The following is a 46,849-nucleotide window of genomic DNA, read 5'->3' as shown; positions in this document are numbered from 1 at the left end:
CTGCCGTCATTCTGTGTGCAGCGAAGGGATGTCGCAGAATCCATATCCTGTTTTCTGCTGTACTGGAGTCAAATAGATAACCAGATTTTATTTGAGCGTTGGATAGTGCCTCGGCCGGGAGGTGAGATGGTGGAAAAAGGGATCAGTTATGCTGAGCTGCTGGCGGCGCTGGAGGAATTCAATCTGCCGCAGCGCGCCAGTCTGCGCCAGATTCGCGAGCGTCATCGTCAACTGGTGCGCCGCTATCATCCGGACTGCGGTCAGGGGGAAGACCCTGAGCGGATCATGCGGATCAACGCCGCCTACGGGATTCTCAATGACTACATCGGTCAGTATCAGTTCGATTTTTCGCGTCAGGCGTTTTACGACCGTTATCCGGAAGAGCGGCTGCGTGAACAGTTTTACGGCGAAAATTTATGGCACGGGAAATAAGCATCAGGGCGCAAAAAGTCTGTGGTAAAGAAGCTGTTGTGTGGTATTTTAATCAGCTTTGTCAGATGTTAATTTTTCTTTAGGTGGATGATGTGAAGAGTGATCAAACAGCGGCGTTAACCGAGGTCAGTCGACCCTCTCGCTACCTCGGCGGTGAGCTGGGGAGTCTGTGCAAGCCTGACGAGCAGGTCGATGTGCGCATGGCGTTGGCATTTCCCGATGTCTACGATGTCGGCATGAGCCATATCGGGTTTCCGATTCTCTACAGTATTCTCAATCAGCTTGAGGGGGTCGCTGCCGAGCGGGTGTTTTCCCCCTGGACGGATATGGAAGCCTGGTTGCGTGAACACAAGCAGCCCCTGTGCTCATTGGAATCGCAACGGCCTCTCGGGCAGTTTGACATCATCGGCTTTACCCTGCAGTACGAGCTCAGCTATACCAATCTGCTGACCATGCTTGATCTCGCCGGCGTGGCACGGCGCCGGCAACAGCGTAGCGAGGAGGCTCCCCTGGTAGTGGTTGGCGGCCCCTGTGCGTTTAATCCCGAACCGTTGGCTGATTTCTTTGATGTTGCCCTGATTGGTGACGGTGAGGAAGCAGTGGTGGAGCTGGTGGAGCTGGTGCGTCAACGCCGGCGCTTTGGCTGGACGAAAACACGCCTGCTCAGTGAATTGGCGCGCCACGAGGGCTTTTATGTGCCGGCCTTCTATCAGGTTGAATATCTTGACGATGGACGGGTCGCCACAATATCTCCGGTCACAGATGAGTTTCCGGCACAAGTGCGCCGGCGTTTTCTGGCTGACCTCGACCGTGCTCCGTTCCCGACCAATCCGATCGTCCCCTTTTTGCAGACCGTGCACAACCGCGTTGCGGTCGAGATTGCCCGTGGCTGTACCCGTGGTTGTCGTTTCTGTCAGGCCGGTTATATTTACCGGCCGGTGCGCGAACGCGAGCCGGAAACCATCCGCCGGCTGATTAATGAATCGCTGGAGCGTTCCGGTTTTGAGGAGATTTCCCTGCTGTCGCTGTCAACCGGCGATTACAGCTGTATCGAGCCGTTGCTGCAGGGTTTGATGCGCGAACATGCCGGTGACCAGGTGGCGGTATCCTTGCCCAGCTTGCGCGTCGGCACCCTGACGCCGGAGCTGATGGAGGAGATCAAGAGGGTACGCAAAACCGGCTTTACCCTGGCACCGGAAGCCGGCAGCGAACGTTTGCGCCGGTTGATCAATAAGGGCATTCGTGAAGAGGACCTGCTCACCGCGACAGGCCAGGCCTATCAGGCCGGCTGGCGGCTGATCAAGCTTTATTTTATGCAGGGGTTACCGACGGAAACCGATGCGGATCTCGAAGCGATCATCGCATTGGCTGCGGCGGTGAAACGCAGCGGCAAGGGCACCGGCGGCAATGATGTCAATGTGGCGGTGTCGACCTTTGTTCCCAAACCCCATACGCCGTTTCAGTGGGAGGCACAGATCGGTATCGATGAAATTCGTCGTCGGCAACGGTTACTGCGCGACGGGTTGCGGCAGAAAAAGCTGCGCCTGAAGTACCATGAAGCTGAGCTGTCTTTTCTTGAGGGGGTGTTTGCCCGTGGCGATCGTCGTTTGGGTCGGGTGATTGAGGCCGCGACGGATCTGGGCTGCCGTTTTGACGGTTGGCGTGAACATTTTGAATTTGGCCGCTGGCAGCAGGCCTTTGCCGCCTGCAAGCTGGAACCGGAGTGGTATCTGCGTCAGCGTGTTGAGGACGAAGTTCTGCCCTGGGAGCATATTGACTGCGGCCTGCCCAAGGAATTTTTTATTGCTGAGCGCCACAAAGCGCTGGAGTTGACGGCAACCAGCGATTGTCGCGAGGGGACCTGTCACAATTGTGGTGTCTGCGATTTTGAGCAACTGCGCATGCGTTTTGCGCAGGGATCTGTGGTTGAGCCGTCAGGTCGCAGCGCGGACGCTGCTGTTGCGGACGCTGCGCCGGAGCTTTTTACCCGGGTCCGTCTGACCTTGAGTAAGCTCGGGCGGGCGCGCATGGTCGGGCACCTGGAATACCTGAAAATGTTTCAGCGGGCGCTGCGCCGGGCACGCTTGCCTTTACGTTTTACGCAAGGATTTCACCCGACCCCGAAGGTCTCTTATCTGGAGGCGCTGCCCCTTGGCGTTGCCAGTCAAGCTGAACTGATTGATCTGGAATTGCTCTATCCTATCCCAATTGACCAGGTTATTAGCGATATCAATGTTCAGCTTCCTGAAGGGTTCAAAATAATTTCCGGTGAAATTATTCCCTGGAAATCGCCGTCTCCTTCGGCAGCGGTAGTTTCCAGCTGTTATCGGGTGCCGTTGCCGGAGCAGCCGCCGGAGGATCTTGAGCTGCGTATCAGGGCCCTGCTGGGAGCGTCACAACAACTGGTGACGCGCATCAAAAAAGGGGAGCCCTTGCAGGTGGATGTGCGGGATGCGCTGGTTGCCCTGTCCCTGACCCAAGAGGGGCTTGAGCTTGAGCTGACCAAGGGCGGGCCTTTATTGGTAGCGGCCTGGTTGCTCGATCTGGAAGTGGAACAGGTACGCCGCCTGGGAGTGGTGAAGACGGGGAATAAGTTGAGAGATTAAAAATCAGCATACAGAATATGGAATTCGGAATATAGAATACTGACAAGTCAGGAGAGAAAATGACCAAGGAGCTGGTAATCAATACCACCTCCCACGAAACCCGTGTCGCCTTGCTGGAGGGGGGGCATATCGCCGAACTCTACATTGAGCGCGAGCGCGAACGGGGGATTGTGGGAAATATCTACAAGGGGCGGGTGGTCCGGGTGCTGCCGGGAATGCAGGCGGCCTTTGTCGATATCGGGCTGGAGAAGGCGGCGTTTTTGTATGTAGCCGACGTGTTTGAAGAAATTGAGCAGGTTGAACGCCACATCGATGGGGATGAGGTGCTGACCGGACAGAATGACGGCGAGATATCGTCGCCGCTCCCTCCTATTGAGGACCTGCTGAAAGAGGGGCAGGAGCTGCTGGTGCAGGTGTCTAAAGAGCCGATCGGTACCAAGGGGGCACGGATCACCTCCCATGTTTCCCTGCCGGGGCGACATCTGGTGTATATGCCGACGGTGGATCATATCGGTATTTCGCGGCGCATCGAATGTGAAACGGAACGGGAACGCCTGCGCAAGATTGTCGAAGAGATGCGCGAACCGGGAACCGGCTTTATTGTGCGGACGGTGTCGGAAGGAAAAAGTAGTGATGACCTGCGTCAGGATATGGAGTTTCTCGTCGGCCTGTGGAAAAACATCAGTCGCGGTGTCGACGCTGTCAGCGCGCCGGAGCTGATTCACTCAGATCTGGATGTCACCAGCAAGGTGCTGCGCGATATTCTTACCGAAGAGGTGCAGCGCATTGTCGTTGACAACCTTGATGAATACAACAAGATCAACCGCTTTCTTCGCACCTTTATGCCGCGCATCAACTATCGCGTCGACTATTACGAAGCGGAGGAGCCGATTTTTGATGCCTATGGGCTTGAGGTTGAAATTTCCCGCGCCCTCGGGCGTAAGGTCTGGCTGAAAAGTGGTGGCTCCATTATCATTGAGCAGACCGAGGCGTTAACCGCCATCGACGTCAATACCGGGCGTTATGTCGGCAAGCACAATCTTGAAGACACGATCCTTAAAACCAATCTTGAGGCCCTCAAGGAGATCGCTTTTCAGCTGCGCCTGCGCAATATTGGTGGCCTGATCATTATCGATTTTATCGATATGGAAAAAGAGGCGCACCGTGAAAAGGTCCATGCGGCGCTGGAAGAGGCGCTCAAAGGGGATAAAAACAAAACCAACATCCTTAAGATTTCAGAACTGGGGCTGGTCGAGATGACCCGCAAGCGGGTGCGTGAAAGTATCGGCCGCACCCTCTGTGAGCCCTGTCCCTACTGCGAAGGCAAAGGCTATGTCAGGGGGAAGCTGACCATCATTTACGAGATTCTGCGTGAACTGCATCGTGAACTGGCCGATCTGCCCGCCGGATCGGTGACCCTGCTCGCTCATCCGCGTATTGCCGGCCTGCTGGTGGATGAGGAACGTAGCGGCCTTGATGCGCTGGAGAAACGCTTCAATCGTTCAGTACGGATCAATCCCCATCCGGAGTTTCACATTGAACAGTACGAAATTCAGCTGGCATGATGCCTGGATTGCCGCTTTACTAAAAAGAACCTGATGAGCGCCGCAAGCCCCTGTGGTAGCCAACGCCGGTGTGAATGAAGGGCTGATCGACTCAGCTTTCTTCCTCTTCAATTGTCTTTTCACCTGCGTTTCTGAAGTCGAGCAGGATCATGCCACTGAACATGTCGTCACGATAAATTTCAAGCCGCAACAATCTACCACTGCGATCAACTGCTACCCGGTCCCCCTCGATGCGGGTCGCCTGATCAGGCCACTTGCCGTTGTGCCCGGCGAGGGTGAACTGGTAATCGGGGAGGGGCTCGATCTGGACGTGGGAATCAACCGCCAGGATAGCACCCGGGGTCACCTGCTGACGGATGCCGTCGATGATCATCGGAATGGCTTTTAGGTCAGCGGCAATTTCTACCTGGCGGGGGTGGAGCAGGGCCAGGCGGTTGTTGCCGTAGTGGATGCGGTAGCCGTTTTCTTCCGGCTGCAGCGAGATCAGTGGATTGGTGACGCTGGTGCTGAATTGCGGCTCAGCGGGGAGGGGAAAGTTGTAGAGGTTGCGCTGCATGCGGTTCAAATCAAGGTGGATGCGCCCCTGCGCCAGGGTCATTTGTGCATCTTCACGGATAACCCGGGCAACGCCCTGTGGGGTGAGCTCAAAATCACGGGTGAAGCTGATGCTAACCTCGTTGAGCAGAGCTTCAAGGGCCAGCAGGTGATAATAAACGCGGATATGGACCGGATGAGTTTTGCTTGCTTCGATCGTCAGGGCCGGCTTGCCGTGGCGCAGGGCAAACCAGCTTAACGACTTGTGGGTCGGGGCCTGCGGATCGAGGCTGGCGGTGCGCATGTTTTTGATCTGAAAATGTTCATTGGGGCGCAGCAGGTGAGGTGTTATTCCGCTAACGATGGCGGTGGCAAGGTCCTGCAGGTTGCCGAAGCGGTTGCCGGGCAGAGTCTGCTGATCGATGACTACAGATTGCCCCCAGCTGCCGGGGTTGCGTTGCCGACTGATCCGTTCGGGGGAGTAAAAACCACTGCCGTCGTGCAGGTTGACCAGCAGATCGACCTGCTGGTCGAGGACCAGCTGTTTGATTCTGGCAACGCTGCTATAGAGGGGATCGCTGTCCTCAATCAGCGCAAACTTCAGATTCATTTCCCCCCGTTTACGCTGCAGGATGGCCTGGGGATGGAGATCCGGTGCGATCCATAGTTGTCCCGATCTGATCTGGTAGCGGGTGATCAAGGTGGCGGCGGCATGGATGCCGCCAGGCTCATCGCCATCGATGCCGGCGGTGATGAGCAGGGTCGGGCCGGGAGCGACCCCCGTGTTGCGGACAAAGGAAAAGTCTGCCGCTGCCGTTGTCGTGCAGCCCAAAAAGAGCATGATGGCGAACAGCAGGTGACGTATATTGACGGCTACTATCGAGATTGGTTGGTGCATGGACGATTCCTTCGCCAGCAATCGGGCAACGAAGGCCTATCCTAGAGAAGGGGTGAGGCATCTGTAAAGACTAATTTACTCACCCGGAGAGGCCGACCAGCCTGGCGACCTCTCCGGGTTGTTTATCGCACTGCTACGTCAAGGAGTTACCGGCATTGCCCAGGCCGGAAGGGTGTCGACGGCAATATCGAAAATCGGCATGCCGAGCAGATAGGTGATGCCTACCGCCAGAACAATACTGATGATGTTCAGTCCGATGCCGCTCTTGACCATCTGCGGGATGGTGACATAGCCGGTACCAAAAACAATGGCATTAGGCGGTGTTGCTACCGGCAGCATGAAGGCGCAGCTGGCAGCGATGGCCGCCGGAATCAGCAGCAGCATGGGGTTTTGCCCCAGGCCGATGGCGATGGCGGAAAGGATCGGCATGACCATGGCGGCAGTGGCAGTGTTGGAGGTAAGTTCTGTAAGAAAGATGATCAGGGCTGCTACAGCGATGACCAGCACCAGCACCGGGGCATTTTCCAGCAGGCCGACCTGCTGACCGATCCAGTGGGCCAGTTTGGTGTCGCTGAATCCCTGAGCCAGGGCGAGGCCACCACCAAACAGCAACAGCACGCCCCAGGGCATTTTACTCGCCCAGTGCCAATCCATGACAAAGATATTTTTTTTCAGACTGATGGGGATCAGAAACAGCAGCAGGGCACCGGCCATGGCGATGGTCGCATCAGTGATCAGCGATGGATCGGGAAACAGAAAGCTGAGCTGCTTGCGGAAAATCCACGCCATGGCGGTGAGAAAGAAGACCTGTCCGGTCCAGCGTTCACCAGCGCTCATGCGTCCCATCTTGCGCAATTCCTCATTGATCATGTCGCGCCCGCCGGGCACTTTTTTCAGTTTCATCGGGTTGGCCACCTTGATCAGCCACAGCCAGCACAAGGGGAGCAGAACCAGGACCAGCGGTACTCCGAACATCATCCATTTGGCGAAGGTGATTTCATAACCGTAGGTTTTGTTCAGGTAGCCGGCCAGAACCGTATTGGGCGGGGTACCGATCAGGGTGGCGACACCGCCGATGGAAGCGGCATAGGCGATACCGAGCATCAGGTTAAGGCCAAAGTTGAAATTGCCTTGAGAAAAGTCGATGATTTTATCCAGCCCTTCCTTTTTGCCTTCTTCAATGATGTGGGCGATGATCGCCAGGCCGATAGGCATCATCATGACCGTGGTGGCGGTGTTGGAAACAAAGGCTGAAAGGGCGGCGGTGGCGACCATGAAACCGAAGATCAGGCGCGCCGGCGAAAAGCCGACGACCTTGACGATGTTCATGGCAATACGACGATGCAGATTCCAACGTTGCATCGCCAGGGCAATGATAAAGCCGCCCATAAACAGGAAGATCAGATGGTTGGCGTATGGGGCTGCTGCTTTGCCGGTGGACATGAGTCCAAGCCAGGGAAACAGAACAATCGGCAGCAGGCTGGTGGCCGGAATCGGGATCGATTCGCACATCCACCAGGTCGCCATGAGCAGAGCGATTGCCGCCATTTTCTGGGCTGCCGGCTCCATCCCGGCGGGTGTCGGGACGAGCAGCATGAGGATGAAAAGAGCTGGACCAAGCCACAAGCCGATGAGTTGGCGGCGACTGTAGCCACGGGGTTCGTCTTCGTTACAGCCCTCCGGGGTACACTTGATATTGTGTTCGGATGGGGCATCTTCCATTTCATCGGCAAGATCAACTTCCTTTTCCTTTTTCCCCTTGCTGAACAGGAGGTGTTCTTTCGTCAGTCGTGCGACCATGGCTTTGGGGCGAAAAACAAACAGGGATTTGGTTTCATCATGCATTCGCCAGAGGCGATCCCAGACAGCAGCAATCATTGTTTCAACTCCTTGTGGCAGGTGAAGGGCGCGGTATCGGCGCACAGAAGGTTTTTTACGGCCAACCAGCCTCAGCAAAAGCAGCGCCAAAGCTGCTGATAGAACAGCAGGTTGGTTAATAATGAGACCTAACCTGCTGTTTCTCAAACAGTAAAATAATTCTTCAGGGATTGTCTGGCGTACCCTGATAACGCTGTTAGCCTGGTGCGGAAAGAAGGCAAGAGCGGCTCTTTAATGCTATATGTGGCTAATTTTGGCCATTGTCGGTTGTGTCGGGCGCGCAGACGGAGATTCAGAACGACAGTTGATAAAGGGTTTGGACAGGGTTTGTTTGGGTTGGTTGGAAACAGGAACAAACGGTCAGCCGCTCATGTCGAGGGCAGACCGTCTGCCCGCTATTTTTTGGCCGCAAATTCCTTGACACTGTTCGGGGGTGCGGTTATAGTTTCGCGTTGCGGCGCAATCCCTGCGTCTGCAGTACGAAAGAACCTTCAAGAGGAGAATGTCAACAATGTATGCGGTGATCAAGACCGGAGGAAAACAGTACAAAGTTTCCGCAGGCGACCTGTTCAAGGTCGAAATGATCGATGGCGCGGTGGGTGATACCATCGAACTCGATCAAGTCCTCATGGTCGGTGGCGCAGAGGTTAAACTCGGAACACCTCTCGTACCAGGTGCCAAAGTTATGGCACGGATCGTTGCCCAGGAAAAAGACAAGAAGATTCTTGTTTTTAAATCCAAGCGACGTGGAGGTAATCGTAAGAAATACGGCCACCGTCAACCCATTACCCGGCTTAAAGTCGCGGCGATTGAAGCTTAAGGAGGCATTTACGTATGGCTCATAAGAAAGCTGCCGGTAGTTCCAGAAACGGTCGGGACAGTGCCGGTAAACGACTTGGTGTCAAACGCTTTGGTGGTCAGCAGGTAAGCGCCGGCTCGATCCTGGTGCGTCAGCGTGGCACCACATTCCATGCCGGCAACAATGTTGGTTGCGGCAAAGACTATACCCTGTTTGCGCTGGTTGACGGGGTAGTGACATTTGAAACAAAAGCCAAAGGACGGAAGCAGATCAGCGTCTACGCGGCCTGATCCTGTTTTTGTGATGTCTGGTTCTGAAGAGCCCGGTACTGCCAGCCAGTTACCGGGTTCTTCAGTTTGGGCGAAGTACTGAGCGGATAAATAAGGTATGAAGTTTGTTGATCAGGTAAAAATCGACGTCAAGGCCGGTGATGGCGGTCGCGGCTGTGTGTCGTTTCGGCGCGAGAAATTTATCCCCAGGGGGGGGCCTGATGGCGGTGATGGTGGCAAGGGCGGGGACGTGGTTTTTGTCGTTGATGGCAACCTGTCAACCCTGCTTGATTACCGCTATATGCGCCATTACCGGGCGCAAAACGGTGCGCCGGGAGCGGGCAAAAATATGCACGGCAAGAGTGGTGAGCGGCTGGAGTTGCGGGTGCCACCGGGAACCCTGATCTATGATGATCAGAGCGGTGAGGTGCTGGCCGATCTGACCAGCGAAAACACCGAACTGTTGCTGCTTAAGGGTGGGCAGGGAGGGCGTGGCAATGCCCGTTTTGCTACCAGTACCAATCGCGCCCCGCGGCATGCCCAGCCGGGGATTGCCGGGGAGGAAAAAACCCTGCGCCTGGAATTAAAGCTCCTGGCTGATGTCGGCCTGGTTGGTCTTCCCAATGCCGGCAAATCGACGCTGATCGCGGCCATTTCTGCCGCTCGTCCCAAGATTGCCGACTATCCATTCACCACCCTGATTCCCAATCTGGGGGTGGTGCGTTATGGCAACTATAAAACCCTGGTGGTTGCCGATATCCCCGGGTTGATCGCCGGTGCCAGCCAGGGGCAGGGACTGGGTACCCGTTTTTTGCGTCACGTTGAGCGTACCGACCTGTTCCTGCATCTGGTTGATCTGTCCTGTATGCAGAGTGGCGACGCTTTTGATAATTTTCAGATGATCAACAACGAACTGCGTCAGCATGATGAATCTCTGGCACTGAAGCCACAGCTCGTGGTGTTGACCAAAATCGATGTGCCGGAAGTGCGTGAGCGGGTTGACGAATACCGGCAACATTTTGCGGCGCTGGGGTATCCGGTGTTGGCGATTTCGGCTGTTACCGGTGAAGGGCTCAAGGAGCTGGTTCATGCTCTTGGTCGCGAACTGGAGCGCCGTCGTCGTGGTGAAACGGCTGGAGAAGACGAGTAGTTCTGTTTAATCATCCAGGAATCGAGGAATCCAGGAGACAGAAGATAGAAGACAGGAGACAGGAGAAAACCTGTTGAGTCAACGAGCTTTCTTCCAAATTCTATATTCTGTATTCTATATTCTATATTCTGCTCCTCCACTGCTTGCGGCGGGGTCATTCTTTTCAAAAAACTCTGTTGAACATGATATAGAATTACACTTTATGCGAAATGCTTTGTTTGCTCATGTCAAGCGGGTTGTCATCAAGATTGGCAGTGGTGTTATTTCAAATACTGCCGGGCTTGAAAATGATCGGGTGGCGGCCATTTCCGCGGATATCTGCCAATTGCTCAAGCGCGGTCTTGATGTCGTGGTTGTCTCTTCCGGTGCGGTAGCGGCCGGCAAGGGTCAGCTTGGTATTGTCGGGCGACCGCAGACGATTCCGCAGAAACAGGCGGCCGCAGCTATTGGTCAAACCCGGATCATGCGCGAATACCGCGAAACCTTTCAGTCCTACGATTTCAATGTCGCCCAGGTCCTGCTCACCCGCGATGATCTGTCAAATCGCCGTCGTTATTTAAATGCCCGCAACACCGTCATGACCCTGCTGGAATACGATGTCACGCCAATCGTCAATGAAAATGATACGGTGGTGGTGGAGGAGATCCGCTTTGGTGATAACGACAATCTTTCGGCTCTGGTTGCCAGTCTGGTCGAGGCCGATCTGCTGGTAATCCTTTCCGACGTTGATGGTTTTTATGATCGTGATCCGTCGACGGATCCTCTGGCGCGGCTGATTCCCCTGGTCGAGCGGGTTACCCCGGAGATCGAAGCGATGGGTGGCGGTTCTCACGGCGTTCTTGGTACCGGCGGTATGGGGAGTAAGCTCAAGGCGGCCAAGCGCGCAGCTTTAAGTGGTATTGGTACCCTGATCGTCAATGGCCGCACCCCCCATATTATTACTCGGGTTTTTGCCTGTGAAGAGGTCGGCACCTATGTGCTGCCGGCCCAGTGCAAGTTGACGGCGAAAAAGCACTGGATCGCCTTTTCCAAAAAGCCACGCGGCAAGCTGCTCATCGATGAAGGTGGTAAGAGGGCCGTACTCTGTGCCGGCAAGAGTTTGTTGCCCTCGGGAATTATTGGTGTCGATGGCGGTTTTGAACGCGGCGATGCAGTGCGTCTGTGTGACCATGAGGGGCAGGAATTTGCCCGCGGCATCACCAGTTATTCGTTGGCGGAAATCTTGCGGATTATGGGGAAACAGTGTGCGCAAATCGAGCAGGTTCTCGGCTACAAATATCGTGATGAGGTGATCTGCCGCGACGATCTGGTGTTGACTGTTGATAAGGAAGAGGAGGTCAGATGATGACGATAGCTGAGCAGATGTATACTCTGGCGGTGGCGGCACGGCAGGCTGCGCGGCGCATGGCGACCCTGTCGACAACGACAAAAAATCAGTTGCTGATCGCCATGGCGACGACCCTGGAAACCCATCAACAGTGGCTGCAGCAGGAAAATAACAAGGACCTTGAGCGCGCCAGACAGTCAGGCATGGCTGTGGCTATGGTTGATCGTTTGACCCTGACCAGCGAACGTATTGTCGCCATGGCCGATGGTCTGCGTGAAGTTGCCGCCCTGCCTGATCCGGTCGGTGAAATTACCGGCATGTGGCTGCGTCCCAACGGTATTCAGGTCGGTCGCCAGCGGATTCCGCTGGGGGTCATCGGTATCATCTACGAATCGCGCCCCAACGTCACCGCAGATGCCGCCGGATTGTGCCTGAAGAGCGGCAATGCCGTCATTTTGCGCGGCGGTTCTGAAGCGTTGGCTTCCAATCAGGCGATCGGTGCGCTGCTGCAGCGATGTCTTGCTGAGCTGGGTCTGCCCGAGGCCGCTTTACAGGTGGTGACGACCAGTGACCGCAACGCCGTCACCGAGCTGCTCAAACTCGAAGAGCAGATCGATCTGATCATTCCCCGCGGTGGTGAAGGGTTAATCCGCTTTGTTGCTGAACATTCACGGATTCCGGTGATCAAGCACTACAAAGGGGTTTGTCACACCTATGTCGATAGCGAAGCGGATCTGGCCATGGCCGAAGAAATTTGCCTCAACGCCAAGGTTCAGCGGCCAGGGGTCTGTAACGCCATGGAGACGCTGTTGGTGCATCGAGACAGTGCGGCGGTTTTCGTTCCGCAGATTGTTGCGGCCATGCGCCAGGCCGGGGTCGAGGTGCGCGGTTGTGACAAGGCACGACAACTGGTTGGTGATCTGGTTGCAGCGACGCAGGAAGACTGGTATGCAGAGTATCTTGATCTGATTCTGGCGTTGCGGGTGGTGGACGACTTTGACCAGGCGCGTGAACATATCGAAACCTATGGCTCACTGCATACCGAAGTGATCATCACTACCAATTATCAGCGTTCCCGGCAGTTTTTGCGTGAAATAAATTCCAGTGTGGTGATGGTTAATGCCTCCTCGCGTTTTTCCGATGGTAATCAATTGGGACTGGGGGCGGAGATCGGTATTTCCACCACCAAGTTGCATTCCTTCGGGCCAATGGGACTTGAAGATTTGACCACGCGTAAATTCGTGGTGTTGGGTCAAGGGCAGGTGCGCCCATAACAATGCGTATCGGTCTGCTCGGGGGCACTTTTAACCCTATCCATAACGGTCACCTGCACATCGCCGAAGAGGTGCGCAAGAGTTGTCAGCTCGATCAGGTCTGGTTCCTCCCGAGCTGGCAGCCACCCCACAAGGAGGTTGCGGCAGATGTTTCCTTTGCCCAGCGGCTGGCAATGGTTGAGGCGGCCCTGGCCGATCGCCCTGATTTTGTTGCTTGCGATCTGGAAGGGCAACGCGGTGGGATCAGCTTTTCGGTTGAAACTCTTATTCAGCTGCGCCGTAAGTATCCGCGCCACGAATTTTTCTTTATCATGGGACTCGATTCGTTTCGTGAAATCAGCCTGTGGCACCGCTACCAGGAATTATTCGAACTGGCACATATTGTCGTGACTGCCCGCCCGGGCTTTGCCGGTACACTGCAAGAGTTGCTGCCGGTTGCTATCGCCGATCGCTTCTGCTATGATTCGCAATCCAAAAATCTGCGGTTTGACAGGGGTTTTTCTCTCATTCTGGTCGATCACACCAGTTATGATATATCTTCTACCCGGATCCGTCAGTGGGTTGCGCAGCAGCGCTCCATTGATGGGGTCGTGCCGCCGGCCGTGAGCTCTTATATAGCTTTTCACCAACTCTATGTTTAGACGATAAAAAGGGAACGAATTTGCAAGCCAGAGAAATAGCATTTGCTGCTGTCGACTACGCCCGCGACAAAAAAGGGGACAATCTGATTCTGTTTGACCTGCGTGGTCGCTCTACCCTGACTGATTATCTGTTGCTGGTTTCCGGTCGCTCAGATCGCCAGGTGCTGGCCATCGCTGAGAATATTCATACCGAATTCAAACACCGGCACCAGCTTTATCCCCTGTCGATTGAAGGGATGGACAAGGGGCGCTGGGTTCTGCTTGATTATGGCGATGTGACAATTCACGTATTTCAGCAACCTGTTCGCGAGTTTTATGACCTTGAAGGGTTGTGGAGCGAGGCTCCGGAAGTGGCTCTTGAGGTGAAAGCCTAGCGGTGAAACTGCGCCTGATCTGTATTGGCAAGCTCAACGATTGGCAACGCATAGCTGTCGCCGATTACAGCGAACGTCTGCAACATTATGTCGGTTTTGAATGTGTTGAACTCAAGGAAGAAAAAGGCGGGCGCAAAGATTCACCGGCGGTGCTGCTCAAGCGCGAAGGGGAACGGATATTGTCCCGGGTCGGGGATGCAGAGCGGATCCTGGTATTGGATGAGCGTGGGCGTCAGTTCGACTCTCAGGGGTTGGCGGCGTTGCTCGAAGAGGAGATGCTCCACAGTGGCCGTGACTGGTGTTTGATTGTCGGCGGGGCATACGGGGTAGACCCAGCGGTGCGCAAACGTGCCGATCTGTGTTTGTCCCTGTCGAAAATGACCTTCACCCATCAGATGGCACGCCTTTTTTTGTTGGAACAACTGTATCGTAGCGTTACCATCATTCGACATGAGCCTTATCATAACCCCTGAGCGCAATCGGTTTGATACCGGTTATCAAGGGTAGTATAGAGGAATAGCGTGCATAGCAAAGAGGATCTGGAAAAGATAAAACAGGATTTACTGCGTCTGCGCAAAGAAATCATCGAAAGTTCACGCAAAGCCCATGCCGAATCACTGGCGTTGGGCAATGATGGCGTCGCTGATCTCGGCGATATGTCGGCAAACAGTTATTCTCAGGATGTGCTGATGAGTCTCAGTCAGACGCAACTTGGGCGCATCCGCGATATTGATGCCGCTCTGGCGCGGATTGAGCAGGGTGCCTATGGCATTTGCATTGCCTGTGAAGAAGAAATTGCCCCCCGACGACTTGAGGTTCGCCCTTTTTCCCGTTACTGTATTGACTGCAAAGAAGAATTTGAAAAGTTTGGTGAATAATTTGACTCTGTTGCCGATGGTAGCTGGTACAGCCAGGAGATGGTCATGATTCTAGTCGCTTTTTTTGTGCTGCTGTTTATTGTATTTGCCTTGGGTTTTCTCTACTTCTGGGGGATCAATCCAGGTGATATCACCGTTTATCTGACCAGTGACACCAGCTATACCGTGCCGGGCGCCATTATGCTGATGGCGGTTCTGCTGATCGGTTTGCTGATCGGTAATCTGGTCCATATTGCCAGCGCTTTTCTTCTTTCATTCAAGGGGTGGAAGAAAGGGCGTGATCTGCGTAAAGGTGAAGAGATCAGTACCATCTATCGCAGCGGCGTGGGCCGACTGCTTTCAGGTGACCTGAAGAAGGCTCGGACCCTGTTGAAAAAGGCGCTGGATCGTGATCCGCGACGGGTCGACAGCCATCTGGCCCTGGCCAGTGTTGCCCTGCAGGAGGGTAATATCCAGGAAGGAATCGACCTGTTACAAAAAGCGCGTAAACTTGATCCGAAGGGGGTTGAGGTGCTGTTTAAACTGGCGACCACCTACGAAGAGCAGGAGCAGTACCCTGAAGCCATGGCGATCTACAAGGAGGTGCTCGCCAGCGACGCTGATAACCGCAAAGCTATGCGCGCCTTGCGCGACATCATGAGCAGACTCGGTCAGTGGGATGATGCTGTGGGGCTGCAAAAGCGCATTCTCAAAGCAACATCGGCCGGCCCCAAGGTTGAACTGGAAAAACAGACCATGCTGCAGTTGCGTTATGAAGTCGCTCATCAGGCGTTGGAACAGGGGGACCTTGACCAGGCCATTGATGCCTGTCGTGATATTATCAAGCAGGATGCCGGTTGCACCCCACCGCGGGTGACTCTTGGTGATGCTTACCGTCAGGCCGATCGGGTTGCTGATGCCGTCAAGGTTTATCAGGAAGGGTATCGCGCCCTGCAGAAAAGTGTCTTTCTGGCGCGACTCGAAGATCTCTATATTAATGCTGAAGACCCCGCCGCGCTGCTGGCTTTTTACCGGAATCAGATGGAGCGGGACCCGCAGGATCTGTTGCTCAAACTGTATCTCGGGCGTCTGTGTCTGCGCCTGGAGATGGTCGATGAGGCGATGCAACATCTGACCGACGTGGAAGCCACCGGCATCGATTTCACCAAACTTCATCTGCTTCTCGCCGAAGCTCAGCGGCGGCGCAATCGCACCGATGAGGCGATATCGGAATATCAGAAAGCTCTCGGCATTGACAGCCATTTGCTGTTGGGTTTTGTCTGTGATGCCTGCGGCGCTAATTTTGGCGAATGGCATAGCCGCTGTCCACAGTGTAAAAGCTGGGATACCCTGATTCTTCCTGAACGCAAGCAGATTCAAGAGGCGCGCCTCGCCGATTACCCCAAAATGATTCCCCACGGGGCTCGGGAGGCAGTGTGAGCGCGCCACTGGTTGCCTTGGTTATTCTGGATGGCTGGGGCTTAAACGACAGCTTTGTCGGCAATGCGGTACGTCAGGCGCAGACGCCGGTGATGGATGGCCTGCTTGCGCGGTGGCCCCATGCCAGCCTGAGTGCTTCCGGGCGGGATGTCGGGTTGCCGGACGGGCAGATGGGTAACTCCGAGGTCGGCCACCTGAATATCGGGGCCGGTCGTATTGTCTATCAGGATCTGACCCGCATCAGCCTGGCCATCGAGGACGGCAGTTTTTTTAGTAATCCGGCCTTGTCCGCTATCTGCACGCAATTGGCGGCGGCCGGTAAGAAACTCCACTTGCTTGGACTGGTATCGGATGGCGGGGTTCATTCCCACATCAGCCATATTGATGCGTTGGTCAGCATGGCTCAACAGATGGGTGTCGAGCAGATCTGTATCCACGCCTTCATGGACGGACGTGATACGCCGCCGACCAGCGGCCGGGGTTTTCTTGCCGACCTCGAACAACGCCTTGGACAGTTGGGGGTCGGCAAAATTGTTACGGTGACCGGGCGTTACTGGGCCATGGATCGTGACAATCGCTGGGAGCGGGTTGAACGCGCCTATCGGGCGCTGGTTGAAGGGATCGGCACCCCGGCTGCCAGTGCTGTTGCAGCCATGGAGCAGGCCTATGCCGCCGGACAGACAGACGAGTTCGTTGAGCCGTGCATCATTGGTACCCCGACCACCATCGATGATGGGGACGGTGTTATTTTCTTCAATTTTCGTTCTGATCGCGCCCGGGAAATTACCCGTGCCCTGACCCTTGCCGATTTTGACGGCTTTGTGCGCCGCAAGGTACCACAGATCGCCAAATATGTTTGCCTCACCGAGTATGACGAAACCTTCGATCTGCCCGTTGCTTTTGCTACCGAGAATTATCGCGATATTCTAGCCGACGTTATTGCCAACGCTGGCCTGAGACAGCTGCGCGTAGCCGAAACGGAAAAATACGCCCATGTTACCTTTTTCTTTAATGGTGGCGTTGAGCGCGCCTGGCCCGGTGAGGAGCGGGTGCTGATACCATCGCCCAAAGAGGTGGCGACCTACGACCAGAAGCCGGCGATGAGCGCGGTTGAGGTGACCGACGAGGTGGTAAAGCGCGTAGCAAGTGGTGACTATCAGTTCATTGTGCTGAATTTTGCCAACTGTGACATGGTCGGTCATACTGGGGTGCTGGCCGCTGCGGTGAAGGCGGTTGAAACGGTCGATACCTGCCTTGGGCAGGTTGTTGATGCTGTTGTCGCGGCCGGCGGGGCGCTGCTTATTACTGCTGACCATGGTAATTGTGAGCAAATGGTTGATGGCCGCGGGCAGTCCCATACCGCCCACACCAGCAATGCGGTTCCGCTGATTCTGGTCGATCCGCAACATGCCGGGCAACCATTAGCTGACGGGATTCTGGCCGATCTGGCACCGACGGTGATCGACCTGTTGGGTTTGCAACAGCCAGCTGCGATGACCGGTCGGTCTCTGCTGGTCGATGCATAGGATATCCGGTTAGCCATTGTCATCCGTCAGTGGTAAATTTCCCGCTGCGTGCTGCGTTGAATGTCAGGGAATCCAGGAGACAGAATATTGAATACAGAAGGAAACCTGTTGAATCAATACGCTTTCTTCTGCCTCCTGACTCCTGACTCCTGACTTCTATATTCTGATCCCCCGCTGCTTGCGGCGGGGTGGTTCATTGCAGGAGCTGGAGGGGGGATGAAGACTGCTGTTGTCGTATCCTGGTTGGGTCGAATGTTGCCACCAGCCTGCCCGCTGTGTGGCGGCACTTTTTTCGTGCTGGCCGCAGACCCTTTTTGCCCGCGCTGTATGGCAACCATGACACCGCTGCCGGCTGCACAGTGCTCGCGTTGTGCTCTTCCCTTTGTTGCTTCCTCCGCACACACTTCCCACCTGTGTGGGCGCTGTATTCAAGCGCCTCCCGCTTATGCTATGGCTTACGCCGCCGCCCTTTATGAAGGGCCCCTGCGCACCGCTATAAGGTGCTTGAAGTTTCATCAGCGCCCCAATCTTGATCGTCCCCTTGCGCGCTTGCTTGAGGCTCGTCTGCCGGCGTTCCTCGAGGTTGATCTGCTCGTGCCCGTCCCTTTGTATCCTCCACGATTGCGCGAGCGCACCTATAATCAAGCCTGGTTGCTTGCTCGCGAACTCGGGCACCGCCGGCGCTTGCCGGCGGCTCATGATGTGCTGGTCAAGTGTCGCGCTACTGAGCCGCAGCAGACCCTGTCTGCACGCCGGCGGCGCGAGAATCTGCAAGGTGCGTTTGCGCTGAATCGCGATGTGGAAGGAAAAAAAATTCTTCTCATCGACGATGTCATGACGACCGGAGTCACCCTTGATCTGTGTAGCCAGGTGTTACTCGCCGCTGGAGCTGAGCGTGTCGAAGTTGCTGTTGTTGCCCGAGCTCCTTTGTCATGAGGGCGCCGGCAGGCATCTTTAGGCTACTACAATACCTTATTGCCGATGGTTGTGATGATGCTATAGTTGACAGATCCGACGCAGCGCAAGAAATCAATGCCGGGATGCCTGATGAACTCATACCTCTACTACCTCATCGAACATTACCCTCTGGAAAAGCTCCTGCAGGTTATTCCTGCCGGTATTTTTGCCGTCACACCGGATCAGCGCATTGTCTACTGGAGTGAAGGGGCGGAGCGGATAACCGGTTACACCGCCGCCGAGGTGATCGGTCGTTCCTGTTTAGAGTTGCACGCAGATAACTGTTGTCATGACTGTGCTTTGTTTGATGACGAAACCAGCAAGCCGCTGATGGGTAAATCCTGTTCTTTTGTCCACAAGGGTGGTCACCGTTTGAGCCTGAGCAAAAATGCTGATCTGTTGCGCGCTGCGGATGGTCGTGTTGTCGGCGGTATCGAAGCCATTATTGACCGTACCGGCTTGCGCGATGTGGAACTGGAGCGGGATTCCTTACGCTCGGTACTCAACAGCATAACCGATCCGATTTACATCTGTGATCGTTATTATCGGCTGCTCTTTTTTAATCGGGCGATGGACAGGTTGATCGGTAAAATGACCGATCGACCCTGCTATGAAGTGTTGTACGGTCGTGACGATGTCTGCCCTGACTGCCCCATGGATGAAGTGTTTGCTGGGGAACTGTGTCGCCAGGAGACTCACCTGATCGGAACCGGACGTATCTACGAGGTCCTTCACTCCGCCTGCCATTTTTATCAGCAGCCCGAGTGCAAGCTGGGCATCTGCCGCGATATTACCGAGCGCCTGGCGATCAGGCAACGTTTGCAACAGGTAAATCGCGAGCTGGATGCTTTTGTGTCCATGGTCTCCCACGATTTACGTTCCCCCTTGACGCCACTGATTGGTTACGCTGAATTACTGCAGGAACATTACAGTTATAATCTGGATGACCTTGGGCGGGAGTCGATCAGCGAGATTCATTCGACCGCAGAACGGATGAGGGATCTGCTCGAGGATCTCCTGTGTCTGGCGCGTGTTGGTCAGGTGCCGATCCCGGTCGAGCCGGTGACAACATCCAGGGTAGTCGCCGAAATTGTCAATGAACTCAGCGAATCTATTGCGCGCCGTGGGGTGCAGATCGATATCGGTCGACTGCCGGATGTGATGATCCCGGAGTCTTTACTTGCCGATCTCTATCGTAACCTGCTCAGCAATGCTCTTAAGTATGGGGTCGGCAAACAGGAGGCGCGGATCGAAATCTTTGGTCATGTGGTTGGTAGTCGGATCGAACTGCTGGTTCGTGACCATGGCGTGGGGGTAGCGGAGACAGAACGGGAGACAGTTTTTGAGCCTTTTGTCCGTGGCGTAGTCGCCGATAAATACAGTGGCACCGGTATCGGTCTGGCGACGGTGGCTAAAATCGCCCGGGTTTATCAGGGTCGTGTCTGGATCGAGGAAACTCCCGGTGGTGGTGCTACCTTTGTGGTGGAGTTGCCGAACCCGCAACAGGAATATTAAAAAAAACTGACCGTCACCCCTGATCAACAAAAAGACCGCTACCTTGATAAGACAGCGGTCTTTTTATGCAATAAGCAGTGCGGCTTAAGTTGGTGCTACTCGCGTACGAAGGTGTCGATGTCGGTTTCGTGAACCATCCCCATCAGACGGGCATATTCAGACTCGATGATGATGTAGTGGTTTTCAGTCGACTTGGCATTTTCTTCGAAAATTGCACGAACAGATGCATCTTCAATTTTTGCGGCCATCGCGCGCAGGCTTTCAGCCAGCCGTTTTTCCTTATCCAGTGCCAGCTCCATGGCCTTGCGGTCATCAAATTTCTGCAGCAGAGCCTTGTCGAGATCGGAAAGCCATTCGCTGTTTTTCTCCGGCGGGGCATCGATAAATTCATCGAAGGGGGGAAGCATGTCGCTGCAGTCGGTGCACTTGTCAAAGAAGTGCTTGGCGTGCTCACGCTCTTCTCTAGCCAGCAGTTCGAAGGTTGCAATGGCATTCTTGTCCTTCATCTGCTTGGCGGCAATCTGGTAGAAATTCATGGCGTTTTTTTCTGTCTTGACCGAACTGACCAAGGCGTTTTTGACTTCGGCTTCGTTAAGCATGGGTGTCTCCTCCTGTAGTAATTAACTGAAATAAACCAGTTAGTTTGCGGCTGCTATTGGAACAAAGGTACGCTGGGCAAGTTCCTGGTCGATCATCATCAACCCGCGGCCATCTCCTTCGACTCTTTTGAGCTTGGCAATAATATGGTTGGCGGTTGCCTCTTCTTCAATCTGTTCGGTGACAAACCACTGCAGAAAAATCTGCGCCGCATGATTTTTCTCCTGCTGAGCGAGATCCATCAGGGCGTTGATGCGCGCGGTGACAATCTGCTCATGTTCCAGCGCGACCTCAAAAACCTCCAATGGTGAGGAGAATTCACGATGGGGGGTGTCCATGCCCTGCAGAACAACCCGATTTCCCGTGTCACAGACAAAATGAAACATTTTTTCGGCGTGGGACATCTCTTCCTGAAACTGGACACTCATCCAGTTGGCCATACCGGGAAGATCCGCTGTCTCAAAATAGGCCTGCATCGATTTGTAGATGAACGCAGAGTAGTGTTCGAACTGGATTTGGTCGTTGATGGCACTAACGAGGTTGTCACTGAGCATCGATTGGTCTCCTTGTTTTATTCATATGTAACTTCAGAGTAACTTAAAAAAGTTAGTTTATGACAAGACGGCGCAGCGCGGCGTGCGTTGCTATTCAGCTGCTGTCCTTCACATCAGGTCGGGGTTCCTGTGTGAAGGGTGTTTGTCGCTATGGACGGCGACAACAAGCGGTCAGGGATGACCCAATAGGAAACAATCGCGTCCCTTGACATAGGATCCGAAGATCCGGTGCTGAACAGATACATTCATATAGTATCGGGGTCAGCGCTCAGTATAGTCGATATTGTCCCGCTGCTGCAAAGTTTGATTTGGCACAATAGCAGATTCCTGCCCCTGATATCACTAAAAAACTGATGTAACTATTCAGCACTGTCCTTGCGCAGGGCCTTTGGCTCCTGTGTGAAGGGTGTTTGTCGCTATGGACGGCGACAACAAGCGGTCAGGGATAACCCAATAGGAAACAATCGCGTCCCTTGACATAGGATCCGAAGATCCGGTGCTGAACAGCTACCAACTGACAGTATTGGTGACTTTGTCCCTGGTCAGACGACAGTTGTCAGGCCTGCCATGGATCGGGTATGCTGCAAGGCATTGTTCCATTTTTCCTGCCAGGACGAACCAATGAAAATTAGCACCGCCGAATTTATTAAAAGCGCAACCAGGCCCGCGCATTATCCGGATCCTCAGTTTCCTGAAATTGCCTTTGCCGGGCGCAGTAATGTCGGCAAGAGCACCCTGATCAATGTGGTCCTCAATCGAAAAAATCTGGTCCGCACCTCATCGACCCCGGGGCGTACCCAGTTGATCAATTTTTTCAATGTCAACCAGCGTTTTGTGCTGGTCGATTTACCTGGTTACGGTTTTGCCAAGGTGCCGGTGGCGGTCAGAAAAGCCTGGGGTCCGATGATCAGAACCTATCTGGAGATCCGCGACTGTCTGGCGGCGACGGTATTCATTATTGACATCCGCCGCACCCCGGGGGAGGAGGATCTGGATTTGCTTGACTGGCTTGAAGAGTTCGGTGTGCCGACCATTCCGGTGATTTCCAAGATAGACAAGGTCAGTCGTTCGCAGCGCCGCCAACACGTCGAACGCATTGCTGCGGCGACCGGTTTGCCGGTTGATGCCTTCAGTCTGTTCTCGGCGTTGAGCCGCGAAGGGATTGAGGATATTCGTGAGCGGATTGAATCTGTTCTTGAACAGCAGGTCACCGATGGGATATCAGAAGGTGGTGAGATCCCATGAAAAACCCCACGCGGGTGCATCTGTTACGCCATGGCCAGGTTGAAGGCTATGAAGAAAAACGTTACAACGGTCAGGCCGATATTCCACTGACCGTTCTCGGGCGGCGCCAATCCGCGAGCCTTGCCGGACGCTTTCAGTCCCGCCGTCTGGCCGCTATCTATTCCAGTGACCTGCAGCGTTGTCGCTTTGCCGCTGACCAGATCGCCCTGTTTCAACAGGTTACGCCGCTGTATCGAACCAGCTTGCGCGAACTCTGTGCCGGTGACTGGGAGGGTGTCCCCTGGGCGGCACTGCAGCGCGATGCTGCCCCATTGTGGCAGGCGCGCCTGCGCGATATCGTTCATATTGCGCCCCCCGGTGGCGAGAGCTTCAGCATGCTTGCCGCTCGGGTGCGGCCTGAACTGCAGCAGATAATTTCCTCTCACCCCGAGGGTGAAGTTGTTATAGTGTCCCACGGCGGGGTGAATCGTCTGATTCTTCTTGATGCCCTTGGGGCACCGTTGGAAAGTGTGATGCGCATCGAGCAGGACTACGCCTGTCACAATATTATCGATTATTATCCAGACCGGCGAACGAGCGTTTCATTGGTTAATGGCAGGTAGTTTATTGCTCCGTTGGAAAGGCGGTTAAGGGCAGCTTTTGATCGCCATCCCCGCATGGGCTGTAAACCGGTATCCTTTCAAGCTGCGACAGCATGGATGCCCGCTGAAAGAACTCGGAAATGACAGGCTGTTTACCCACCGCCTCAACCAATAGGTACGGAAAGTAACTTTTAAATTCATCTGGGTTTTTCCGGATAGACATCAACTAAGGGAGTGCAAACCATGAAGTCAATTCATGTTATTGGCGCCGGTATGGCGGGGCAGGAAGGTTTTACTGCCCAAGCGTTGGGGCTGGTTGCTGCCGGCGACATCCTCTTTGGTGCGTCCCGTCTGCTTGCTCTGTTTCCCGACTATCAGGGAGAAAAGCAGCAGATCGATGATGAGTCGATGGCGGCGATGATTGAGCGTCTGCGTCATTTTCACGGCAATGCGGTGGTGCTGGCATCGGGCGACCCACTCTTTTTCGGCGTCGGTCGCTATCTGCTGCGCAATCTGCCCGACGCGCTGATCGACTTTTTGCCCAACGTCACATCGGTCCAGTACGCCTTTGCCAAGATTCGTGAGCCCTGGGATGATGCCATTTTTGTTTCGACCCATAGTCGTGATGTCAAGAGTGTTGTTGATCGGGTGGTGGCCAACGACAAGGCCGCTATTCTGACCGATGGACTGATCACTCCGAAGATGATCGCGGCCGAGTTGGCGGGGCGCGACCGTCTCGGTTACCGGGTCTATCTCTGTGAGAACCTTGGCACGCCGGAAGAGAAAATCCGCCTGACCAGTGTTAAGGGACTGCTGGAGTTGGACGTGGCAGCGCTGAACGTGCTGATTCTCATTCGCGAATACGAGGAGGATGAACAGCAGGCGTTGCCCGTCTTTGGCATTCCGGACGATGAATTTTTAAGTGTCAAAAAAACCATGACCCGCGAAGAGGTGCGGGTTGTGACCCTGGCCAAGCTGCGTCTGCGCCATGATATGTGCCTGTGGGATATCGGTGCCGGTTCCGGCTCCATCAGTATCGAGGCGGACTATCTGCTGCCGCAGGGGCGGGTGTTCGCGATTGAACGTAATGATGAGAGTCTGGGTTTTATCCGCGAGAATCTGCGGCGTTTTAATGCCCGCAACGTTACCCTGGTGACCGGCAGCGCGCCCGAATGTCTGGATGAGTTGCCCGATCCCGATCGGGTCTTCATCGGCGGCAGTGGCGGCCATCTGTGGGAGATTCTTGAACAGGTTGACCAGCGCCTGGCAAGTGGCGGGCTGGTTGTCCTTAATGCCATTACCCTCGACACTCTGACCGCTGCCAATGATTATTTTAACAATGCCGGCTATCAGGTCGAAGTCGTGGCTTTAAACATTGCCCGTACCCGTCCGGAAACCAATTACAAGATGTTTGAGGCGTATAACCCCGTGTATATTATCACCGGGGTCAAACAATAAGTCTTGTTGTGAGCCCCAACGATAAATCATCTGCTGATTCTGTTCTCCCCTGGAGCGTCGGCCAGCGTCCGCTGATGCTGGCGCCGATGCAGGGGTTGACCAATTCGGCCCTGCGCCGCCTCTATCTGCAGAAATACCAGCCGGATCTGGTCTTCACTGAGTTTGTGCGGGTGCAGTCCCAGACCCGAAAGCGGGTCGCTAAAAACGAGCTGAGTGAACTCCAGGATCATGTTGCTGAGGTGCCTCTGGTGGTGCAGTTGATCGGTAATGACCCTGCGGCCCTGGCCGAAGCAGCAGTGCTGGTGCAGGCCGGTGGCGTAAAGCACATCAATCTGAATCTGGGTTGCCCCTATGGGCGTATGACCACTGGTGCAACCGGTGGCGAATTGCTGCGCCACCCACAGCAGTTGGCGGCGATGCTGGCGGCGTTACGGCGTGTCTGCCGTGGCAGTTTTTCAGTGAAATGCCGTGCCGGTTATGGTGACCTGGACCAGTGGCAGAGCCTGTTGCCTGTTTTTGCCGACAGCGGTGTCGATTTTATTATTCTCCATCCGCGTACTGTAGCGCAGCACTACAATGGTGCTGCCGATCACCGGATCACTGCTGCCATGGCAGCAAAAACCAGGTTGCCGGTTATTGCCAACGGCGATATCAATTCAGCCGCTATGGCTCGGGCGTTGCTGACGCAGACGGGTGTTGCCGGGCTGATGATCGGCCGCGGTGCTCTGGCCGACCCGGTTATTTTTCAGCGGATTCGCGGCACGGCTCCTCAGATGGTCGATTCGGAGCTGCGGCGCCGGGAACTCGGCCGGTTTATCAGCGACCTGTGGCCAAGCTATCTGCAGAAATTTTGCGGTGAGCGCCAGGCGCTGATGAAGATCAAGGATGTACTCAATTTTATCCCTGATCCCGATTTACAGCGCGATCTCGGCAAGCTCAAGCGAGCAACGTCGGCTGCGACTTTTCTTGCCCGTCTGCAAGGCCATTTTGCTATTGCGCCGGACTCTGAATGTTTCTGAAAAAAATCACTAAAGCCAGTGTTTTTATGGTGGTTTAGCCTCTCTTTATCCACAAACAATCAACAGGCATGTTGACAAGATGTAGTATCCTTTTCTAACTCATCCACCAGATATAGTGTTTTTAACCATTGTCATGCTGCTACGGCCTGTGCTAGTCTGCGCCTCGGTGGTTTATTCCAGTAGATCGGCCGACAGGGAGGATCTTCCCTTTGTTTTCACGTCTGGGTTGTTGACCGGTGGCCGCAGGTCACAGTTGTTGGGAGAGAGGGTATGCTGACATATATTCGCAAGCGCGATGGGCGTCTGGTTCCTTACGATGAAAGTAAAATCACCCAGGCGATCTGTAATGCCGTCAAGGCAGTGGGTGGCAGCGATTTCGAAAAACCGTCGGAAATTACCCTTCAGGTTGGTAGCATCCTGACAGTTCTCTACAAAGAGAACAATCTTCCCACCGTTGAGAACGTGCAGGATCTGGTCGAGAAAATCCTGATTGAAAACGGCCATGCCCAGACCGCCAAGGCATATATCCTTTATCGCAAGCAGCGTGAAGGGTTGCGCCGTACCCAGGAGTTTATGGAAGAGTCGATCGCTTCTATTGATTCCTATCTGGTGCGTGAGGACTGGCGGGTCAACGAAAATGCCAATATGGGCTATTCCCTGCAGGGTTTGAATAATCACATCGCCGCTAACATCACCAGTAACTACTGGCTCAATAAAATCTACCCCGAAGATATTGCCCGTGCCCACCGCGAAGGGGATTTCCATATCCACGACCTGGGGATGCTGTCGGTCTATTGCTGCGGCTGGGATCTCAAAGATTTGCTTCTTAAAGGCTTCTGTGGCGCTTACGGCAAGGTCCAGAGTCATCCGCCCAAGCACTTCCGTACCGCTTTGGGGCAGGTGGTCAATTTCTTCTATACCCTCCAGGGGGAGGCGGCCGGCGCGCAGGCGTTTGCCGGCTTTGATACCTTGCTGGCACCCTTCATCGCTTATGACAAATTGGGTTACAAGGAGGTTCTTCAGTGTCTGCAGGAGTTCGTTTTCAATATGAACGTGCCGACTCGGGTCGGCTTCCAGACACCCTTTACCAACATTACCATGGATATGATGGTGCCTTCCAATATGGCCGCTGAAGCGGTGGTCATCGGTGGCCGGCTGATGGATCGCTGTTATGGTGAATTTCAGGCGGAAATGGATCTGTTCAATCAGGCCTTCTGCGAGGTGATGATGGCAGGGGATGCTGCAGGGCGGATCTTTTCGTTCCCGATTCCGACCTACAACATCACCAAAGATCTCGATTGGGAGAGTGATCGGCTACGCCCCGTTTTTGAGATGACGGCCAAATACGGCATCCCCTATTTCAGCAATTTCGTCAACTCCGATATGGATCCGGAAGATGCGCGTTCCATGTGCTGCCGCTTAAGGCTTGATAACCGCGAGTTACGGCGCCGTGGCGGGGGCCTGTTTGGTTCCAATCCGATGACCGGGTCGATCGGGGTGGTGACCATCAATCTGCCGCGTGCCGCCTACCTGGCCGCAACTAAAGCCGATTTTTTCAGTCGTATCAGTGAGCTGATGGACAGCGCTTTTCGTTCCCTGGAGATCAAACGCAAGCAGCTCGAACGTTTTACCGATGACGGTCTCTACCCCTACAGCAAGTTTTACCTCGATTCGATTCGCCAGCGTAGCGGCAACTATTGGGATAACCATTTTTCCACCATTGGCCTGATCGGTATGCATGAGGCTTGTCTCAATCTGATCGGCGCAGGGATCGACAGTGCCGCCGGGCAGACTCTGTCACAAGAAACCCTGGACTTTATGCGTCGCCAGCTTGAGGCTTTCCAGGATAAAACCGGCCACCTCTATAATCTCGAGGCAACTCCGGCCGAAGGCACCAGCTTCCGTCTGGCCAGCGGTGACCGCAAGCGCTTTCCCGACATCCACTGTGCCGGCACCAGCGAACCCTATTACACCAACTCAACCCAGTTGCCGGTGGGTAGCACCGAAGATATCTTTGCTGCCCTGACCCATCAGGACGAGCTTCAGACCCGCTATACCGGCGGCACGGTGTTTCATGGTTTCCTCGGCGAGCGTCTGGAAGACTGGCGCAGTGCGCGTCTGTTGGTGAAGCGGATTGCCGAGAATTTTCATCTGCCCTATTTTACCTTGAGTCCGACCTTCACCATTTGCCCCGTTCATGGCTACATCAGCGGCGAGCACTTTGCCTGCCCCCATGATCATATTGACCGTGCGGCCTGATGGGGGGTTGGCACCGGGTCGGGGATCCTGTGCCAAGGGACGCTTTTCGCCGTCCATCGCCGCTTGACTGTCGCCCTCCATGGCGACAGACACCCTTGTCACAGGACCCCCGACCCGGTGCCATGGGCTATAATTGAATTGTTGCAAGTTTTTTTAAATTACAGGAGGAAAATAATGGCGACCAGATGTGATTCAAAGACCGAAGTCTATTCACGGGTGTGCGGGTTTTTCCGCCCGGTGCAACAATGGAATCGCGGTAAGAAGGAAGAGTTCAAGGATCGCTCTGAGTACGTTGTTGCTCCGACCGAGTTGAAGCGCTGAAAACAATTTCCATCAAAGGGTTTCAGGGGACCAGCCTGCTTGATTTTCCCGGGCGGGTGGCATCCCTGGTTTTTACCGGTGGTTGTAACCTGACTTGCCCCTTTTGCCATAATGGCGGGCTGGTATTAGATCCTGACGGCTATCCGGATATCCCGGTTGACGAGTTGCTGGCAGATCTGCAGGCACGAAGGAATTTTATCGATGGGGTTGTGATATCGGGCGGAGAACCGACCATCGAAGCCGGTCTGCCGGCATTTTTATCCGCGCTTAAACAGCTGGGATTGCAGGTCAAGCTCGACACCAATGGTCTGTTACCCAACGTTATTGCTGATCTGCTCGAACTCAATCTGCTCGATTATATTGCCGTTGATATCAAGACCTCCCCACAGCGTTACTCCGAACTGCATAGCGTCACTGTTGATCCTGCCGGCTTGATCGAAACCGTCGAGTTACTGCGTCATGCCGCCATTGCGGTGGAATATCGGACGACCTGTATGCCCGGACTGGTGACGCAGCGAGAGATTGACGAGATCGGAGAACTGCTGCGCGGTGCGCGCTTGTGGGTGCTGCAGCAATATGTGAGAGAGCACGCCATGTTTGCTGAATGGCAACGGTTGGAAGCTTATCCTGCGGCGCAGTTGCAGCAGTTCGCCACCATTGCTCAAGGATATGTTCATCAGGTCCAGGTGCGCGGAATCTGACTGTCCTACAAAGCAGCCTTTCTCTTTTACTTCAGTTTATGACAGAACAAGCACCGGAAGGTGGTGGGGTGATTCTCCGTGAAGGGGACCATCTCTGCGTTGTGGCATTGAGTGCAGGAAGCCTCAGCGGCTTTTCTTCCTTCTTTTGCGGCAACGGCGAAGAAGGGCTCGTGGATCTCGTCGTGTGGAACCGGTGCTGTTGTCTCCTCCGGCGCCATCCACAAGAAGGTTACCAGGGCCACCCCTGCAAGCAACAGGAATATATCACGTTTTTTCATTATCGACTCCGATTCAAAAGAGACCGTCATGGTCTATCAGTGGTTATTCCGTTTTGATAAACAGCAGATAAATAAAAAGCATCACCGCCACCGCACCGCCGATGACGATAATATAAAGCCCTCCCCCTTCGAGCCCTTCGGTGCCGGTACCTTTGGCCAGGGTCAGGGAGATGGTGATGATAAAGCCACCGAAGCCGGTGATGATGGCGGAGACAGCGCGCCAGCCGATAACATAGGAAATCAGAACCATAACAACAAAAGTGCCGATGAACCAGGGATTACTGTGCAGATCACCGACGTTCCAGGCATTAAGCTGCTCAATAAGTCTGTCCGTGCGAAAATTTTCAAAAAAATCTGCGACCGCTGCCAGATTCATAGATGCCTCCACAAAAGTTACGAAAAGCCCACATATACTAGCAGATCGGCGCCCGGCAAAAAAGGGTTAATCTCGTTGGCGAAGGGTGTTCGTCTGCTTGACTTTGACCATCTGCTTCTCTACGATGACCCGTTATGTCAAAGCCCTGCGGGGCATTTTTTATCGAGATGTTTCCAATGGGGAGAATGCAGTGCTGGGCAAAGCGATAGGTATTTTTGATTCCGGAGTAGGCGGCCTGACGGTCTTCAAAGAGGTGGCTGCTCTGTTGCCACGCGAGAACCTTATTTATCTTGGCGATACCGCGCGGGTGCCCTATGGTACCAAAAGTGTCAAAACTGTCCAGCGCTATGCTTTAGAAGCAGCGGAATTTCTTGTTGATCGCGGTGTGAAACTGCTGGTGGTTGCCTGTAATACTGCTTCAGCTGTGGCACTGGAACAGCTACGCGAGCGTTTTCAACTACCTGTTATCGGCGTTATCGAGCCCGGTGCGCGCCGGGCCTGTGCCGGTCGCAACCGCCGCATCGGCGTGATTGGTACCGAAGGCACGATCAACAGTGGGCGCTATCCCGAGGCAATCACCGCTCTCGTGCCTGATGCACAAATATTTTCAGTTGCCTGTCCTCTGTTTGTGCCGTTGGCTGAGGAGGGCTGGTCTGAACATGAAATTGCCCGCCTGACGGCCCTGGAGTATCTGCAACCGTTGCTTCAGGCGCAGATTGACACGCTGGTTCTAGGTTGTACCCACTACCCACTGTTGCGCAACACCCTGCGTGGTATTTTTGGTGCAGAGGTGTTACTGGTTGATTCAGCCGAGGAGACCGCCAAGACGGTTCAGCAGTTGTTCCGTCAGCAGGGCCTGGTAAATCCAGATAGTGGCGGTCGCCGCGAGTTTTACGTTACCGATGTTCCTACCCGTTTTGAACGGGTAGGAACAGCTTTTCTGGGTTCCGAATTAGGGCGAGTTGTTCAGGTGGAAATCGGTTAAGGCGGGCAATCAGGGAAGGACAGTTCATGAAAAAAATATTTCTCAGCCTGACGCTGGTGCTGGTCGTCGGCATAGTGCTTGGTTATATGATCGGCTGGGTTTTGCAGGATTCCCAGGACGAGTTGATGCAACCCCCGGGGTTTATTGAAGAACCTTTGGCCAAGCGCGAGGTTGCCCTGTATTTTGCTGAACCCCAGGGGCGCTATCTGCTCAGAGTGACCGATGGGATCAGTGGCTGCGAGGATGATCGCGACTGTGTTCGTGCCCTGCTCGAGCGCCTGATTGCCGGGCCACAAGGCAAGGCCGTGCGGGTGATGCCGGCGACCACGCGGATCAAAGGGGTGGAGCTGGATAATGATCTGGTGCGTATCAACTTTTCACGCCATTTAATCGATCATCATCCCGGCGGTAGTCTGACCGAGCTCCTGACGATTTATAGCCTGATCAACAGTTTGAGTGAAAGCTTTCCGTACCTGCGGCAGTTGCAGATTCTGGTGGAAGGGGAGGTGCGTCAGACCCTGAAAGGGCATGTGCGGATTGATCACCCGGTTTATGCCGATTATGCGTTGACACAACCACCCGGGCTTGGTACCGGCACCGTTGATCCAACGCGCGAACAACAGGACTATCACGAGATTGAGCGGTTGATAGAGGCGGCAACTAAAGGCAGCAACTAAAGGCAGCAACTAGCAGGTGGTTGCTCTTCTTGCTCAACAGCATGAGAGTGCAGTATAAACAGAAGTGCTGGAGTGCCGCCTTAATTCAAGGAGTCAGGATGATTGTCGGGTACAATCACAATGCCGGTTACCGTGGAAAAACCTTCCATGTGCAGACCGAAGACAGCGGTCCGGCACGACCGCAACTGGTAACTCTGCTGTACCTTGGTGGCACCATCATCGCGTCGAAAAAAACCGTCTACGCTGATATCATCAAGGTTGATCATCTCGATAAAGTAGTTGAGGAATTGGCCAAGGAACAGCATAAGGGGATGTTGCGCAGCTTGACCCGTGGTGAATTTGATCGGCGGATCGAGGAACTGGGAATTGTCCTGGCGGCGCCGCAGGTCAAAATCGCGGCGGCGGAATCCGCAAAGAAGCAAGTTGAAGAAGAAGCAGACGCAGAGCTTGCAAACACGGATGAGCCACGGCGCGAACCGGCATTTGTTGCTGAACCCAGCATCGATAAATTCAAAAAGCCCAAACCTGCTGAATCTTCTCTGGATGAATTGATTTACGCCTATTTGACTGCCGGTCAGGAAAAGTCTTAACCAACAGGCTAATGCCACAGACCGCGTTTGTTGTGGCGTGCTACAGCCTCTGCCGCCATAAATTGATCTTTGAGCTCAAAGTCAGCCCGGCGGAACACCGCAGCAAGTCCTTCTTCAATCAGCAATTTGTTGAGCAGACGGCCATCAGGTAGGTATACGTAAGCCAGGGTGCGGCCGTAGGAATCTATCCGTTCCTGATCGAATTCCAGCCGGACGATCTGATCGCGACTGTGGCGAATAACAAAATGGCTGGCCTGGCGCGCTACTGAGCGCAGGGTTGCTGGTGAGATCTGGAAGTTGTGCTGATAAAAGCGGTCACGTTTAGAGTCCTTCGCTTCTGGAGCATCAGTGCCCAACAAACGGACGCGACCAATATTCTCCACCTCGATAGTGTCGCCATCGTAGACCCAGGTCACCTGCCCGGAAATCGCTTCAGCCTGCTGGCAGGCGCACAGCTGAACAAAGACTAACAAGGCGACAAGCATGCGCCCGAGCACTAACGCCCCCACAGTAGCCGGGCGAAAAAGCCGGTAAAGAATCCCCAGACCAGCCAGCTCAGGATAATCAGCCCCGGCATCAGTATGCCGAGATTAATCCCGCCGATTCCCTGATTCTGCACTTGCGGATAGATATAGGCGATGTCGACCAAAGCTGGGATCAGGGCGACCCATAAGCTCTTGCGAATCCAGAATCGTCGGCTTCGGGGTGATGCCACGCTGACAAAGAAAAGCAGCCCCCACAAGCCGCCGGCAAACATAAGGGGATAGAGGGCGGGCAGGGCGATGCTGCGAGAGAGATTGATACCAAGTATCCGGATGATGCCCCATTCGCTACCAAGCCATAAAAACAGACTGCTGAACAGGGCTCCCAGCAGGCCGGAAACAAAACAGACGGCAAATAACGTGCTGGTTTTCGGCATGATCTCTCCTGGACTGTAGGGTAGCTGCCCATCTGAAGATGTTCAATCTGTTACTGCAGGAGGGTCAGATAAAATACATAAAGCGGTGATCAAGTTCCTTTTCCAGGCCCATCTGCTGCCCCTGGTCACACATGTCCTTCAGGGTAATGGACTCAAAGTAGTCACCAAGAATTTTGCTGCCTTCGGCCCAGATCCGTTGGGTCAGGCACTGGTTGTCGAATTCACAAATGGGATCAGATTCGCCATCCTTGCGGCGCCCTTTAACACAATTGACGAGCAGCAGTTCTCCTTCTGCGGCGAGAACAATTTCTTTAACCGTAATTTTTTCCGGTGTTTTCGCCAGGCTGTAACCGCCCTGAGGACCACGGCGGCTTTTCAGCAGACCGGCTTTTTTTAAATCCTGAAATATCTGTTCCAGGTAGCGGGGTGAAATGTTCTGGCGCCGGGAAATATCCTTGATCTGAGCCGGCATTGAACCGGCGTGGTAGGCCATATCGAACAGCGCACGGACGCCGTAGCGGCTTTTGGTAGACAACTTCATGTTTTGTGCCTCCATCATTAAATTGCAGAAACTATAAGAATCTTCAGCGTTGTTGTCAAGAATAAAAGCTCGTTCTTCATGAGGGATTAGAGCGATAAAAATTACAACTAAATAGATCAATGATGTGCGACAAACTGTTTAGTTTCGCCGAATGCCGTCGGTTGTCAGGACAATTTTACCCTCTTTATAAAGGGCGCCGACCGCTTTTTTAAACAGCTTCTTGCTGATTCCCAGGCGGCTGCGGATCACCTCGGGGGGGCTGGCGTCGGTCAGGGGAAGCCATTCCTGTTGCGCCAATTGTTGGAGCAAAATAGCGCGGGCAGCGTCGATTCCGGCCGTTCCTGCCGGTTGCAGGCTGATGTCGAGTTTACCATCATCGCGGATTTTAGCCACATAGCCCTTGCGTTGGGTTCCTCGTTTGAGCCCGGGTAGCAGGTCGTCAGTGTAAATCAGACCAGTATAAAGATGGTTGACAATGACTTTGGCGCCCAGGTCGGTAAATAACCAGACAATCACATCGACCTCGTCTCCCTGACGCAGGTCACAGTTTTCGTCGCGTAGATATTTTTCCAGTCGTGCTGAAGCGATAGGACGCTGCTGGTCGTCGTGACAAATGCGCACCAGATAAGGGCGGCCGACCTGCATCGGCTCGAGCTGTTCCGGGTGCGGCACAAAAAGATCCTTGGCGAGACCCCAATCGAGAAAGGCCCCCTGGGGGGAGATGTTTTTCACCGTCAACAGGACAAATTCTCCGACCTGTGCCGCTGGTCTGCGGCTCGTCGGTCGAAGTTGCTGGTTGCGATCAAGATAGAGGAACACCGTCAGTTGATCACCGCGTTGCAGGTTGTCGGGGCATTCCTGACGAGGCAGGAGGATTTCTGTTCCCGCTGCATCCAGCCATATTCCTTCGCCGGCTGTACGGGTGACGGACAGTTGGTAGTAATAACCGGGTAGCAACATGGGTCACTGATCTCCAGAACGAGGGGGAATTGTTGTGGTTACTGAAATCCGCCGACAACAACCATAGCCGATGATACAGATCAGCGCCAGTAGCAGCAGAAACGCATTCCAGCCGAATTGTTGGTAAAGGATCCCGGGGGCAATCGAACCGATGCTGCCGCCGGCGTAATAAAAGGCGACATAAAGGCCGTTGGTCAGGCCACGATGGCTGTTGCCGGCCATCTGGTTGACCAGCCCTGAAGCGGTAGTATGGACCAGGAACATGGCGCCGCAGAAGAGGAACATGGAGGCAAACAGAACACCGACTAGGGGAGTGGCAAAGGTGATCAGGGTGCCGCCAAGCACAAGTAGCCCGGAGCGGATCGTCCTGACTTCCCCTCCGAGCTGGCGGATAAACCAGGGGGCGCCCAAAGAGGTGACAATGCCCATCATATAACCGGAATACATCAGGCCGATGCGCATGGAATCAGTTTTGTCACTGAGTTCCGTCAGACGAAAAGGAATAAAGTTCATGACGGCTGAAAAGACCAGGAACAGACAGAAGACGCCCAGATAGAGGGGGAGGAAGTCAGGTTTACGCAGAACCTCCAGGATGGCCTGGGGGTGTGGGCGAACGAACCTGGTGCCGCTGGCCGGTTTGAGCCGGATCAGCAGGGCAAAAGCGACAAACAGACTGAAGGCCAGGGCAACAAAACTGAAACGCCAGCCGAACAGGTTGGCAATCAATCCGGAGGTGGCTCGTCCAGCGAAACCACCGAAGATGGTGGCAGTGATATACAGAGCCATGGTGCGCTGCAGGGTTTCGGCGCTGGAACGGGCCGACAGCCAGGTCATCAGCGAGGTCAGCAGGGCGGGAATCAGCAAGCCCTGAAACAGTCGGATAGCAAGCAGCTGGGGGTAGCTGGTGGCGACGGCAAAGAGCAGGGCGGAAATGGCTAATAATGGTACCGCCAGCTTCAGAATGCGCAGGGGTGAAACTGTCTCAAGCAGATAACCGTAGACCAGTGGTGCCAGGGCCAGGGGGATAAAGGTGACGGTAGTCAGAGCCGCTGCGGCCTCGCGGCTGACACCGAACTCAAGCTGTAATGCAGGCAACAACGGTTGCGGGGCGTACAGGGCGGAGAGGGCCAGTACGGTGGTCAGGATGATGGGAATAAGTTCAAAATAGCGACGCTGTGGCATGAGGTTTTCTGCTTTTCAGGGAATGAGCCAATCAGTCGGTGTACGTTATTTGCTGTAGCAGAAAAGGGGAAGACAGTACAGGGAATTCAGTGCGCCAGTTGCCAGCCACCGCCCAGGGCCTTGTACAGATCGACGGTGGCGGTCAGGCGGGCAAGCTTTTGCTGAATCAGTTGATCTTCAATCGCAAATAAACTGCGCTGGGCATCGAGAAGGGTGGTCAGGCTGTCGCTCCCCTCTTTATAGCGTAGCTCAGACAACTCCAGGGCATGAAGCGTTTCATCACGGATCTCGCGCTGAGTCTGTTCCTGGATCTGGCTGCGATGGACCACCGCCAGGGCGTCGTCCACCTCCCTTAGCGCGACCAGAACTGCCTTGCGCCAGCTTTCAACCAAAACCCGTTGTTCTGATTCATTCCTGGCTACCTGACCGCGCAGGCGGCCGCCGTCAAACAGGGCACGGGTCAGGGACACAATCGCATCAGCAGAATGCACTGGACTGCCCAGCCCCGAAAAGGCAAATTCGCTGCTCGCCAGCAGGCTCGACAAACCGAGGTTAAGTTTGAGGGGGAACAGGGCAGCGCGGGCGACGCTGATGTTAGCGCTGGCGGCGAACAGTCGTTCTTCCGCTGCTGCGATGTCGGGGCGGCGGATCAGCAGTTCAGCGGGCAATGCGCTGGTTACCGTTGGCACCACCAGATCATCTAGACCACCCTCGGTCACAGTAAATCCCTGTGGTGGTTTTCCCACCAGCAGCGCCAGCGCCCGTAAGGTCTGACGTTCCCGTATCTCCAGAGGCAAGAGGGCGTCGCGCTGCACCATCACTGCCGTACGTTGGCGGCTCAGATCGAGAGCGCTGGCAGCACCGTAGCGTTGGCGCGCTGCGACAATGGTAAAAAGGCGCTCGGCAATTTCCAGATTGTGGCGGGTGATGGCGAGGCGGTCGCGGACTGCCAGGACCTGCCAATAGGCGTTGGCTACGCCGGCAATCAGCGACAAGCGGGTCGCTTCATAGTCGTGGCGGCTGGCAGCATAAGCGGCCTGTCCCCCCTGCCAGGCGGCAAAATTACTCCCCCAGACATCAATCTCATAATTGATCGCCAGTCCGGCACGGGAGCTTTCCGTGCGAACCGAGGTGCCGCTGGTTTCACTGCGCCCGGCGCGCGTTGTCGCATCGAGATTGAGGGTGGGAAACAGCGGCGCCCGGCTGTTACGCAGGGCAATCTCCGCCTGCAGCACCCGTTCGGTGGCGATGCGGATATCGGGGCTGGCGCTGAGGGTTTGGACAATCAGCCGTTCCAGTTCAACCGAGTTAAAGCCGCTCCACCAGTCTTTTTCCAGCGGTTGTGTGGAGGGCATGGTCGATGTGGTGGTTTCATCCCAGGCTGATGGTAAGGTAAACTCGGGCGTCTGGTGCTCGATCGGCAGGGCGCAAGCACTCAGCAGCGCCGCCAGGATAATTAATTTGAGGAGGTGTAACGTGTTCATCGTGAATATGACCTATTCCGACGCCAGTGCCACCACCGGATCAAGGCGGGCGGCTTTACGTGCAGGGAAATAACCAAACACCAGCCCGGTAATAAAGGCACAGCCAAAGGCCAGGATGACCGGCAGAACGGCATAGTGAATCGGTGTGTCAAAGGCGGCAATGATGGCTGCCGTGCCGAGGCCGGCAATGACCCCAATGATACCTCCCAGGGCAGTGACAACCAATGCTTCAATAAGAAATTGCTGCTGAATATTGCGCATCCGCGCGCCGGTGGCCATGCGGATGCCGATTTCACGGGTCCGTTCGGTGACACTGACAAGCATGATATTCATGACCCCGATGCCACCGACCAGCAGGGAGATGGCGGCAATGGAACCGAGCAGGATGGTCAGGGTATTCTGGGTTTCGGTGATACTGTCGATGATCGAGGCCATGTTACGGATCTGGAAATCCTCAATGCCGCCATGACGTAAGAGCAGCAGTTGCTGGAGTTGCTGCTGGGTTTCGTCAATACGTGACACATTATCCACCGCAACGGTGATGTTGCGCAGATGGCGCTGGCCGGTCAGGCGCAGACTGCCGGTGGTGTAGGGGACAAATACCACGTCATCCTGATCGCTGCCGCCCATGCCGGCACCCATGGGAGCCATCACGCCAATGATCTGGAAAGGGATATTGTTGATCAACAGATATTTCCCCAACGGCTCACTGTCGGGAAACAGAGCGCGGGCAACGGTTTGACCAAGAACAGCGACGGTGGCAAAATTGCGCTCGTCCGTTTCAGTAAAAAAGCTGCCACCGGCAAGCTGCCAGCGCCGCGCAATAACGAAATCGCTGGAAGTGCTGTTGAGGCTGGTGCGGTGATCAAACTCTCCGGCGCGCACGGTGATGGCGCTGCTTTGCTCAGGGATGGCGGCCAGAACATTGGGGATGGTGCGGGCCGCAATGGCGTCTTCGGGCACCAGGGTGGCGATGCCTCCCGCGCCGCGCATGTTGGGGGCACCCGGCCTGACCATCAGCAAGTTGCTGCCGAGTACACTGATCCGTTCCACCACCGCCTGTTTGGCGCCGTCACCAATGGCGAGCATGGTGATCACCGAGGCAACGCCGATGACAATACCGAGCAGGGTCAGAATCGTGCGGAAAATATTGCTGCGCAGTGAACGTACTGCGGTGCGGGTGGCTTCAACCAATTCTGCCGGATAGGAGTTCATCAGTACCGGTGGCCGTGTTCGTTTCAGGGTGGGGAGCGTGGCAGGGCTTGTGCGGGTATCTGAGATGATCAGTCCATCGCGGATATCGATGATGCGGTCGGCATGATTAGCAACCTCCTGCTCATGGGTGATCAGGATGACCGTATGGCCACGCTGCGCCAGATCACTGAGCAGTTTCATTACCTCGGCGCCGCTATGGCTGTCCAGCGCCCCGGTTGGTTCGTCGGCAAGGATAATGCGCCCGCCGTTCATCAGTGCCCTGGCGATGGATACCCGTTGCTGTTGACCGCCTGAAAGCTGGTTTGGTCGGTAGGTGAGGCGATCCTCCAGCCCCAGCTCGGTCAGCAGTTCGGTTGCCCGGCTGCGCCGCTGCGCATGGGGTACGCCGGCATACACCGAAGGCACCTCCACATTCTCCAGGGCGTTAGCAGTGGCAATCAGGTGGTAGCTCTGAAAAACAAAACCGAACTCTTCACGGCGCAGACGCGCCAGCTCATCGTTGGACAGGGTCGCGACATTTTCACCCATGAACAGGTAGTCGCCGGAAGTAGGACGATCAAGGCAGCCGAGCAGGTTCATCAGGGTGGTTTTGCCGGAACCGGAGGCTCCCATGATGGCGATAAACTCCCCCGGATCGATCTGCAGATCGATTCCGTGCAGCACCCTGGTCGCCAGTTCGCCGCGGTAGTAGGTTTTGCTGACCTTGCGCAGTTCAATGAGGGGTTGATTGATGTCCACCATCAGCGCATCCGCATACCCATAGGTGGGCGTGCCTGGTTGCTGCGCTGATCACTAGCGTTTGCCGTCGAGGCGACAACCTGCTCGCCCTCCTTGAGTCCTTCCAGAATCTCAACCTGAATACGATTGCTGATACCGACCCTGACCTGGTGCTCCACCAGGTCACCTTTGTCATCAAGCAGCGTCACGGTTGCCGGTGCGCCGCTACCAGCCGCCGGCGTTTGGGGTGGGCGCCGGGTGTGTACGGCAGTGACCGGCAGCAGCAGGGTGTCTTGTGCAGCGGCGATGACGAAAAACACCTGGGCGGTCATTTGCGGCAGCAGGTTGTGGTTGCTGTTGTCGACATCAAAAAGGGCGCTGTAGAGCACTACGTTGTTTTCAACTGTGGGGGTCGGTTCAATCCGGTAGAGGGTGCCGAGCCAGCGTTGGTCGCGTCCTCCCAGGGTAGTAAAATAGGCCTCCATGCCGACCTGCAGGCGCGCAATGTCGGCTTCGGAAACCCGGGTTTTGACCGTCATGGCCGACAGGTCGGCGATCTGCATCAGCACCGGCGCCTGTTGACTGGCGTTGATGGTTTGCCCCTGACGGGCGCTGATGGCGACCACCGTGCCGTCCATCGGTGCAAAAATCTGCGCATAGCTTAAGTTGGCCTCATCGGCACGTAAGGTTGACTCGTTCTGATCGATCTGGGCCATGAGCATGTCGATCTGGGCCTTGGCCGACTGATAGGCTGCCGCCGCGTTCTGCGCACTTTCTTCGCTGGTTGCCTGCGCGGCGAGGAGGTTCTGCTGGCGCTGGTGATGGATCTGCGCCAGTTGCAGCTGTGCCTGCCGATCATTCAGCAATGCACGCTGATAACGCAACTGGGCGCGGCTGGCATCAACCTTCGCCATGAACAGGGTCGGATCAATTTCGGCGAGCAGATCGCCGCTTTCCACCTTATCGCCGACCTCAACGTGAATGCGGTGCAGTTGTCCGGAAACCTGGGCACCGACATCGACATAATCCCGTGGCTGGAGGATGCCGGTAGCGGTGACCAGATCTTCGATGGAGCTGCGCTGGACGGTGACAAGGGTGGGCGGGGTGGGTTTGTCATGTTGTATCACCAGATAGTACCAGCCACCAGCAGTAGCGCTGATCAGCAACAGGACGATGACGGCAGGCAACAGAAACTTGCCCTGTTGATTGAATCCGGGTACTCGCATGATAGTGAAAAATCCTTGTTGCAGTAAAAAACTCTCACTGGTTATCCGCTTCACTTCAGTTGTGACGATTAGAGGATCGAGGCCGCCGCGACCAGCTGGAAATCTCGATCCGGCGATGTCGCGCAGGATGACACAGACACTATCGTTCGGAACGGGATCCTGCCGTCATTCTGCGCGGAGCGAAGCGCAGTCACAGTATCCATGTCCTCTTTTCTTACTTACTGAAATCAAATAGATAACCAAAAAAACTCTACATCCCCTACATCCCTTGTCACCATAGCGCCAATGATCAATCCATACTATAGCGAATTTCTGGTTTGGTGTGTGTGTATTTGTGCAGGGTCACATTCCCGGCAGATCAGTACTTCGATGACCGGATGGTGGATTTGCGGCATATCTGTGAGGCTGTTTTTATAGTCTGCCGGTGTCGCCTCGCTATGACAGACCACTGCTGCCACCAGAATCCAGCTTTTTTGTCCCACCGACCATAGATGCAGATCGATAACTTCACTGTCGGGGACTGATTCCAGCCGCTGGCGCACCTGCTCACGCATGGCTTCGGGCGCTTCTGCATCGAGCAGAATTGCGCCGGTCTGGTACACCAGAACGGCGGCCCAGCGCAGAATCACCACCGAAGCGACCAGGGCAATCAGCGGATCAAGCCAGTTCCACCCCCAGGCCCAGGCAGCGATCAAGCCGATAATAGCAGCGACTGAGGTGACCGCGTCGGCGATCACATGAACCAGTGCGGCGCGCAGATTATGGTCCTGATGGGCGTGATTGTGTCCAGCGGCGTGGTCATGACCATGTTGATGATCCTGGCTGCCGGTCAGCAGCCAGGCGCAGAGCAGGTTGACGATCAGACCGATGATCGCTACCAGCAACGCTTCTCGGGCATGAAGGATCGTGGGGTTGAGCAGGCGCTGGATCGATTCATACACCAGCCAGATGACCGACAAACCCAGCAACAGAGCGCTGGTATAAGCTGCCAGATCACCGATCTTGCCGCTACCAAGGCTGAAGCGGCGATTTTCAGCGTGGTGGCGGGTCAGGTAGTAGGCCCCTGCCGCCAGCCCCAAAGCAACAGTGTGGCCGCCCATGTGGACCCCATCGGCCAACAGGGCCATAGAGCCGGTCAGCCAGCCACCGAAGATCTCGGCGATCATGGTCAGCAGGGTCAGCACCGTGGCGATCAGGGTGCGGCGTTCGGCCTTGCTCAGCTTGCCATGACCGAAATCATGCTGATAGCAGACTTGCCCGGCGATGCAGTTGGGGTTGGGAGATGATGATTTCCGCATGGGTTCGTTCCCGCTGGTTTGTTAAGTGATGACGTTGATCTTTAACACAGAAAAGGTCCCTTTTTTATGTAACTATTCACCCCGATCCGGTGCTGAACAGATACTTTTTTATCAAACAAAGCCCTTTGCAGAAAAGACAAAATTGATCATCGTTATCAAAAAGCGCGCGTTTTGTGACAGTTATCACAGATTTAATTTAGCGCTGGTCGTAGTGTCTGCACCATCGGCATTATAGCATGAACATCGGTAGCGCAAACGCCATAAGCTGTTGCCGTATTTCACAAAACTTTGTCAATAGAGGCGCCTGGTGGACTAATGTCACCAACTGATAATAAACTCTCAAGATAAAAATCTTTGCAATGAGCGATATTTTTCTGTATTTTTGAAAGTCATAATCAATAACATTAGTGTCGAATAAAAGTAGTGTGTGGCCGATTTGGGGTGACTGCTACGATTGCTACGTGTTGCTGGTACTTTTACCGGGACTCCATGAAAATTAACATTAAAAACACAGAAGAGATTCATCTGGCTCGCGCTTGTCGCGAGTCGTTGGTCAGTACTCGGTCCGGGTTTTGTTGTGTCCCGGAAAAACAGCCACAGCGCGAACTAACCTGGGTTGATCTGATTAACCGTTATCCGTCTTCGCGCGAGTGCCTTGCCGCCTTTGTTGTCAGCAGTGCCGCCGAGGTAATTGCCGGCGTCAAGCCTGCCAACCTGATCCGCATCATCAGGCGCACCTTGCCTTGTGGTCGTTGTATGCATCAACTCTGGCAGGATTATGGTGCTGATATGTTGCGGGACTCGGCGTTGCAGGTACTTACCTTGCGCTCTGATGCTGATGGCGTATCCCTGCTGTTTTATTGCCCCGAACTGCTGGTTAAACGACTGTCCAGTCGGACGATGCAATCTTTTCTGGCCGGATGTGGCTATCCGCGCCCCTTGACCCTTGATACAGCGCTGACGCATTTGCAACAGGTTTGTCAGGTCGAAGATTCTCCCGATGAAATCGGGATGTTTCTCGGTTATCCTCTTAAGGATGTCAAAGGCTTTATCTCCGGCACAAGCCGCCCCTGGCAAGGGCGCTGTCTGTGGCGGATTTATGGGCCGCCCGGACGTAGTCTGCAGCTCTATCGGCGTTTTTGTGCGGAACGCCAGGTGATCAATCGACGCATGATGGCCGGCAACGATCCTGCAGCGCTCCTGCTTGCTGTATGACAACAAGTGCTAGACTGCTGACCTGCGTGCGCCGCGCCCCGTTGCTGGAAGGGTTGTTGGACGATACTGAGTGTGGTTGTGGTATAGATAAAGTGTGATTCCATTAGGATTCTAAAAAAGCGGCATTGTGTTTATCTGGAACTTCCGGTTGAAACTTATTAACAGCAGTATGAGAGACGATAGTTTCCCTGTTTTCGGAATCGTCCAAAGGAGCGACCCATGAACGTCGGCATTTTCTACGGCAGCAGCACAGGTAGGACGGCAGCAGTGGCTGGGCAACTGGCGCAATTGATCAGCACGGCAAAACTCTATCCGGTGGCCGAGGCAACACGCGCCGATTTCGAATCCTGTGATCTGCTGATTCTGGGGTCGTCAAGTTGGTGTGATGCCCGGGATCGTCTTCAGGATGACTGGAACGATGCGTTTGAGTGCCTGCATGAGGCCAATCTCAAAGGCAAAAAGGTGGCGCTGTTCGGTATCGGCGATCAGGTTGGCTACCCTGATGCCTTTGTTGACGCGATCAGGGTTCTGCACGATGTCGCAAAAGCTGCAGGTGCCGAGGTTGTCGGCAAGTGGCCCGACGAGGATTATGACTACCACTATTCAGCAGCTATCGAAGGGGATTTTTTTCTTGGCCTGCCCCTCGATCTGACCAATCAGCCGGAGCTGACTGAATCTCGCCTGAACGGTTGGGTGGTACAGTTACGTCGCGAGGCCGGTCTTTAGCCGGACGTTGCAGGAAATCTGTTCATTTAGTTGCAGCAGAGGGGTGCGGTGTCGAAATAATTTATTCCCTGGTTCCAGGCATACCGTACCAGTTCAGCACTGGCGTCGAGGTCATCGGGATCGGGAAAACGCATGCCCCCAAAGCTGATGATGGAAAGTGCTGTAGCGGTTCGTCCAAAAGGGCGGTAGAGCATAGCGAGACAGTCAGGTCAGGTCGACACCGGCTGACTCATCTGGCGCTGGTTTTGCCGGTGAAACATCGGAGCCAAGCATGATTGCCAACCAGCGCGTCGATGGATTGATCTCGAGGGCGATTTTCATGATCATCGTTAAGGGTACCGATAATAGCATCCCCACCGGGCCCAGCACCCAGCCCCAGAAGACCAATGACAGAAACACCACCAGGGTCGACAAACCGAGACTCTTCCCCATCAGGCGCGGCTCGACGGCATTCCCCATCACTACGTTGATGGCAAGGTATAGGCCGGTTACCAGCAGCGCATGCAATGGGCCGAGTTGTACCAACGCCAGGAGTACCGCCGGAATGGCAGCGATAATGGAGCCGATATTGGGGACATAGTTCAGCAGAAAGGCAATCAGTCCCCAGAGTAGAGCATAATCGACGCCAATGAGCATCAGCCCGGCAGTAACAATCAGGCCGGTGACCAGGCTGATCAGGGTTTTAATCATCAAATATTGGCGCACCCCTTTGACAAAGCGTTCATAAGAGGCCAGGGAGGTGTCAGCGTCGGTCAGGGCGGCACGTAATTTGTCAGGTATTCCCGCCGCTTCAAAAAGGATAAAGATGACCGTCAACAGAATCAAAAAGGAATTGGTTAGTACCCCACCGGCGGCCGATAACATGCGTCCGGCGTACTGCATGATCGAGCCCGGATCAAAGTGGTCAAGCAGTAGCCGGCGTGAAATCTGTATGCCGAAACGGTCGAGCCAGTCGATGAAGATCAGGGTTTGGGAACGCAACTTTTGCTCGTACAGCGGGAGCTGGCTGGTAAAATCATTAACCGAGGTGCCGATGATGGTCAGCACGATCAGTCCGCCAAGCATGACCACGGCAATGACGATCAGCAGCGCCAACCAAGCCGGAACCTGATGTTGGCGCAGCCAGTAGAAGGGACCGGCACAAATAATCGAGATGAAAAAAGCCAGCAGAAAAGGCACCAGTAGCGCCTGGGCGGTCTTCAACCCGGCGATGATGATTACCAGGGCGGCCAGGGAGACAAGTATGTCGGTTGCTCGGTTCCGTCGGCTGGTCATGGTCAGTCTGCAACGTTGCAGAGCAGCAGCTTGACCCCCTGCTCAAAGATGACCTCCATTTTGTTGGGGCGGGTGGTGGAGAGAATCTTGCCCATGCCAAAGCTGGGGTGATTGATCAGATAACCGGTTTTGACCGGAGTTTTAAGGTGGTAAGGGATGGCACGGGTCTGATCCGCTGTGGCCATGATGTCCACCCACTGGGTCTGCGTGCGGGTTTTGCGCGGCTGAGCCGGGGTGCGCGGAGATGTGCTGCGCGGCTTTGGAGCGGTTGTGCTGCGGTGGTTATGGATACTGCCACAGACGTTGCACTCAACCCGGGCTACGCGGTCGCCAACCATGGCAACAATGGTGTGATTGGTGGATTCTTTGCATTTGCTACAGCGTGAGAGGGTGTGATCACCAGCGGCCGTTACCTTCTTGGTCATGTGTGCTCCTTGGGAAACATCCTTTGTACCCTGTCCGCTCGGGACTGTCAATCAGGGATGCGGCAAACATGGTCACTGCGGGCAGCAAGTAAAATACCTTTGCGGAATTCACAAGCTGTAAATATTCTGGGCCCAGGAGACTGCTTCGAGGTAGGCGGCCGGTAGCAGTTGTTCATCGATCCGGGTCTCTGCGGTCAGTTGTGAAACCGTCTCCCACTCCCCTTTTTCCATCGCGATGACAAGCAGGAGAATCGATCTGAGCTGATTATCTTCACCGGTCAGGGCGGCAAAGACCTCATCATCAACGGTAATCTCCTGAAGGATTTCGTCGAGGGGGCGCGACATGATGACATCAAGCAGGGAGAATAGACCCATCAAAAACAGATCGGATGTGCGATCCCCCAAGCGGCTTGGTAGCGCCAATTGCTCACAGAGGCGGGCGCGAATCAGCGAACTGACGACAAGTTCCGCCGGTTTATCGTTAGCCATGGAGGAAATGGATAACAGGGAGACCCATGAGCGAATTTCCCGCAAGCCCAACAGGGACAGGGCTTGCAGGACCGAAGTCACCCGGTTGCGCAGCGCAAAGGCGGCCGAATTGATCAATTTGAGCAGCTTGTAAGTCAAGGAGACTTCACTCTGAATGGTGAGGGCGAGTTTTTTGAAATCGACGTCTTCAGCGTGGACATCTTTAAGAATGCGCAGGAATTGAATCTTGTTGGTCGGGATATCCTTGCGCGAAATAATCACCGGCTTGGCAAAAAAGTACCCTTGAAAGAGCTGATACCCCATGGTTTTCGCCAGCTCATACACCTCATGGGTTTCAACCTTTTCGGCCAGCATCTTGATCCCTCGGGGAATCAGTTGCCGTGCCAGATCTTCCTGCTGGTTGACATCTGAGAGGAGAAAATCGACCTTGACGATATCGGCCAGATCCAGTAGTGGCTCAAAGTTTTTATGATAGACAAAATCATCGAGAGCCAGGGTGTAACCGAGCTTTTTGAGACGCCTGCAGGCTTCGACGACTTGCAATGTTGGTTCGACATCTTCCAGTATTTCTACTACTGCCTGTTGGCGTGGCAGGGTAGTCATCAGGTCTTCGAGGAGTACTTTCTCGGTGCAGTTGAGAAAAGCCCTGGTATTGCCGGTCATCTCTCCCAGGCTGAACAGCAGATTGCTGTTGGCAATAACACTGGCCGCTGCCTGATCGAAGTTATCGCTGTCAAAGAAATTGTGCATCCCGGAGCGGAACAGCAGCTCGTAGGCAAAAACACGTCCTTGCGTGTCGAAAATCGGTTGTCTGGCGATAAAATGTTCCACTGAGGATCCCTTTCTCCGGCGCTGATCTTTTTGCTGCCATATAACAGCTAAAACAGTTTAGCTATTTTTACCGCAGAAATAAAATAGCAAATATCTGATGCGGAAGTTGACCTTTATCTTTTGCTTGTATAGACTTGCGACAGCAAGTCAGGCTTTTTTCGTATAACATATCTCTCACTTTTTTTGACAAGGATAGTGCCGATGAAAAAGATCATTCTGTTATTCAGTATTGTTGTGCTCTGTGCGGCAACCGCAGCTATTGCTGTTCCCGCCAACCGTTCCTTGACCTTTGATAAAGGAGCTCTGGGCGCCGTCGAGTTTTCCGGAAAAATTCACGCTGAAGCCGGTTTCAAGTGTGGTGACTGCCATAACCCCAACCTGTTCCCGAAAATGAAGCAGGGTTCAGTGGAAATTACTATGGAAAAAATCTACGCTGGTGAGCTGTGTGGTTTCTGTCACAATGGCGAGACGGCCTTCGAGGCTAAAACCAGTTGTAACCGCTGTCACGTCAAGTAGTTTCTGGCGGGAAATAGTTTTCCCGCCGGACATGCAGGTTAACCAACGGCCGGCTCAATTTTTCGAGACCGGCCTTTGTCTTTTGTCCATTACCACTCCCACTCCCCACTCCCCACTCCCCACTCCCCACTCCCCACTCCCCACTCC

At 54.7% G+C, this 46,849-nt stretch carries 47 protein-coding genes; 29 read left to right on the top strand and 18 right to left on the bottom strand.

Annotated features, from left to right (window positions below; genetic code table 11):
* The 3 genes from AC6F7T_RS05280 to AC6F7T_RS05270 all read left to right on the top strand — a co-directional run.
* A partial coding sequence (locus tag AC6F7T_RS05280; protein ID WP_500716951.1) for a DnaJ domain-containing protein occupies positions 1-432 on the top strand: 432 nt, incomplete at its 5' end.
* 92 nt (positions 433-524) lie between these two features.
* Positions 525-3,038, top strand: a complete 2,514-nt coding sequence (locus AC6F7T_RS05275; RefSeq protein ID WP_500716950.1) for a TIGR03960 family B12-binding radical SAM protein — start codon at positions 525-527, stop codon at positions 3,036-3,038.
* A 59-nt stretch (positions 3,039-3,097) separates the two neighbouring features.
* Complete coding sequence (locus tag AC6F7T_RS05270; protein WP_500716949.1) at positions 3,098-4,603, top strand: Rne/Rng family ribonuclease; 1,506 nt, start codon at positions 3,098-3,100, stop codon at positions 4,601-4,603.
* Positions 4,604-4,694: 91 nt separating this feature from the next.
* Here the strand turns inward: AC6F7T_RS05270 and AC6F7T_RS05265 are convergent, their stop codons facing one another.
* Entirely contained in the window at positions 4,695-6,035 is a 1,341-nt protein-coding gene (locus tag AC6F7T_RS05265; RefSeq protein WP_500716948.1) for a M99 family carboxypeptidase catalytic domain-containing protein, read from the bottom strand.
* Positions 6,036-6,173: 138 nt separating this feature from the next.
* On the bottom strand, positions 6,174-7,913 hold the full coding sequence (locus AC6F7T_RS05260) for a DASS family sodium-coupled anion symporter (RefSeq protein ID WP_500716947.1): 1,740 nt from the start codon (positions 7,911-7,913) through the stop codon (positions 6,174-6,176).
* A 511-nt stretch (positions 7,914-8,424) separates the two neighbouring features.
* Here AC6F7T_RS05260 and rplU point away from each other — a divergent pair.
* The 13 genes from rplU (at position 8,425) to AC6F7T_RS05195 (ending at position 20,042) form a co-directional block, all read left to right on the top strand.
* A complete protein-coding gene (gene rplU / locus AC6F7T_RS05255; protein ID WP_500716955.1) occupies positions 8,425-8,733 on the top strand; it encodes a 50S ribosomal protein L21 in 309 nt (102 codons plus the stop codon).
* A 14-nt stretch (positions 8,734-8,747) separates the two neighbouring features.
* The gene (gene rpmA, locus AC6F7T_RS05250) at positions 8,748-9,002 is read left to right on the top strand and encodes a 50S ribosomal protein L27 (protein WP_483877149.1); all 255 of its coding nucleotides are present in this window, start codon (positions 8,748-8,750) and stop codon (positions 9,000-9,002) included.
* Between the two features lie 97 nt (positions 9,003-9,099).
* Positions 9,100-10,131, top strand: coding sequence for a GTPase ObgE (gene obgE / locus AC6F7T_RS05245; protein WP_500716946.1), 1,032 nt, complete (start codon positions 9,100-9,102; stop codon positions 10,129-10,131).
* A 202-nt stretch (positions 10,132-10,333) separates the two neighbouring features.
* Positions 10,334-11,476, top strand: coding sequence for a glutamate 5-kinase (gene proB, locus AC6F7T_RS05240; protein WP_500716945.1), 1,143 nt, complete (start codon positions 10,334-10,336; stop codon positions 11,474-11,476).
* Positions 11,476-12,732 (top strand): glutamate-5-semialdehyde dehydrogenase, encoded by a 1,257-nt coding sequence (locus AC6F7T_RS05235; protein WP_500716954.1) that lies wholly within the window; start codon positions 11,476-11,478, stop codon positions 12,730-12,732. The genes proB and AC6F7T_RS05235 overlap by 1 nt, the downstream gene beginning before the upstream one ends.
* A gap of 2 nt (positions 12,733-12,734) precedes the next feature.
* On the top strand, positions 12,735-13,373 hold the full coding sequence (gene nadD, locus AC6F7T_RS05230) for a nicotinate-nucleotide adenylyltransferase (RefSeq protein WP_500716944.1): 639 nt from the start codon (positions 12,735-12,737) through the stop codon (positions 13,371-13,373).
* A 20-nt stretch (positions 13,374-13,393) separates the two neighbouring features.
* The gene (gene rsfS / locus AC6F7T_RS05225; protein ID WP_500716943.1) at positions 13,394-13,747 is read left to right on the top strand and encodes a ribosome silencing factor; all 354 of its coding nucleotides are present in this window, start codon (positions 13,394-13,396) and stop codon (positions 13,745-13,747) included.
* 2 nt (positions 13,748-13,749) lie between these two features.
* Entirely contained in the window at positions 13,750-14,220 is a 471-nt protein-coding gene (locus AC6F7T_RS05220; protein WP_500716942.1) for a 23S rRNA (pseudouridine(1915)-N(3))-methyltransferase RlmH, read from the top strand.
* Between the two features lie 48 nt (positions 14,221-14,268).
* Positions 14,269-14,625: a TraR/DksA C4-type zinc finger protein gene (locus AC6F7T_RS05215; RefSeq protein WP_500716941.1), complete on the top strand. Its 357-nt coding sequence runs from the start codon at positions 14,269-14,271 to the stop codon at positions 14,623-14,625.
* 45 nt (positions 14,626-14,670) lie between these two features.
* On the top strand, positions 14,671-16,044 hold the full coding sequence (locus AC6F7T_RS05210; protein ID WP_500716940.1) for a tetratricopeptide repeat protein: 1,374 nt from the start codon (positions 14,671-14,673) through the stop codon (positions 16,042-16,044).
* Entirely contained in the window at positions 16,041-17,570 is a 1,530-nt protein-coding gene (gene gpmI, locus AC6F7T_RS05205; RefSeq protein ID WP_500716939.1) for a 2,3-bisphosphoglycerate-independent phosphoglycerate mutase, read from the top strand. The genes AC6F7T_RS05210 and gpmI overlap by 4 nt, the downstream gene beginning before the upstream one ends.
* Before the next feature lie 216 nt (positions 17,571-17,786).
* The gene (locus tag AC6F7T_RS05200) at positions 17,787-18,506 is read left to right on the top strand and encodes a phosphoribosyltransferase family protein (RefSeq protein WP_500716938.1); all 720 of its coding nucleotides are present in this window, start codon (positions 17,787-17,789) and stop codon (positions 18,504-18,506) included.
* Positions 18,507-18,617: 111 nt separating this feature from the next.
* Entirely contained in the window at positions 18,618-20,042 is a 1,425-nt protein-coding gene (locus tag AC6F7T_RS05195) for an ATP-binding protein (protein ID WP_500716937.1), read from the top strand.
* A 95-nt stretch (positions 20,043-20,137) separates the two neighbouring features.
* Here the strand turns inward: AC6F7T_RS05195 and AC6F7T_RS05190 are convergent, their stop codons facing one another.
* The gene (locus AC6F7T_RS05190; RefSeq protein WP_500716936.1) at positions 20,138-20,641 is read right to left on the bottom strand and encodes a ferritin family protein; all 504 of its coding nucleotides are present in this window, start codon (positions 20,639-20,641) and stop codon (positions 20,138-20,140) included.
* 39 nt (positions 20,642-20,680) lie between these two features.
* Positions 20,681-21,193, bottom strand: coding sequence for a ferritin-like domain-containing protein (locus AC6F7T_RS05185; protein WP_500716935.1), 513 nt, complete (start codon positions 21,191-21,193; stop codon positions 20,681-20,683).
* 621 nt (positions 21,194-21,814) lie between these two features.
* Here AC6F7T_RS05185 and yihA point away from each other — a divergent pair.
* From yihA to AC6F7T_RS05150, 7 genes are all read left to right on the top strand, one after another.
* Positions 21,815-22,438: a ribosome biogenesis GTP-binding protein YihA/YsxC gene (yihA, locus tag AC6F7T_RS05180; RefSeq protein ID WP_500716934.1), complete on the top strand. Its 624-nt coding sequence runs from the start codon at positions 21,815-21,817 to the stop codon at positions 22,436-22,438.
* On the top strand, positions 22,435-23,040 hold the full coding sequence (locus AC6F7T_RS05175; RefSeq protein ID WP_500716933.1) for a histidine phosphatase family protein: 606 nt from the start codon (positions 22,435-22,437) through the stop codon (positions 23,038-23,040). Before yihA ends, AC6F7T_RS05175 begins: the two co-directional genes overlap by 4 nt.
* Before the next feature lie 222 nt (positions 23,041-23,262).
* Complete coding sequence (gene cbiE, locus AC6F7T_RS05170) at positions 23,263-24,477, top strand: precorrin-6y C5,15-methyltransferase (decarboxylating) subunit CbiE (RefSeq protein WP_500716932.1); 1,215 nt, start codon at positions 23,263-23,265, stop codon at positions 24,475-24,477.
* 8 nt (positions 24,478-24,485) lie between these two features.
* Complete coding sequence (locus tag AC6F7T_RS05165; protein WP_500716931.1) at positions 24,486-25,496, top strand: tRNA-dihydrouridine synthase; 1,011 nt, start codon at positions 24,486-24,488, stop codon at positions 25,494-25,496.
* 270 nt (positions 25,497-25,766) lie between these two features.
* Positions 25,767-27,755, top strand: coding sequence for a ribonucleoside triphosphate reductase (locus AC6F7T_RS05160; protein ID WP_500716930.1), 1,989 nt, complete (start codon positions 25,767-25,769; stop codon positions 27,753-27,755).
* 174 nt (positions 27,756-27,929) lie between these two features.
* The gene (nrdD, locus tag AC6F7T_RS05155) at positions 27,930-28,076 is read left to right on the top strand and encodes an anaerobic ribonucleoside-triphosphate reductase (protein ID WP_500716929.1); all 147 of its coding nucleotides are present in this window, start codon (positions 27,930-27,932) and stop codon (positions 28,074-28,076) included.
* A complete protein-coding gene (locus tag AC6F7T_RS05150) occupies positions 28,073-28,777 on the top strand; it encodes an anaerobic ribonucleoside-triphosphate reductase activating protein (protein WP_500716953.1) in 705 nt (234 codons plus the stop codon). The genes nrdD and AC6F7T_RS05150 overlap by 4 nt, the downstream gene beginning before the upstream one ends.
* Before the next feature lie 26 nt (positions 28,778-28,803).
* Here the strand turns inward: AC6F7T_RS05150 and AC6F7T_RS05145 are convergent, their stop codons facing one another.
* Both AC6F7T_RS05145 and AC6F7T_RS05140 read right to left on the bottom strand, forming a co-directional pair.
* On the bottom strand, positions 28,804-29,055 hold the full coding sequence (locus AC6F7T_RS05145) for a cytochrome C (protein WP_500716928.1): 252 nt from the start codon (positions 29,053-29,055) through the stop codon (positions 28,804-28,806).
* Between the two features lie 43 nt (positions 29,056-29,098).
* Positions 29,099-29,431 carry a hypothetical protein gene (locus AC6F7T_RS05140; protein ID WP_500716927.1) on the bottom strand — a complete coding sequence of 111 codons (333 nt, stop codon included), beginning with the start codon at positions 29,429-29,431 and terminating at the stop codon, positions 29,099-29,101.
* Between the two features lie 190 nt (positions 29,432-29,621).
* Here AC6F7T_RS05140 and murI point away from each other — a divergent pair, with 190 nt between their 5' ends.
* The 3 genes from murI to AC6F7T_RS05125 all read left to right on the top strand — a co-directional run bounded on the left by murI (position 29,622) and on the right by AC6F7T_RS05125 (position 31,683).
* Positions 29,622-30,416: a glutamate racemase gene (gene murI, locus AC6F7T_RS05135; RefSeq protein WP_500716952.1), complete on the top strand. Its 795-nt coding sequence runs from the start codon at positions 29,622-29,624 to the stop codon at positions 30,414-30,416.
* Between the two features lie 26 nt (positions 30,417-30,442).
* Complete coding sequence (locus AC6F7T_RS05130; RefSeq protein WP_500716926.1) at positions 30,443-31,093, top strand: GerMN domain-containing protein; 651 nt, start codon at positions 30,443-30,445, stop codon at positions 31,091-31,093.
* A gap of 98 nt (positions 31,094-31,191) precedes the next feature.
* On the top strand, positions 31,192-31,683 hold the full coding sequence (locus AC6F7T_RS05125) for a RomY N-terminal domain-containing regulatory protein (protein ID WP_500716925.1): 492 nt from the start codon (positions 31,192-31,194) through the stop codon (positions 31,681-31,683).
* Positions 31,684-31,691: 8 nt separating this feature from the next.
* Here AC6F7T_RS05125 and AC6F7T_RS05120 read toward each other — a convergent pair whose 3' ends face one another.
* The 9 genes from AC6F7T_RS05120 to dmeF all read right to left on the bottom strand — a co-directional run bounded on the left by AC6F7T_RS05120 (position 31,692) and on the right by dmeF (position 41,225).
* Positions 31,692-32,180: a thermonuclease family protein gene (locus AC6F7T_RS05120; protein WP_500716924.1), complete on the bottom strand. Its 489-nt coding sequence runs from the start codon at positions 32,178-32,180 to the stop codon at positions 31,692-31,694.
* Entirely contained in the window at positions 32,180-32,602 is a 423-nt protein-coding gene (locus AC6F7T_RS05115; RefSeq protein ID WP_500716923.1) for a hypothetical protein, read from the bottom strand. The genes AC6F7T_RS05120 and AC6F7T_RS05115 overlap by 1 nt, the downstream gene beginning before the upstream one ends.
* A 64-nt stretch (positions 32,603-32,666) precedes the next feature.
* Complete coding sequence (locus AC6F7T_RS05110) at positions 32,667-33,143, bottom strand: Rrf2 family transcriptional regulator (protein ID WP_500716922.1); 477 nt, start codon at positions 33,141-33,143, stop codon at positions 32,667-32,669.
* A 138-nt stretch (positions 33,144-33,281) separates the two neighbouring features.
* Complete coding sequence (locus AC6F7T_RS05105; protein ID WP_500716921.1) at positions 33,282-34,103, bottom strand: S1-like domain-containing RNA-binding protein; 822 nt, start codon at positions 34,101-34,103, stop codon at positions 33,282-33,284.
* Positions 34,104-34,106: 3 nt separating this feature from the next.
* Positions 34,107-35,285, bottom strand: coding sequence for an MFS transporter (locus tag AC6F7T_RS05100; RefSeq protein ID WP_500716920.1), 1,179 nt, complete (start codon positions 35,283-35,285; stop codon positions 34,107-34,109).
* An 86-nt stretch (positions 35,286-35,371) separates the two neighbouring features.
* Positions 35,372-36,769 (bottom strand): efflux transporter outer membrane subunit, encoded by a 1,398-nt coding sequence (locus tag AC6F7T_RS05095; RefSeq protein ID WP_500716919.1) that lies wholly within the window; start codon positions 36,767-36,769, stop codon positions 35,372-35,374.
* Positions 36,770-36,781: 12 nt separating this feature from the next.
* Positions 36,782-38,725 carry a MacB family efflux pump subunit gene (locus AC6F7T_RS05090; RefSeq protein WP_500716918.1) on the bottom strand — a complete coding sequence of 648 codons (1,944 nt, stop codon included), beginning with the start codon at positions 38,723-38,725 and terminating at the stop codon, positions 36,782-36,784.
* Complete coding sequence (locus AC6F7T_RS05085; RefSeq protein ID WP_500716917.1) at positions 38,725-39,927, bottom strand: efflux RND transporter periplasmic adaptor subunit; 1,203 nt, start codon at positions 39,925-39,927, stop codon at positions 38,725-38,727. Before AC6F7T_RS05085 ends, AC6F7T_RS05090 begins: the two co-directional genes overlap by 1 nt.
* Before the next feature lie 299 nt (positions 39,928-40,226).
* Entirely contained in the window at positions 40,227-41,225 is a 999-nt protein-coding gene (dmeF, locus tag AC6F7T_RS05080; RefSeq protein ID WP_500716916.1) for a CDF family Co(II)/Ni(II) efflux transporter DmeF, read from the bottom strand.
* Between the two features lie 489 nt (positions 41,226-41,714).
* On the opposite strand from dmeF, the gene AC6F7T_RS05075 reads away from it, so the two are divergent.
* Entirely contained in the window at positions 41,715-42,440 is a 726-nt protein-coding gene (locus AC6F7T_RS05075) for a DUF3793 family protein (RefSeq protein ID WP_500716915.1), read from the top strand.
* Positions 42,441-42,659: 219 nt separating this feature from the next.
* Positions 42,660-43,166 carry a flavodoxin gene (locus AC6F7T_RS05070; protein ID WP_500716914.1) on the top strand — a complete coding sequence of 169 codons (507 nt, stop codon included), beginning with the start codon at positions 42,660-42,662 and terminating at the stop codon, positions 43,164-43,166.
* 204 nt (positions 43,167-43,370) lie between these two features.
* On the opposite strand, the gene AC6F7T_RS05065 is transcribed toward AC6F7T_RS05070, so the two are convergent.
* The 3 genes from AC6F7T_RS05065 to AC6F7T_RS05055 form a co-directional block, all read right to left on the bottom strand.
* A complete protein-coding gene (locus tag AC6F7T_RS05065) occupies positions 43,371-44,441 on the bottom strand; it encodes an AI-2E family transporter (protein WP_500716913.1) in 1,071 nt (356 codons plus the stop codon).
* A gap of 2 nt (positions 44,442-44,443) precedes the next feature.
* Positions 44,444-44,866, bottom strand: coding sequence for a hypothetical protein (locus tag AC6F7T_RS05060; protein ID WP_500716912.1), 423 nt, complete (start codon positions 44,864-44,866; stop codon positions 44,444-44,446).
* Between the two features lie 108 nt (positions 44,867-44,974).
* Entirely contained in the window at positions 44,975-46,186 is a 1,212-nt protein-coding gene (locus AC6F7T_RS05055) for an HDOD domain-containing protein (RefSeq protein ID WP_500716911.1), read from the bottom strand.
* A gap of 201 nt (positions 46,187-46,387) precedes the next feature.
* Here AC6F7T_RS05055 and AC6F7T_RS05050 point away from each other — a divergent pair, with 201 nt between their 5' ends.
* Entirely contained in the window at positions 46,388-46,702 is a 315-nt protein-coding gene (locus tag AC6F7T_RS05050) for a c(7)-type cytochrome triheme domain-containing protein (protein ID WP_500716910.1), read from the top strand.
* The last annotated feature ends 147 nt before the right edge of the window (positions 46,703-46,849 follow it).

Source organism: Pelovirga sp. (assembly GCF_059864205.1).
This window is presented reverse-complemented; position numbering and strand designations above follow the sequence as displayed.

Bases quoted from the DNA above. Each gene is read 5' to 3' on its own strand.
- AC6F7T_RS05130 (WP_500716926.1), top strand. From the start codon at position 30,443: ATGAAAAAAATATTTCTCAGCCTGACGCTGGTGCTGGTCGTCGGCATA.
- cbiE (WP_500716932.1), top strand. From the start codon at position 23,263: ATGAAGTCAATTCATGTTATTGGCGCCGGTATGGCGGGGCAGGAAGGT.
- AC6F7T_RS05270 (WP_500716949.1), top strand. From the start codon at position 3,098: ATGACCAAGGAGCTGGTAATCAATACCACCTCCCACGAAACCCGTGTC.
- AC6F7T_RS05265 (WP_500716948.1), bottom strand. From the start codon at position 6,035: ATGCACCAACCAATCTCGATAGTAGCCGTCAATATACGTCACCTGCTG.
- dmeF (WP_500716916.1), bottom strand. From the start codon at position 41,225: ATGCGGAAATCATCATCTCCCAACCCCAACTGCATCGCCGGGCAAGTC.
- AC6F7T_RS05070 (WP_500716914.1), top strand. From the start codon at position 42,660: ATGAACGTCGGCATTTTCTACGGCAGCAGCACAGGTAGGACGGCAGCA.
- AC6F7T_RS05190 (WP_500716936.1), bottom strand. From the start codon at position 20,641: ATGCTTAACGAAGCCGAAGTCAAAAACGCCTTGGTCAGTTCGGTCAAG.
- obgE (WP_500716946.1), top strand. From the start codon at position 9,100: ATGAAGTTTGTTGATCAGGTAAAAATCGACGTCAAGGCCGGTGATGGC.
- nadD (WP_500716944.1), top strand. From the start codon at position 12,735: ATGCGTATCGGTCTGCTCGGGGGCACTTTTAACCCTATCCATAACGGT.
- rpmA (WP_483877149.1), top strand. From the start codon at position 8,748: ATGGCTCATAAGAAAGCTGCCGGTAGTTCCAGAAACGGTCGGGACAGT.
- AC6F7T_RS05050 (WP_500716910.1), top strand. From the start codon at position 46,388: ATGAAAAAGATCATTCTGTTATTCAGTATTGTTGTGCTCTGTGCGGCA.
- AC6F7T_RS05160 (WP_500716930.1), top strand. From the start codon at position 25,767: ATGCTGACATATATTCGCAAGCGCGATGGGCGTCTGGTTCCTTACGAT.
- AC6F7T_RS05060 (WP_500716912.1), bottom strand. From the start codon at position 44,866: ATGACCAAGAAGGTAACGGCCGCTGGTGATCACACCCTCTCACGCTGT.
- proB (WP_500716945.1), top strand. From the start codon at position 10,334: ATGCGAAATGCTTTGTTTGCTCATGTCAAGCGGGTTGTCATCAAGATT.
- AC6F7T_RS05175 (WP_500716933.1), top strand. From the start codon at position 22,435: ATGAAAAACCCCACGCGGGTGCATCTGTTACGCCATGGCCAGGTTGAA.
- AC6F7T_RS05065 (WP_500716913.1), bottom strand. From the start codon at position 44,441: ATGACCAGCCGACGGAACCGAGCAACCGACATACTTGTCTCCCTGGCC.
- AC6F7T_RS05235 (WP_500716954.1), top strand. From the start codon at position 11,476: ATGACGATAGCTGAGCAGATGTATACTCTGGCGGTGGCGGCACGGCAG.
- AC6F7T_RS05210 (WP_500716940.1), top strand. From the start codon at position 14,671: ATGATTCTAGTCGCTTTTTTTGTGCTGCTGTTTATTGTATTTGCCTTG.
- AC6F7T_RS05075 (WP_500716915.1), top strand. From the start codon at position 41,715: ATGAAAATTAACATTAAAAACACAGAAGAGATTCATCTGGCTCGCGCT.
- rplU (WP_500716955.1), top strand. From the start codon at position 8,425: ATGTATGCGGTGATCAAGACCGGAGGAAAACAGTACAAAGTTTCCGCA.
- AC6F7T_RS05260 (WP_500716947.1), bottom strand. From the start codon at position 7,913: ATGATTGCTGCTGTCTGGGATCGCCTCTGGCGAATGCATGATGAAACC.
- AC6F7T_RS05200 (WP_500716938.1), top strand. From the start codon at position 17,787: ATGAAGACTGCTGTTGTCGTATCCTGGTTGGGTCGAATGTTGCCACCA.
- AC6F7T_RS05125 (WP_500716925.1), top strand. From the start codon at position 31,192: ATGATTGTCGGGTACAATCACAATGCCGGTTACCGTGGAAAAACCTTC.
- AC6F7T_RS05085 (WP_500716917.1), bottom strand. From the start codon at position 39,927: ATGCGAGTACCCGGATTCAATCAACAGGGCAAGTTTCTGTTGCCTGCC.
- AC6F7T_RS05110 (WP_500716922.1), bottom strand. From the start codon at position 33,143: ATGAAGTTGTCTACCAAAAGCCGCTACGGCGTCCGTGCGCTGTTCGAT.
- AC6F7T_RS05105 (WP_500716921.1), bottom strand. From the start codon at position 34,103: ATGTTGCTACCCGGTTATTACTACCAACTGTCCGTCACCCGTACAGCC.
- AC6F7T_RS05185 (WP_500716935.1), bottom strand. From the start codon at position 21,193: ATGCTCAGTGACAACCTCGTTAGTGCCATCAACGACCAAATCCAGTTC.
- yihA (WP_500716934.1), top strand. From the start codon at position 21,815: ATGAAAATTAGCACCGCCGAATTTATTAAAAGCGCAACCAGGCCCGCG.
- AC6F7T_RS05100 (WP_500716920.1), bottom strand. From the start codon at position 35,285: ATGCCACAGCGTCGCTATTTTGAACTTATTCCCATCATCCTGACCACC.
- AC6F7T_RS05115 (WP_500716923.1), bottom strand. From the start codon at position 32,602: ATGCCGAAAACCAGCACGTTATTTGCCGTCTGTTTTGTTTCCGGCCTG.
- AC6F7T_RS05140 (WP_500716927.1), bottom strand. From the start codon at position 29,431: ATGAATCTGGCAGCGGTCGCAGATTTTTTTGAAAATTTTCGCACGGAC.
- AC6F7T_RS05090 (WP_500716918.1), bottom strand. From the start codon at position 38,725: ATGGTGGACATCAATCAACCCCTCATTGAACTGCGCAAGGTCAGCAAA.
- AC6F7T_RS05145 (WP_500716928.1), bottom strand. From the start codon at position 29,055: ATGAAAAAACGTGATATATTCCTGTTGCTTGCAGGGGTGGCCCTGGTA.
- AC6F7T_RS05195 (WP_500716937.1), top strand. From the start codon at position 18,618: ATGAACTCATACCTCTACTACCTCATCGAACATTACCCTCTGGAAAAG.
- AC6F7T_RS05095 (WP_500716919.1), bottom strand. From the start codon at position 36,769: ATGAACACGTTACACCTCCTCAAATTAATTATCCTGGCGGCGCTGCTG.
- nrdD (WP_500716929.1), top strand. From the start codon at position 27,930: ATGGCGACCAGATGTGATTCAAAGACCGAAGTCTATTCACGGGTGTGC.